Source organism: Marinobacter maritimus (assembly GCF_007671675.1).
GTDB lineage: Bacteria > Pseudomonadota > Gammaproteobacteria > Pseudomonadales > Oleiphilaceae > Marinobacter > Marinobacter maritimus.
In genome coordinates, this window is the sequence record NZ_VCGW01000003.1 from 113,223 (window position 1) to 170,893 (window position 57,671).

Here is a 57,671-nt window from a genome sequence, read left to right on the forward strand (position 1 = left end):
TAGCCGTTCACGAGAAGGGTCGTGGGCAGGGTCTGGCCAAGCGGATGTTGAAGGAAATCGTGTCACGGGCAGCGTGCAAAAACGTGACCCACATGGAAACCACAATTACTGCCGATAACGAAGCATCTTGGGCATTGTTCCGTTCGTTTGCGCGGGACATGGGTGCCGAACTTGAGCACCATGAGCATTTCGAGAAAGACACCCATTTTGGCGGCAAGCACGATTCCGAGTTTTTGCTGCGCATCGGGCCGTTTACCAAGAAGCCCTGAGCCCATATGAAGCCCAGAGAGCATAAAAAGCCCTGAGCATTTTTTAAGCGGCGCCATGCCTGCTCATGTGCACTAGCCTCAGAGCTATCTTTTAAAGAACCCTATTGAATAGGCCGAATAGGCCGAACAGGCCAAGAGGTAAAACTATGGAAATTTTCAAGACCACTGAATCCGAAGTACGTGTATACAGCCGTGCCTTCCCGGTGATTTTTAATCGCGCCAAGAACGCGCATCTTTACACTGAAGATGGCAAGCAGTATCTGGATTTTCTGGCCGGTGCCGGTTCACTGAACTACGGTCATAACAACGACATTTTGAAAAAAGCACTGCTTGAATACATCGAAGCAGACGGCGTGAGCCAGGGTCTGGATCTATTCACCACGGCCAAGCATGACTTCATTGAGTCCTACAAGAAGTACATCCTGGACCCGCGTGGCCTGGACTACAAGATGCAGTTTACTGGCCCGACCGGTACCAACTGCGTGGAAGCAGCCCTGAAGCTGGCCCGCAAAGTGAAGGGCCGTAGTGGTATTATCTCTTTCACCAACGGTTTTCATGGCGTGACTCTGGGCGCGGTTGCTGCAACCGGTAACAAGCATCATCGTGGTGGTGCGGGCGTTCCACTATCGGGCGTAGACTTCATGTTCTACGACGGCTATCTGGGTGAGAACGTTGATACTCTGGAGGTGATGGACAAGTTGCTTTCTGACAGCTCTTCCGGTGTTGAGCTGCCTGCTGCGGTTATCGTGGAAGCGATTCAGGGCGAAGGTGGTCTGAATGCTGCCCGCGCCGAGTGGCTGAAAGGCTTGGAAACCCTGTGCAAGAAACACGACATTCTGCTGATTCTGGACGATATCCAGGCAGGTAATGGTCGGACCGGTGACTTCTTCAGCTTTGAGTTTGCAGGCATCAAACCTGATATTGTGACGGTGTCCAAGTCCCTGAGTGGTTATGGTCTACCCATGGCGCTGGTGCTGTTCAGGCCAGAGCTGGATGTTTGGACCTCAGGTGAGCACAACGGTACCTTCCGTGGCAACAACATGGCGTTCATCACTGCCCGCGCCGCTGTTGATACCTATTGGAAAGATGACAAGTTTGCCAACGAAGTGAAGGAAAAGACTCAGGTTCTGGGCGATGCGCTGCAGGCGATTTGCGATAAGTACCCGGGTCAGTTCAAAATGAAAGGGCGCGGCCTGATGCGCGGCATTGAGGCGGCTAACGCGGACATCACAGGCGCGATTACCCAGCGCGCTTTCGAGCACGGCCTGATCATTGAGACCAGTGGTCCGAATGATGAAGTCATCAAATGCCTGATGCCGCTGACAACCAGCAAGGATGACCTGAAACTGGGTGCCGAACTGCTGGCAAAAAGTGTGGATGAAATCATGCAGGAAGGAATCAGCGAGGCGTCGTAAGACGCCCCGTCGCCAAGAAAATTCATTCTGCAGGGTAGCTAAGGTAGAACTATGACTAGTCAATTACATACCGTCGAAAAAATCGGCGGTACGTCAATGAGTAACTACGAAGCCGTGCGCGATAACATCATCGTTGCGGACCGTAGCAAGGAAGATCTCTATCAGCGTATTTTCGTGGTGTCGGCCTACAGTGGTGTGACCAACGAGTTGTTGGAGCACAAGAAGACAGGCGAGCCGGGCGTTTATGCACTGTTCGCCGATGCGGAATCTGACTGGGCCTGGAATGATGATCTCACCCAACTGATCAAGTTTGTTACGGACATCAACGGCGAGCTGTTTGAAGATCCTATGCTCAAACAGCAGGCGGATCAGTTCATTACTGATCGTGTTGAAGGTGTTCGCGGGTGTTTGATCGATCTGCAACGCCTGTGTTCTTACGGCCAGTTCCAGCTCGAAGAGCACCTGCTGACCGTTCGTGAAATGCTTGCAGGTATTGGTGAGGCCCACAGCGCGTTCAACACGACGCTTAAGCTGCAGCAAGAAGGGATCAATGCACGCTTTGTGGACCTAACCGGCTGGCGCGACACGGAGCTGCTGCCGCTGGACGAAAAGCTGAAGCAGACGTTTGCCTCCGTTGATCTGAGCCGTGAATTGCCGATCGTAACCGGCTATGCCCAGTGCAAGGAAGGCCTGATGCGTACCTTTGATCGGGGCTACAGTGAGATGACGTTCAGCCGTGTGGCGGTCATGACAGAAGCCCGCGAAGCCATCATCCACAAGGAATACCATCTGAGTTCTGCCGATCCCAATATTGTAGGCGCAGAGAAAGTGGTCCCCCTGGGTCGCACCAACTACGATGTGGCCGACCAGCTGGCAAACCTGGGTATGGAAGCGATTCACCCCCGTGCCGGTAAAGGCTTGCGTCAGTCAGAAATTCCGTTGCGAGTGATGAACACTTTTGAGCCGGAACATACCGGCACTCTGATCACTGGCGATTATGTGAGCGAAAAGCCACAGGTCGAGATTATTGCCGGTGCCAAAGGTGTGTTTGCCATTGAGGTATTTGATCAGGACATGCAGGGAGAGCCCGGATCGGACCGTCGCATCCTCGAGATCCTGAGCCGCTTCAAAGTACGCTTTATGGCCAAGGATACCAACGCCAACAGTATTACTCATTACGTAGACAGCACCCTGAAACACGTAAAACGCGTGGTGAAGGCGCTGAAAGATGAGTTCCCCAACGGTGAGATCAGTACCCGTAAAGTGGCTGTGGTTTCCGCAATTGGCAGCGATATAAAGATGCCCGGCATTCTTGCGCGGTCGGTCAAGGTGTTGGCTGACGAGGAAATTAACGTGCTGGCTCTGCACCAGTGCATGCGCCAGGTTGATATCCAGTTTGTGGTTGATGAAGACAACTATGAAAAAGCGATCATTGCTTTGCATGGTGTTCTTGTCGAGCCCCATAATCACGGCTACGCGATTGTTGCTGCCTGAGTGGTGTAGCCGTGGGTAGATTCGTGCGCCGGCAGGGCCGCCGGCGATGAATCCATCCAGGGTATGAGGACGTATCCTCTGTAAATTCCAACGGGTACCGAGCCATGTTAAATACCGACAGGCCGGGGCCGTCTCCTAAAATGCCCAATGATGGTGAAAGGGATTCTCTGGTTGGGCTGTATTTCAGGGATGCGTCCCGGTACGAAATGCTTACAGAGGTGTCTGAACGCCGCCTATCCCGCAAACTGACGCGATGTTATCGCGTGATCAGCGCAGAACTCGCGCTGCCTGACGACGCACCCCAAACATTCCGCGCTGTCATAGGCAGCCTTGGCGACGCTTGCGCCTTTTCACCCAAGTGTCGCCGTGCATTCCATCTTGCCAACACCTGTCGTCGCAAGTTTATTCAGAGCAACTTGCGTCTGGCTGTGCACATTGCTCGCCGTTACAACCAGCACGGCATTCCCATGTCTGATCTGATTCAGGACGCGAATGTTGGGCTGATCAAAGCGGTTGAGCGTTTTGACCCTACCCGCGGATTCCGCTTTTCTACTTACGCATACTGGTGGATCAGTGAAGAGGTCAAGCGGTGTTTGCAGCGGGGTGCCCGACTCGTTCACACGCCGGAAAACGTGGTGAATGAAATCCGCAACCTGCACAAAGTATCGTTGCAGATGCACCAGAATCTCGGACGTATGCCGTCCCAGACAGAGCTTGCACAAGCGATGGAAGCAACGCCCTCGCGGATTGGAGAGCTCCGGGCGCTGGCCTGGCGGGAAATATCAACGGACGTCCCCTTGATTGACGATGGTTCAATCACCCTGGGTGACAGCCTTGAAGCCGACAAGCACGCGAGCCCGGAGCACCGGATGTCGGGCCGCGATGATCGCCGGGCCTTGAAATCCTTGTTCAGCGAGCTCACTGATCGGGAGCAGGCTATTTTGTCACGCCGCTACGGTCTTGATCTGCCGGAACCGGAAACATTGCAGGTGATCTCTGACGACATGGGCATAAGCCGGGAGCGGGTGCGGCAGATCGAGAAATTGGCCTTGCGTAAATTGCAGGCGTTGGTCGAAGGGCCGGAGGAGTCTTTCCGGCTTTAATGCAGCAGGAAGAACCAGACACCAACGGTGAGCTGGCAAGCGACTGCGACGAGTGTCAGAAAAAGGCGCAAGCGAAGATACCAGACTGGCCAATACACCCGCATCCAGAGCGCATCGGTCATATACAGGGCAAGGAACGCCAGGGTGTAAAACACTATCTGCGCCGGCGTACTCAGAAGCAGGCCAACGCCCGCGGCGATAAAAAATACCTGGCTCAGCAACATGGTTACCAGCGGCGATAGCGGGTAGCAGCGATTATCCAACTGCATCGCTATGGGCCAGTAAACACCTGCCATGAAAGCCAGAATGCCCGCACTGTAGAGATAAAAATAGGCCAGCATAGCGACGCTATGCTGCGGCATCGCGAAAAGAGCAATAACACAGGCAATGAAGGGTATTAGCCCTGCCATCCCCACGAAAATCGCAAGTCTCGCTACCGAAATCACGGTTTTTGCCCCTGAACCTGCTGGCCTTCAATAGAGATGTTCTCAAGCAGGTCAATAACCTGCTTTGGCTGGGTTGCGAGTTGCTCCAGGGTAATTCTCACAGTAAAGCTCCGGGATACCTGATTCTCCAGAACTTACGAGCCGGCAGGCATTTAAGATCATTGGGCAAGCGAGCTGCACTGCGCGTGTTGCGGGCAAAAAACCATGTGGTCGTTAACCATACCGGTAGCCTGCATGAAGGCATAAACAATGGTGGGGCCAACAAAGGTAAAACCGGCGCGCTTGAGCGCTCGTGACATGGCCTCGGATTGTGGCGTTGTTACAGGCACTTCATCAAAACTGCGCCAGCTGTTCTGAATCGGGTTGTTTTCCACAAACGACCAGAGAAAGTGTGAAAATTCTGCGCCTTTCTCCTGCAGATCCAGAAACCCCCGGGCGTTTTTGATGATCGATTGTACTTTCAGTTTATTGCGCACAATGCCCGGATTTGCCAAAAGCTCGGCTACTTTGGCGTCGTTGTATTGAATGATTTTCTCCGGATTGAAGTGATCATAAGCGGCTCGATAGCTCTCCTGCTTGCGCAGAATGGTTATCCAGCTCAGGCCGGCCTGCTGGCCATCCAGACATAGCTTTTCAAACAGGGCCTGGCTGTCGTATTCGGGCCGGCCCCAAACGGTATCGTGGTAGTGCACATAGAGCGGATCGCTACCACACCATGAGCAGCGCTCGGTGGCGGCCGGGGCTGCGGGGGCTTTGTTGTCTTTGTGCGAAGCTGGCATAAATGGTTTCCCTGCTTACTTGTCAGCGCTTGGCTCGGATTCTGCGCTGGAACACCGGCTCCCAATGTGCGTCCAGTGGTTCTGCTGCGCTCAGGCTGTAATCGTCAGGGGGCGGTTCCAGCAACGTGATGGCTGGCCATGAGTCATTCTGGTTGCCCTCTGCCTGTCGGTAAACCAGTGTGCACAGAAACCCCTCGGTATAAAAGGCACAGGCCTGCCAGTGATTGTCTGGTTGGTCGCCGTAGAGCTCAAAATTCCTGCGCACTTCCAGAGTCTGAAGATTGCCGGCAATGCCCCGGCCAGTAGCCTTCAGCCAGGCTTCCTTTAATGTCCAGGCGCGGAGAAAGGTGTGAGAGTCGTTTTCTTTGAACAGCCATTCCTGCTCAACGGGAGAAAACCAGCGTTTAACCACCTTTTGCCATTGGGGATGGCGCTTGCTGGGCTCAATGTCTATTCCCAGCGCAGATCCATATTCAGTGGCACAGGCAGACAGACCATGGCTATGGCTCAGAGAGAGGTGCCAGCCCGCCGGGCAGGCAGAGGTTGTGGGGCGCCCCTCCACCGGGCAGCACAGGTCAGGCGTTATGGAGCCTGCTCTGCTCAAAGCCTGGCGTATCAGCCAGCGGCTGGTGAGGAACTCTGCCGCGCGGGTGCCGCTGAGCCCGGAAAATTTCTCGCGCTCATGAGCCGTTAACCAATCCGGTGCAATGTCCGGCAATTGCCCAGTCTGATGGCACAGCTTGATGGTCGGTTTCCGTCGAGCGCCGGTAAAATCAGGGCTGGAGTCGTTGGATGAGCCAGTCATCGCCTTTCCTCACGTATTCAAACCGATCATGGAGGCGGCTGGGACGGCCCTGCCAGAACTCGATGCGTTCAGGTACAACGCGGTAGCCGCCCCAGAAACCTGGCAATGGCACTTCACCTTTACTGAACTTGCGCTTCATTTCCGCCACTTTCTGCTCCAGCAGCCCCCGTGAGGTGATGGCCTTGCTCTGTTCCGATACCCAGGCGCCTATCTGGCTGCCTCTTGGGCGCGAGGCAAAGTACGTCAGGGATTCGGTTTTACTGACCTTTTCGACCTGGCCCTGAATGCACACCTGCCGATTCAGGCCAATCCAGGGGAACAACAGGGCGGCCCTTGGGTTTTCCGCAATCTCATGGGCTTTACGGCTTTCGTAATTGGTATAGAACACGAATCCGCGCTCATCAAAGTACTTTAGCAGCACCGTGCGCAAATCGGGCATGCTGTTCGCGCCGGCGGTGGCGAGTGACATGGCATTGGGCTCGAGAATACCGGCTTCCCGGGCATGGCTGAACCAGGTCTCGAATTGCTGAACCGGGTCGTCGCTCAGCGCCTCGCGATCGAGCCCCTCACTTTCAAAATCGCGACGCATATCGCCGATGTCCATAAACTTTCCCTTCACTCGCGTTTAAAAATAACAAGGAGTAACTACGACGGCTGAGCATATCGGGTTCATGTTCGCCTGTCAGCGATCCTCGTGTCGTAATCGTTTACATAAAGCCAATAAAATGTGAAAGCTGGTTCACGTTCAATTCGTACCTTTCGGCAACTCGCTTCAGGCCAGTAACACCGGCCTGAGCGAAGAGGCACTCAACCTGGTGGTAAACGAGATCAGCCAATCACTAAGCGATCAGATGTCCGAAGATGTATTTCTGGCCAGGTATTCAGCCAGAAGTTTCGTTGTTCTGGTACCGGAATATGAAATCGCCCACCACGCCTTTATGTACAAGCGGAGCAAGTATTGGAAGGCAAACGTCGGAGCAGCTGACAAACCGGCACCTGGCCGACTATCCTTGTAAGCATGTAGAAGGGCAAGATCGCCCCGGTATTCCGCCGCTTCTGAGGAGATGCCTGTGGCCCAGAGCCGTCAACACAGTCGTATACCCAGGAATCTGTTGATCGGATCCCTGGTTCTTTTGGTTTTGTACAGCCTTGCAGGTTTTCTGGTGCTGCCCTGGTGGCTGAAGCGTGCTTTGCCTGATCAGATGGAACAGCACATGGGGTGGCAGACGGATGTTGGTGACATTCGCAGCAATCCGTTTGCGCTTAGTGTGGAAGCTCTGGAGCTGTCTGCGCAGGATAACGACAATGAAAGGGTGCTGGGCTTTGATCGCCTGTATATCAATCTCGATTTCTTTGAGCTGATTCAGGGCGTTGTCGGGTTTGAGGCTATTGAGCTTGAAGAGCCGTTCATTCGATTGGATCTGCTGGAAGACTACAGCGTTAACTTCGCTCGGGACTTTCAGACTGCCAGTGCACGGGAAGAGGGTAAGCCCACAGAACCGGCTGAGGCGGAGGAAGATCAAGCGCCGCCCTCACTGTATTTTCAACAGATTACTGTAAACGGTGGCGTGCTGCTGTTCCGGGATTTCACGCAATCGGAAAAGGCAGAGTTCAGAATTACGCCGCTGGATCTGACCCTGAGCGACCTTGCTACCTGGCAACGGGACGACCGCAGCAGCGACTACCATCTGCAGGCCGCTGTGGGGAGTCAGACTCTCGAGTGGCAGGGCGATCTCAGCATTACGCCGCTTTATTCGAGCGGGAACCTCGCCATTTCTGACGTTGAATACAAGACTCTTGGGCATTTCCTTGCACCCTACCTCCCTTATGATTTGCGCGGTGGCAACGTAACCGCGCGTTCAGATTATGAGCTACAGGCAAGCGACGTTCTGTATCTGACGACCAGCAACGGCAAATTGTCGGTGGAGGATCTGGCTGTTGCTCCAGGTACACAGACTGAGCAGGCACGACTTACCACAGCATCCATTGCCATCGACGACATTGGATTCGATCTCAATAGCCGTGAAGCTCGCGTTGGGGAGATTACTCTGGAGCAGCCAGATATCGCTCTGGCACGTAACAAAGCGGGGGAAATCGACTGGATCGCTGCGTTTGACGCCGTTGCGAAGGAAAGCGGGAAGGCAGAATCAGACACTGAAGAGCCTGATCGTACCTCAGAGCAGCCTTTCCGTTGGTCTCTGGCGGGTATCAAGGTTTCCGGAGGGCGGGTGCTCTGGCAGGACCAGCAACCTGCTTCCCCTGCAGAGCTTTCATTGGAACAACTTTCATTTTCTACCGCTGGCATCAGCAGCGAGATAGAAGATCCGATTTCGTATCAGCTGCAGGCAGCGCTGGCCAGCGGCGGCACGCTCTCCCTGAACGGCCAGTTGGCACCTCAGCCCTTTACGCTTGAGGCGGCCATCGCCGGATCTGACATACGCCTGGCGGCGTTTGAGCCGTATTTGCAGGAGGCCGCCAACCTGGTGATTGCGGGGGGCACATTGGGGCTGGATGGAAATCTGGACCTGGACCGCCAGCAGGAACCCTTGACCGGTACCTTCAGTGGCACCGCAGAGGTTTCAGGGCTGAACCTTCAGCTTCCTGGCAGCAGTGATCGGCTGATCTCATGGCAAACGCTGCGTCTGGCACCCATTGAGTACAACGTACATCCGGCAAGGTTGGAAATTGGCACGGTTACCCTCGCCCAGCCGGCTATCAATCTGATACGCAACGCCAACAGCGTTCATAACATTGAAAAAATTGTCCGGCAGTCCGAAACTGCTGATACCTCCACATCGCCGCAACAGAACACGGGTGAAGACGCGCCGTTTATCTTCCGGATCGGCCAGCTGATGATTGAGAAAGGTGCGCTGGATTATACGGACCGTACCCTGGACCCGACCTTTACAACCTCGCTCGACCAGCTCAATGGCTCGATTACCGGCCTTAGTAATGTATCGCCGCAACAAGGCAAGGTATCCATGAAAGGTCGAGTGGGTGGCAGTGCCAGCGTGGAAGCGGAGGGTACGATTGGCACCTTGGGCACGGAAGAGACCAGCAATCTGAAGCTGACCATGAAAGACCTCTCCTTGCCCGCGCTTTCGCCCTACCTGGGGCGCTACCTGGGCTACGGCATCGACAGCGGGAAGTTGGAGCTGGATCTTGACTATGAAGTTACTGGCAGCCAGATAAATGGCTCGAACAGGGTGCTTATGGATCGTCTTGGCTTGGGGCAGCCCGTCGCCAGCGAAGAGGCTGTCAATGCACCGGTAAAACTCGGGTTAGCGCTGCTCAAGGACAGTGACGGAGTTATTGAGGTGAACCTGCCGATCAGCGGCGATTTGGACAGTCCGGACTTCAGAGTCGGCCAGGTTGTTATGCGAACGTTTGTGAATTTGCTGGCCAAGGCGGCCACATCACCGTTCAGTGTGCTTGGCTCAATTGCCGACCTTGCGGGCCTGAGTGGCGAAGAGCTGGGCCAGGTAAGCTTTGAACCGGGTACAGCCAGGCTGGCACCGGGAGAGGCGGAGAAGTTTACTGTTCTGGCGGACGCACTACTGGAACGCCCGGATCTGTTGTTGAACATCCGCGGCGGTGTTTCCCCTTCGGCCGACGGTCTGGTGCTTCTGCGGAAAGAGCTGGCCGCCGCCGAGGGTGGCGAGCTTTCAGAGCAGGATTGGGACGAGGCTCGTGAGGCCTATCTTGCCGGTGAACGGTCACTGGAGCCTGAGGTTCTGAATAACCTTGCCAGCGCGCGGGGTGCTTCGATGCAGGAAATACTGCGGGACACCCACGATGTGCCGGCGAGCCAGCTATTCATGCTCGACCCTTCACGTAACGCCGAGGTGTCGGACGATGGCAAGGTTATCGTCGGGTTTACGCTGGATCTGCGTTAAGGCTTCTATGGGTTAACAATGATGATTATAAGGAACCATTTACGTGTCACAGGCCGGTAGTCATTTTTTCGCTTACGTTTCCCGGCTGCGCTGGATCAAGCGTTGGGGACTGATGCGCAATGCGATCGAAGAGAATGTAGCAACCCACTCATGGGAAGTGGCCACTTTGGCCCACGCACTGGCGTTGATCCGCAACCGGCACTTCGATGGGCGTGTAAACGCCGATAAAATCGCGGCTGCCGCGCTTTACCATGATGCTACTGAAGTGATCACGGGCGATATGCCCACCCCTGTAAAGTATCACTCCAAGGTTATGCGTGAAGCTTTCGGTGATATTGAGCACAAAGCGGAGGCCGAGTTACTGGCACTGCTACCGGAAGATCTGCGTGAGGACTTTTCCCCTTATCTCCGGGAGTCTCAATTGCCAGCTGAGGATCGTGAACTGATCAAGGCAGCAGATCGCCTATCGGCCTGGTTGAAGTGTCAGGCGGAAGTGCGTGCGGGTAACCGCGAGTTTGAGCCGGCTGAGAAGCAGATTCGGCAGCGGCTTGAGCAAGAGGGGTTGCCCGAAGTGACCTACTTTATGGAAGTGTTTGCACCCAGCTATGAAGAGCCATTGGACAACTTGCTGGGCTGATGCCCTGCAAGTTGTCCGCACGCTTGTGAAAATCAGGCGTTGCTGGCACCACCTACAAGGCCGCCGCGCAAACCGTCCCGTTGCAGTGACTGGCGAACCACATCATCGGGGCTGCCGGCCAGTTCCCGGAACATACCCATGGAACCCAGCAGAGCAGAAGACTCGTAAGGTACAAACACCCGCTCGCCGTCTTTTGCCATGTTCGGCAATACCTTGATGTAGCTTTGCCCCAGCAGATAGCCGATAACCGTCTGCTTGTTTTGCTCGGTGTCGCCCATGGCACTGAGTACCAGACGAATGGACTCCTGTTCCCCCTGGGCGCGCAAAATAGCGGATTCCTTGTCGCCCTGGGCGTTCAGAATGGCAGATTCGCGCTGGCCCTGGGCCTTGGCAATCGCCGCAGTCTTTTCACCCTCGGCTTCGGTTACGGTGGCTCGGCGCTTGCGCTCTGCAGCCATCTGCAAACGCATGGCGTCTTCCACTTCTTCCGGCATGCTGATGTCCTGAACTTCCACCCGGGTCAGTTTCACCCCCCATTTTGAAGCAGGTTCTTCCATTTCGGCCTGAATGGCGTTGTTCACCTCGGCGCGGGATTCAAACAGTTTGTCCAGTTCCATCTTGCCCACTACCGAGCGAAGAGTGGTTTTGGCCAGTACTTCCACCGCCTGGCTCATGTTGGCTACTTCGTAAACGGCACGGCGCGGATCGATAATCTGGTAGTACAGGGCGCCGTTGATGGACACCGTAACGTTGTCGGTCGTAACCACCGGCTGTCCGGGAAAATCCATGACGGTTTCGCGACGGTCAATGCGGGTTTCATCGGTCATCATGGCCTGATAGTCCGAACCGGCGCGTAAATAGCGGATCATGGTGATGGGCCGGGGGCGTTCGATAAAAGGAATGATGATGTTAACGCCGCTTTCCAGAACGCGGTTAAACGAACCCAGGCGCTCAATAACCATAACTTCCGACTGCCGGATGATTACCAGCCCCTTGGCGATGATAGAAATGCCGATGATGACAACAATCAGGCTGATGATCAGCCCCGGTGTAATATAGGATTCCATGCTTACTGCTCCTTGTGTGTGACGGTTTGAACAACGGCCGTGGTGCCGTCGAATTGTCTGAAAATGACGTCGGTTCCTTCAGGGAAATCGGTAGCTCCGGTAGTTTCGTCCCTCAGGCGATAGAAGTCGCCGTTGACCTTGATGCCTGTAGCACCGTCGAAATCCCGCTTCAGTGTGTGGTAGCGCTGACCCTGCTCGACGCCGGTGCCGGTGGTTCCGTAAGCCACGCCTTTCGGCGAAAAGCGTGGGCGGATCCAACGAACAGCGATGGGCACCAGCAGGCCCGAGAACACGCCCATGCCAACAAGCTGCCATTCGAAAGTCATGCCGACATACGCCAGCACTGCCGTTAAAGCCGCGGCGATAGACAGTGCCAGCAGCAAAAGCACGCCGGATGTCAGCTCAGCCAAACCCAGCACGAGGGCCAGAATCAGCCAGAAATGCGTAATGCTCCATTCCATACAGAAAATCCGCAGGTTCAGGGTTTAAGAAATTCGCAAGGCCGGGGCCCAGCAGATCCGGGATTGTACCCAAAAGCCCGGGCCGAGTCAGAGTGGCCCAAGTGTCGTGTAAGACAGATATCCTTAGCCATATGCTGATCAAGGTCAGTTGTTAGAGTATCTTGTTTAATCAGCACAACACACAACAAGAGTCCAATGCCCATGAAAGATCTGAAAAACAAAGTAGCCGTCGTCACCGGAGCGGGTTCCGGAATCGGGCGAGCACTCGCCAATGCACTGGCGGTGCGCGGCTGCAGGCTGGCGCTGTCGGATGTTAACGAAGATGGATTGGCTGAAACGGCCGCGGCTCTCGCGGGCACGGAAGTCAGAACCTACAGGTTGGACGTGGGTGACAGAGACGCTATCTACGCCCATGCGGCGGAGGTGGTGAAAGATTTTGGCCAGGTTAACCTGATCATCAACAACGCCGGTGTTGCGCTCTCTGCAACGGTGAGGGAGATGACCGATGCGGATTTTGCGTGGATCATGGACATCGACTTCTGGGGCGTCGCCCATGGCACCCGTGCGTTCCTGCCGCACCTGATTGCCTCCGGTGATGGCCATGTGGTGAACATCTCCAGTGTGTTTGGCCTGATCGGCGTGCCTACGCAAAGCGCCTACAACGCAGCAAAATTTGCAGTTCGCGGCTTTACCGAGTCCCTGCGTCAGGAAATGAAGCTGGAGAAACAGCCCGTTGCTGTGAGCTGTGTGCACCCGGGCGGTATCCGCACCAATATTGCCAACTCGGCGCGCACTAGCCGGCCCAAAAGCGCGGAGGAACTGCGCAAAGGCTTTGATAAACTGGCCATGACCACGCCGGAAAAAGCTGCGGAAACGATTGTAAAAGGCATTCTCAAAAACGAGTCCCGCATTCTTGTGGGATCAGATGCCTGGGGTATTGATGCAATTAACCGCCTGCTGGGCTCGGCCTATCAGCCCTTGGTAGAGCGCTTTGCCGGCAAGAGTTTGTATCGCTGATCACAATAACCGCAAGGAATAACCTCGTTCTATGTGTGAGCTGCTGGCCATGAGTGCCAATACACCTACCGACCTTTGCTTCAGCTTCACCGGGCTGACCCGCAGAGGCGGCGACACTGGCCCCCACAAGGATGGCTGGGGTGTGGCTTTTTACGAGGGTAAGGGCGTGCGGGCCTTTCACGATGTGGACGCCAGCGCCAACTCACGGCTTGCTGAAGTGGTTCAGACTCACCCTATCAAAAGCGAAGTGGCGATCTGCCATATTCGCCAGGCCAATGTGGGTAAAATCTGTCTGGCCAATACCCATCCGTTTATGCGGGAGCTCTGGGGCCGCTACTGGGTGTTTGCCCACAACGGCCAGCTTTCCGCGTTTCAGTCTTCGCCAGGGTTTTACGAGCCTGTTGGCGGCACAGACAGTGAGGCGTTGTTCTGCGATATCCTCAATCACCTGCGTAGTCAATGTGATCGTAATGACTCGGTCGAGGCTATTACAGAGCGTTTGGTTCAGCTCTCAAAAGCCTATGCCGGCCAGGGTGTGTTCAACCTGTTGCTGAGCAACGGCGACTGGTTGTTTACCTACTGCACCACCAAAATGGCCAGCATCACCCGCCGCGCGCCTTTTCGCCCGGCGAGGCTGAAAGATGCCGACGTTATTGTGGATTTTGAGTCTGAAACAACGCCGAACGATATCGTGAGCGTTATCGTAACCGAGCCGCTGACCAGCGATGAGCAATGGAATATTTACCAGCCTGGCGAGTGGCGTTTGTGGCGCAAAGGTGTTGTGGTGGCGAAAGGCATTGCGGTGAACGAACAGAACGTTGCGCCGGGAAACTAGACTGGCCGGCGCTACTTTTTGGGCCGGCCAGTTTGGTTGCATCACGGAATTACTGCAGGGTTTTGCGATTTCCACTCTGGTACTGCGGTGCAATGTAAGTCTGGATTTCTGCTTTGAAACGCGCAACCAGCTCGCTATTATCGTGATCCCAGGGATGGTAGCCCGGCTTGAAGTAGCCAAGCCAGGCAGGAATCAGGCTGGAGAAGGTGCCGTTCTTGCCCCATAAGCGCCACAAACCGCTGGCGGTATCCTTGATGGAGAAGCGTTTGGCATCCTTCAGCATCATGCGACAGGTAAAGTAAGAGGTCATTACACCCAGAGCGGCCGTGCTGAAGGCCAGGTAAAACGTTCTTTCGGCGTAGGTGCCTCCAACCTGTTGGAACACATCGTAAGCCACCGCCTTGTGCTCGGTTTCCTCAATGGCGTGCCACGCCCACAGCGGGCGCATGGTCTCATGCATGCCTTCGCGGATATCGTCGCGCTCCAGAAGCATATCCGCCATCATGGCCGTCATGTGTTCCAGGGCGCTGGTAATGGCCAGCTGGTGGCGCTTGGGCAGTTTTTTGGTGGCGCCCAGAACCACGGCCAGGTGTTTTTCCATCTCGTCCACCGGCATGCCACGATCCCGCACATGCTGGTTCATAGCCATATGTTCCAGAGAGTGCATGGCTTCTTGCCCGATAAAACCCCGCACTTCGGCTTTCAGCTTGGGATCATCAATCTGATCTCGATAGGCACGTACAGAGTCTACAAAAAACTGCTCGCCTTGAGGGAAAAGCACCGAAAGTGCATTCATCATATGACTCAAAAAAGGGCTGTTCTCCAGCCAGTACCGGGGCACCTGTTCATCAAACTCAAACCCCATGCGTTGGGCCTTGATATCGACGTTATGCGGCGTTTTTGAAGCCTGACTGGCTGCCTTAGTCTGATTTTCAGCGGTTTTTGTACTCAGCATGGGTCTACTCCTCACATTGGCTGATGTCATGCCCTCAGTGTGTGGGAGTCCAGTGTCGGGATGAATACGAAAACGGGACGGTCACCATTCCATATGGGACAGAACCGCAGAACAGTTGGCCGGCGCGACGCCAACCCGGGTGCAACCCGCCCCACTGTAGTGACTGTGGGCTTTTGCTAGAGTCTGTATGAGACATTCTCTCGGGTAACAAAGGGCAGTCTATGGCGATTCCCGGATCAGAAAAAGAACGGCAGATGCCCGGGCTCTTCCTGGTGCCTGGCGTGTATATGCGGGTGTTGGCACAGACGGTCCGACAGCTTGGCCACAATGATCGTTTACTTTACGAAGGCCTGAATTTTGGCCCGGAAGAACTGAAAGCCAACGACAGCCGGGTGTTCGCCACTGACGCCATGGTTATGGCTGAGCGCGCAGTGAAGCTCGCTGGCAAAGACGGCTTGAGTTTTACGCTGGCCCGGGAACTGCGGGTAACCATCCACGGCACGCTTGGATTTGCTGCTCTAACCAGCCCGACGTTTGCCGGAGCGCTTGATTCCGTTCGCCGCTACCTGCAGTTACGAGCGCCTTTTTTGAGCATGAGTCAGTCTGAAACCGGTGACCACGTGCTGGTAAAACTTTGCACAGAATTCGACATGCCGGGGCTCTATCCATTTTTGGCGGAAACCGTCAGCGCTACGCTGGTATTGCTTACCGATCAGCTACTGGATCGCAACGATGCTGAAAAGCGCGGGTTCTCTCTTGATAACGGCAAATTGCCTGGCGTAAGTGTGCGCCTCGGCGGCGCGGAGCCCGCCTATTACCGTCAGTTTTCGGATCAGCTGCCGGTAAGATTCGAGTATGGTCAGCCTGATGAACTCCTGATGTTCCCAAAAGCGCTGCTGGATGTGCGCATGAGGCTGGCGGATGCAGAAGCCAGCCGCATGGCCCGCGAAGAGTGCGAGTTCGAGCTGCAGAAAGCTCTGAAAGAGCAGGGTGACCTCGCCATCGCCGTGCGCAACATGTTGCGTATGATGCCCGGGCCCTTGCCCTCATTGGAGGCTATGGCAGAGCGCTTCTGCGTTTCCTCCAGAACCTTGAAGCGCCGGCTGGCAGACAAAGAAACCAACTACCGTGAAATCGTGGAAGCTGTTCTCAAGGACCGCGCCATTCAGCTGTTGCGCTACACCAATCAGTCCGTGAGCGAAATTGCTTATGAACTTGGCTATGCCGACCTCTCCAACTTCAGCCGCGCGTTCAGAAAATGGACCGGTAAATCCGCCAGCGAATTCCGCGAAGGTGGGCCTGATCCGGCGCCGGAGGTGGGGCCTTGAGCTTCAAACTTGGGGGCATGGGTGCGGGGTGGGTGTTTCCTTCCTTGGGAAAAACAACTCGCTTCGCTCAGACATTTTTTCCTGGCGGAAGGAAACACCCACCCCACACCCTTGCGGAATTGAGGTGTTAGCCCCATATAAAGGGCACTAATAATTTTCATCGGAGTAGTTATGATTAGCCGACCGGATACGCACAGCAAGTTGTTTGGATATCTGCTCTGGATCTTTGGGTTCCTTGGCGCCCATCGCTTTTATTACGGCAAACCGATTACCGGAACCATCTGGTTTTTTACATTCGGTCTGTTTTTTATCGGCTGGATTATCGACCTGTTTCTTATCCCTTCCATGGACGAGCAAGCAGACAGCCGGTTCCAAGAGGGCGAGGTCAACTACAACATTGGCTGGCTGCTGCTGACCTTCACCGGCGTTTTCGGGTTACACCGGCTGTATATGGGCAAGTGGATAACCGGGATTATCTACCTGCTGACCGGCGGGCTGTTTTTGCTCGGCGTGCTCTACGATTTCTGGACATTGAATGACCAGATTTCAGAGCGTAACCGGCTGGTGAAGTTTAACTGACAGCGCCCTGCTCCAGTTCCACAAGGCCATCTTCCAGATAGTCCAGCATCCGCTGCAGGCTCGGTAGCGTGCGGCGGCAGCCAATCAGCCCGAATTCTATCTGATCCTTGTAGCTGGTCAGCGTCATATTCAGGGCCAGGCGGTCCATGGCGATGGACACTGGGTACATACCCTCCAGTTTGGCGCCGTTCCAGTAAGAAGTCTCTTTCGGCCCTGGGACGTTGGATATCACCACGTTGAATGTCTGCCATTTCGGGGCCACACCGGTCAGCAGATGGAATGCCGCTGGCGCCAGAGTCAGCGCGGTGTAGTTGACGATTTCTTCCGGCGACATTTGAGCGTAGCGGTCTTTGCCTTCCTGCATGCTTTGATGAATTTTCTGCAGCCGCGTGCCGGCATCGCTTTCATCGGTGTACAGGTTGGCCAGGATAACGCCCACCTGATTGCCCTCGGCCTGGCTGCCTTCTGCTTTATCGCCGGCAGACTTCTCGTATTTACGTAGCGATACCGGAACCATCGCGATCAATGGCTTCTCCGGCAGCGCATCCTGATTCATGAGGTAGGTGCGCAAAGCACTGGCGCACATGGCCGTGACCACATCGTTTACGGTGGTGCCATACGTATGACAAACCGCTTTTATCCGCTTCAGACAATACGACTGGGCCGCAAAGCGCCGGGAACCGGTGATTTTCTGGTTCAGGATGCTGCGCGGTGCGTGAAAAATGGAGTTGTAGACCGGGTCTTTGCGAGCGGTGTTTATAGTGCGCAACAACTCCCGCGCGACGGTCGGCATGGTACCCAGTTGCTTTCCCGATTCCCCCAACAAATGACCGATACTGCGCCAGAGCGAAGAGCCGTTACTATCCTCATCTCTCCGTGGTCGTGCCAATAGGTCCCAGATGGGGGGCATATTGCGCTTAGATGGATCCGTGGACAGCATTCTCTGAAACATTCGCATGGCAGAAACGCCATCCATCAGAGAGTGGTGCACCTTGGTGTAAACCGCAAACTGCCTGTCGCCCAAACCTTCGATAAGATGAAACTCCCACAACGGCCGTTCACGATCCATAAGATGTGAGTGTTCCGCAGAGACAAAACCAAGCAGTTCGCGGATACGCCCCGGCGTAGGCAGAGCTTCAAAACGGAAGTGATGTTCCAGATCCAGGTGTTTGTCGTGTACCCAAACCGGCTGTGCTAAACGGCTGTCGAGACGGCGATTGAAGGGCGCCTTCACCTCCGTATCCTTGCGTAGCTGCTCGGCAAGCCGGGCAACGTAATCGTCGGGTGCATTGTCGGGAAACGAAAAAATCTGCAGCCCGCCCACATGCATGGGTTGCTGGCGCTTTTCCAGCCACAGGAAAAGCTGATCGGTGGGGCTCAGAGGCTTCACGGGCGGCGTCCTTTTTATGCTTGTTTGACTGATCTTAGCTCAGGTTGCCCGCGAGTGGTTGACCTCTGGTAGATTCCGCCCGGTCAAAGTTGCGTGATTGAGCCTCTTGCCTGGTTAGGCCGCCACAGCCTCCCGCTGATTTTCGGTAGTTTCCAGGAGGATCCGGTTTCCATCGAGGAGAACCGGGTAGGTTTTGACGGTAACCGAATCGTCTTCCAGACAGGCACCGGTTTTCAGATTGAAGTGCTGTTTGTATAACGGAGAGGCGACGATGGGCTCCCCTCCAAGATCCCCCGTGATACCGCGAGCCAGAACATTGGCGCCACTGAACGGATCGGTATGGCTGATGGCAAAGAGCGCCGGCAGCCGGTGCGGCAGATAAAACAACGCCACCGGCCCGTCTTCGGTCCAGACAGCAATGCCGGACTCTGGTACCAAGTCTTCAACACTACAAACCGCGTTCCAAAAAGTACGAGCTTTCATCTGTGTTCTCCATGAGTTTTCGATATTCGAAAGTTCTGAGAGTGTGGTGGTATGGGGTGTTTTTCCGCCGGGAAAAAGATGTCTGAGCGCAGCGAGTTATTTTTCCCAGAGGAAAGGCACCCTGTGCCGCCGCGCGCTTCCACCCAAACAAACAGGCTACGCAGACTCCAAAACAGGCCGCCTCTGCCCCCGCTCAGTAGTCCACTGCTGCACCGGATCCTTCTGCTCCGGCAAATTCACAAACTCCCGGAACCGCTTACGCTTCTCGGGATCTTCCACCGCCGTTTTCCACTCACATTGGTAAGTATCTGCAATACCGTTCATGTGCTCCTCCAGCTCCGCACAAATGCCCAGACTGTCCTCAAGAATCACCTTCTTCAGGTAATCCAGACCGCCCTCCAGGTTCTCCATCCAGACACTTGTGCGTTGCAGCCGGTCGGCCGTGCGCACATAGAACATCACCACCCGGTCAATGGTGCGAATCAGCTCCTCATCAGACAGATCGGTCGCAAACAGATCAGCGTGGCGCGGGCGCATGCCACCATTACCGCAGACATAGAGGTTCCAGCCATTTTCGGTAGCGATCACCCCGAAATCCTTGCTCTGAGCTTCGGCACACTCCCGTGTGCAACCAGACACCGCCATCTTTACCTTGTGCGGCGCCCGCAGGCCCTTGTAACGATTCTCCAGAATGATCGCCATGCCCACGCTGTCCTGTACGCCGTAGCGGCACCAAGTGTTGCCAACGCAGGACTTCACCGTGCGCAGGGACTTACCGTAGGCGTGACCGGTCTCGAAACCCGCGGCAATGAGCTTCTCCCAGATCTCCGGCAGCTCGCTCAGAGTGGCGCCGAACAGATCAACCCGCTGGCCGCCGGTGATCTTGGTATACAGGTCGTACTCTTTGGCCACCTCGCCCAGCACTATCAGTTTGTCGGGCGTGATCTCGCCACCAGGAATGCGTGGCACAATGGAATAGGTGCCGTTTTTCTGCATGTTGGCCATGAAGGTGTCGTTGGTGTCCTGCAGCGGCACGTGGTCGGTGGCCAATATGTGTTCGTTCCAGCAGGTCGCCAGAATCGAGCCGACCACTGGCTTGCAGATGTCACAGCCCTGGCCCTTGCCGTGCTGGCTGATCAGGGTGCGGAAGGTGCGGATGCCGTTAACCTTCACCAGATGGAACAGGTCTTGCCGGCTGTAGGGGAAGTGCTCACACAGGTCTTTGCTGACCGCCACACCACGCTTTTCCAGTTCATTGTCGACCACGTTCTTGAGCAGGGCAGTGCAGCCGCCGCAACCGGTGCTGGCCTTGGTCTCGGCCTTGACGCCGGCAAGATCACTGCAGCCGGCGTCAATTACGCCGCAAATATCGCCCTTGGTGACGTTGTGACATGAACAGATGGATGCGGTTTCCGGCAGGGCGTCCGGGCCCAGGGCCGGAGCGCCACCCTGGCCCTCCGGCAGGATCAGGGTTTCCGGGTTGTCTGGAAGGGCTATACCGTTCAGTGCGTATTGCAGCAGGGTGTCGTAATGGCTGTTATCGCCCACAAGAATGGCACCCAGCAGCGTCTTGCCATCTGCGCTGATCACCATGCGGCGATAATGGCCAGCCTGTTCATCGTTAAAGCGTATGTTGCGGGCGCCGGGCGTTTGGCCGTGGGCATCGCCAATGGAGCCGACATCCACGCCCAGCAGTTTCAGCTTGGTGCTCATATCGGCGCCAGTAAAGGCGGCATCGCGATCGCTGTTCAGAACCGAAGCCAAGGTGCGAGCCATGGTGTAGCCTGGGGCGACCAGCCCGAAAATCCTCTGGTCCCAGAGTGCGCACTCGCCAATGGCATGGATATGCGGGTCTGAGGTGGTGCACTGGTCATTGACGACAATGCCGCCACGTTCACCCACCTCCAGACCACTGGCTCGCGCGAGTGCGTCTTGCGGGCGAATACCGGCAGAAAATACGATCAGATCGGTTTCCAGGTGGCTGTCATCACTGAAGTTCATGCGCAGCCGGGCATTTTCGCCTTCAACGATGTCGGTGGTGGCTTTCTCGGTGTGCACCTGAACACCCAGCTCTTCGATCTTGTGACGCAACAGCGCACCGCCGTCGGTATCCAGCTGCACCGGCATCAGGCGGGGCGCGAATTCCACCACATGCGCCTGCAGGCCGAGACTCCTCAATGCGTTGGCAGCTTCCAGACCTAGCAGCCCGCCACCAACCACCACTCCGGATTTGCCTTCCTGGGCGCTGGCGCGAATGGCATCGAGATCGTCCAGAGTTCGGTACACGAAGCAGTGCGCGTGCTCGCGACCCTCAATTGGCGGTACGAACGGAAAGGAACCGGTTGCCAGTACCAGCTCGTCGTAGCCGTATTCGCCTTTTGGAGTGGTAACGATGCGCTGGTCACGGTCCAGCGCGGTGACCGGCTCATTCAGCTGCAGTTTAATACCTTGCCCGGTGTACCAGTCTGCGGTGCCCATAGCGAGGTCTGCGTGGGTGGAGCCAGTGAAGTATTCCGACAAATGTACCCGGTCATAGGCCAGCTGTTTTTCCTCCCCGAAGACGAGTATCTCGTACTCAGTGGCCCCGGGACTGGCGACGAATTGCTCCAGGAAGTGGTGACCTACCATGCCATTGCCAATTACGATCAGGGTTTTCTTGCTCATTGCAGTGTCCTCTCTCATGAGCAGCGGTTCAGGCCGCCGCCTTACAAAACGGTTTGCCAAAGGGCAATTGGGCCCGGAACAGGTCGATGGTGGTGTTGCCGGTAATCAGCTCCTGGTACCAAAGGCCCTGGCTGGTATTGCCCACCAGGATGGCGCCGACCAGGCGGTTGTTGCGAATCAGCAAGTGGCTGTAACTGCCGGTTGCAAAGTCCCGCCAGACCAGGGATTCGGTGTGTTCATCGGGTGCTTGCTGACCACAGGAAAAAACCGGTACGCCGCTGATTTTCAGGCGGGTGGCGGTGACGGATGGTTTGTATGCGGCGCTCGCGGTTGTTCCTGAAAGCACGGATGCCAGGACTTTCGCCTGCTGATAGCCCGGCTCCACAAGTCCGAAGGTTTCGTTGTTGAACTCACAGCACTCGCCAAGAGCAAATATGTCCGGGGCGCTGGTTTGCAGTTGCGCATTTACTTGAATGCCCCGGCCGCAGGCCAACCCGGCGTTTTGTGCCAATTCGCGGTTGGGCGTTATGCCGGTGGCGATAATAACCAGATCGGTGCTGATCAGGGTCTGGTCATTCAGCTGCACGGCGCGAACAGTGTCCCGCCCCAGTAACTGGATTGGCGATGTCGATGTCAGAATGTTGATGCCGCGGGCGGTCAGTGCATCAGACAGGAGCTTACCGCCGTCCGGATCCAGCTGTCGGTTCAGAAGGTGGCTACTCCGGTGCAGAACAGTGACATCAATGCCTCGGCGCTTCAGCCCCTCGGCCGCTTCAAGCCCCAGAAAGCCTCCACCGACCACAACCGCCCGTTTCCGGCTTTGGCTTAGTTCAATCAGGGTGCGGGTGTCGTTGAGATCCCGGAAGTTCATAACGCCGCTCAGACCTTCTCCCGGGATTCCGAGGCGAGTCGGGCTGGCCCCGGTTGCAATTACGAGCGAGTCATACCTGTAAACCCTGCCCGTGCTTGTTGTCACTGTGTGACTGTCTGGAGCAACGGTCCGGACCGCTTCTCCGTGATGAAGCTGAATGCCGTGACGGGCAAACCAGGAGTCGGGTTTCAAGGCCAGGCTCTCTTCGTCGGCGTCGCCGCTGAGAAGGGCTGAAAGCTGGATCCGGTTGTATGCCGCAGAGGTCTCGCCATTGAACACAATGATAGTCCGATAGCGTATTGAGGCGTTGCTCATCAACTCCTCAAGGAATCGTTGAGCCACCATTCCGTGACCACAAACGATCAATGTGGGCTCCATTTTCCGGTTCATCTCTGCAGCTCTGCCCCGTATAAAATCCAAAAAAAAGCCGGAGCATGTCATCCCCATAGGGAATCGATGATCCGGCGCCAATGCCAACAATAGTGTTCTGGAAGCTCGGCCGAGTCCTTGGCCGGAATCTTCAATCCCTGGAATACCTGAAGCGATCTTCGTGCCAGTTTTAAAAACTGTTTAAAATCAAGGGATTGGTCAAAAAACATTCGATATATTGCTCAGAGGCTCGGCTTTTCCGCACTTTGTCGGGGCGGACCGCACGACTTTGATGCTTTTTGCTGGCGCGGTAATTGCTCCAGTCTTTTGTAACGCAAAAGTGTGGTCACCTCCGGAGCTTTGAAATGGACATCAGTAAACGTCAACGCAACCCTGCCCAGCCCTCGGCTGAGGCGTACCTGATCGCATCGCGACGCTGCGAGCTTATGAACCTCCAGTACTTTTTGCAGATGGGAAAGCTGATACAGAGCATCAGCAACCTTGTGCACGGGCTGCAACGGGAACGTGGCGCGTCCACCATTTTTCTGGGGTCGGATGGTGAAAAGTTTGGCCCCGAGCGCAACGCAATGGTTGCGGAATCGACGTGTTTGTATACCGTTTTTGAGCGAGCTTTGGCTGAGATCCATGAAGAGCTGACGACTCACCCTGTCGGAAGCCATTTGCTGGCCCATTTGGCGAGCGCTTTTCATGGGCTGGGATCCCTGTCGGCCCTGCGTACGCAGGTGAACGCACGATCACTGTCGGTTTCAGATGCAACCGAATCCTACAGCATGCTGATTCACCGCCTGATTGCCGTGGTTTTCGAGGCGGCGGAAACCGCAGTAGATCCTTCTCTTGCCCGCTTGCTGGTGGCCATGGTGCATCTGATGAATGGAAAAGAATTTTGCGGTCAGGAGCGTGCAACAGGCTCTGCCGGGTTTTCCGGGGGGCGCTTTGATATCGCACTGAGTCAGCGCATGACGCACCTTGTTGAGGCACAGGAACGGTGTTTTGAGGTGTTTCTCGGGTTTGCGGACGAACATAGCTGTGGGCTTTTGCGGAGTCTCCGTGCTCATCAGCGGGAAAAGGAAATTGAGCGCCTGCGGCAGCTCGGATGTTCCGTTGGTCGTTACAAGGCTCTGGATCCGGCGCTTTCAGATCACTGGTTTGCGCTGATAAGCGAGCGTATGGATGAGCTCAAGAAGGTGGAGGAGTCGGTGGAAGGCAGTTTTCATGGTCGTTGCGCAGAACGATTTGCCGAAGCACGGAATTCACTGGCACATCATGAGGCACTGATTGCCTCACTTGATCAGCCGGCAAATTCCGCGCTGCCCCTGTTGGTTTTGTGTGAGCCGGGCCGTAATGGGGAGACCCAATCAGGTGAAGCCTGGAGCAGTGACGGGATTGGCCAGAGGTTTGGACGGTCGATTTTTGATCTGGTGCAGGAGCAATCACGTCGGCTTCAGCAGATGAGCGAGGATTTGCAAAGTGCCAAGGAAGCGCTGGAAGATCGCAAAACCCAGGAAAAAGCGGTCTTGTTGCTGATGAGTCACCGGAAAATTGATAATGACGAAGCCCACCGGGTTTTGCGAAAACTGGCCATGGATCAGGGTAAAAAGCTGCCCGAGGTTGCCCGGGCACTGGTATCCATGGCCGATGTGCTGAAGTAACCTACCTCTCAGAATCTTGCTGTGATCCCTGTGTTCCTTTCCGTGCTTGCTTCAGCGGCCTTGTTGGCTCGGCGCGGAGCGATGCTTTCCAGCTTGCGTTGCTTCTCGTAAAGAAACTTGAGAACCTCCTGCCGGTAGCGCACGTATGTTGGATCGTTTGCCAGGGCAACCCGGTTGCGGGGTCTTTGCAGATCGATATACAGATCCTCCCCGACGGCGGCAGCCGGCCCGTTGGTCATCATGATGATGCGGTCAGACAGCAGCACCGCCTCATCCACATCGTGGGTTATCATGATCACGGTGTTGTTCAGGTCCTGCTGAATATCCATCAGTGAATCCTGCAGTTGGGCCCGGGTTAGTGCATCCAGGGCGCCGAATGGCTCGTCCATCAGCAACACGCTGGGCTTCATCGCCAGAGCCCTTGCAATACCCACCCTCTGCGCCATGCCTCCCGAGATCTCTCCCGGCCGTTTGTTGGCTGCGTGGGCCATATTTACCAGTTCCAGATTGTGTTGAATCCAGTCCTGCCGCTCCTGTTTTTCCATGGTTTTGCGGAATACCTGCTGCACCGCCAGCTCGACGTTCTCGTAAACCGTCAGCCAGGGCATCAGGGCGTGGTTCTGGAACACTACTGCCCGCTCCGGGCCTGGAGAGTTGATCTCGTGGCCATCCAGAATGCAGCCGCCCTTGGTGGCCTGAAGCAGCCCGGCGACGATGTTCAGAACTGTGGACTTGCCGCAACCGGAATGCCCGATCAGGGAGACAAACTCGCCCTTTTTGATCTTCAGGTTGATATTGTCCAGTGCGATAAATGAGCCTTTGGGAGTATCAAAGGCCATTTCCACGCCGGTCAGTTCCAAATGAAGTTTAGTCATGGGTGTCTCCATTATTCGTTCCAGGCAATCTGTTTCTGGATCACCTGCATGATGCGATCCAGCAGAAAGCCGATAAAGCCGATAGCCAGCACGGCTGCCATGATTCGGCTCAGGGACTGACTGCTGCCGTTCTGGAATTCATCCCAGACAAACTTGCCAAGCCCCGGGCTCTGCGCCAGCATTTCGGCGGCAATCAGCACCATCCAGGCAATGCCCAGCGAGACCCGAAGCCCGGTAAATATCATGGGTACCGATGACGGCAGCACGACCTTTCTCACATGTGTCCAGAACGACAATCGCAGAACCCGGGATACGTTCAGCAGATCGGGATTCACCGCAGCCACGCCCACGCTGGTGTTGATCAGCGTGGGCCACAGGCTGCACAGGGTCACGGTGATCATGGAGGTGAGGAATGATTTCTCGAACATCGGGTCGTCACTGACGTAAGTGGCGGAGACCACCATGGTGACCAGTGGCAGCCAGGCCAGTGGTGACACCGGTTTGAAGATCTGGATCAGCGGATTGACCGCTGCCTGAAAGTAGTGGTTAAGGCCAAATACGATGCCCAGCGGCACAGCAATGACCGTCGCAAGGAAGAAGCCCGCCAGCACGGTAATCAGGCTGGTGACAACCTGATCCAAAAACGTAGGGGCGCCGGGATAGCCCCGGATTTTGACCTCAGCGCCCGGATTGTCGGCCAGAATGCGGGCGTTCCGCTCCTCCTGCATGGTCACGAACTTGTCCGCCCGCTCCCGCTGGTTAACGTGTTCCTGCCAGAGCTGCCCACTTTGCTCCCAGACCTGTGCCGGGCCCGGAAAGGTGCCCAGCGAGGTGTTCACCTGGGGGGCGGCGAGATGCCAAAAGCCGAGGAAAATCAGAATGCCGACCATTGGCAGCAAAAGCTGCTTGCCGGTCTGGGCCAGTTCGGCGCCAGTGAGTCGGTCTGTCAGTACTTTGAGCCAGCTGACGACTCCGGTTCCGGAACTTGGATTGGTTAGCGTACTCATGTCGTTCTCCTGCGTGCTGCCGATTACGGTGCGTCGGCGCCTTTCAGGCCAATATCAAAACTGTCGATATAAGCGTTGGGCTGGTGTGGCGTGAAGGCGACGCCGTCAATCAGCTCACCCTGATGCGGGCGGGTAAAATTTTCCTGGCTGAAGTCGGGGAAATCCTCGGCCTTCATCAAACCATCGTCGACCAGGGACTTGGCAGCCTTGGCGTAGATGTCTCCGCGGTATACCTGTGCGGCTGTTTTCATATACCAGTCGTCCGGTTTGGCCTCGGGGATCTGACCCCAGCGACGCATCTGCGAGAGATACCAGATGGCATCAGACGGGTACGGGTAGGTGGCGTGATGGCGAAAAAAGACGTTGAAATCTGGCACCTCCCGGACATCGCCTTTTTCGTACTCGAAAGTGCCTGTCATGGAGTTGGCAATGACTTCGGCATCTGCGCCCACATAGCTCGGGCGAGCGAGGATCTCGACAGCCTCTTCCCGGTTGGCGTTGTTGTTTTCATCCAGCCAGTAGGCAGCGCGAATCAGGGCACGCAGGAGATGCAAATGGGTATTGGGGTTCTCTTCGGCCCAGGCTTGACTGACGCCGAATACCTTCTCCGGGTTGTTGGGCCAGATCTCGTAGTCGGTGATCACCGGAACGCCTATGCCTTTGAACACGGCCTGTTGGTTCCAGGGCTCGCCCACGCAGTAGCCCTGGATGGTGCCCGCTTCCAGGGTGGCGGGCATTTGTGGCGGCGGTGTGACAGACAGGTGCACGTCTGCCTTCAAGGTGCCGCTGGTGTCACCTCGCTGGGGCGCGTAATAGCCGGGGTTCAGCCCACCTGCCGCCAGCCAGTAGCGTAACTCGTAATTGTGGGTCGAGACCGGAAATACCATGCCCATGCGAAAGCGTTCGCCCCTCGCAAGGGACTGTTCAACAGCCGGTTTCAGGGCGCTGGCGCTGATTGGATGCACCGGCTTGCCGTCCTGCTCCGGGATGTGCTGGCTCATGGTCTTCCAGACATCATTGGAGACGGTGATGCCGTTGCCGTTCAAGTCCATGCTGAACGCGGTAATGATATCGGCCTGTGTTCCATAACCAATGGAGGCACCCAGGGGCTGGCCCGCCAGCATGTGGGCGCCGTCCAGCTCGCCGGTGATGACCCGGTTCAGCAGGACCTTCCAGTTGGCTTGGGCCTCCAGCTCCACAAACAAGCCTTCATCCATAAAGAAACCGCGCTCCCAGGCTACGGCCAGCGGAGCCATGTCGGTCAATTTGATGAATCCAAGTTTCAGATCCGGCTTTTCCGGAGCGCCAATCTCGGCCTGGGCGATGCCGGAGCTGGCTATCAGGGAGACCGCCGTGGCCAATCCCACCAGCTGATGGAGTGTTCCGGTGATGATTTTCAGGGGTGTCTTCATGAACTCTTACCTCGTGACATTCCTTCAGGCAAAAAAAAGCCCGCCCTCCGCTGTCGGAAGGCAGGCGCCTTTGCCCGTTTAACTTGTGTGTTCCTGAATGTTCAAGTCAGCAGTTGCACAGCTTGTGCCAGCGATGAAAAGACACTTTAAAACAACAAGTAACGGAGAAATTATAATTCCACAGCGTGTTTTTACAGGTTTTGTCGGTTTGCTTTGGTGCAGGCTGGCGGTCTTTTGCACCATTGTGAAACGAACGCCTCACATCAGGTTGGCTCTTGTCAAAGCCAGGATACTGGGTAGCGGGCGCTATACACCGCGTTTGAATGCCATCTTCATGTCTTTGGGCCTGGGGTGGCCCTGTTATTGCACTCAGCCCCGGGTATGAACGAAACAGCCGTCAAACACAGACTAAAGAGGGCAAAGCGTGGATATCGAGGTTAAACCGACTGTCGGCACTCAAACCACTTGCCCTTATTGTGGTGTGGGTTGTGGTGTTGCGGCGACGCTATCTGGCGTAACCGGCGATGAGAGCCACCCGGCCAATCAGGGGCGGCTGTGCGTGAAAGGCTCGGCGTTGCATGAAACCCTGGTGCCCAATGGAAGGCTGTTAAAGCCCCGGATTGCCGGTGAGGACCGAAGCTGGCCAGAGGCCCTTGCCAAGGTGTCCAGCGTCATTCGTGATGCGGTTACTCAATTCGGCCCAGGTTCTGTGGCCTTTTATCTGTCGGGCCAGTTATTGACGGAGGATTATTTTGTCGCCAACAAGCTTGCCAAAGGGTTTATTGGCACGCCCCATGTGGACACCAACTCCCGTCTTTGTATGTCCTCGGCGGTGGCAGCCCACAAACGTGCTTTTGGCGAGGATTGTGTCCCCGGGTGCTATGAAGACCTGGAACTTGCGGATCTTCTGGTGCTGGCGGGTAGCAATGCCGCCTGGGCTCACCCTGTTCTTTACCAGCGGATGCAGGCTTCGCAACGGGCCGGTCGTCGGGTGGTGGTCGTAGATCCCCGTCGAACCGCAACCGCAGAGCTTGCGGACCTGCACCTTAAACTGAAACCGGGTACGGACACGGTTCTGTTCAACGGTTTGATGGTGTGGCTGGCGCAACACAATGCAACAGATAAGACCTATATCGCGGAACACTGCACCGGCTTTGCGGAAACCCTGGCGTGCGCTCAAGAGGTTGCGCCGTCGACAACGTCGGTTGCCGCCCAATGTGATCTTGACGAAGCTGACGTCGAGCGGTTCTACCGCTGGTTTGCCGACACACCCCGGACCGTGACAGCCTTCTCCCAGGGGGTTAACCAGGCGGTAAATGGTACCGACAAATGCAACGCCATTATCAATTGCCACCTGGCTACAGGGCGTGTTGGCCAGCCAGGGGCCAGCCCTTTCTCGCTGACCGGTCAGCCCAACGCCATGGGCGGGCGGGAAGTTGGGGGGCTGGCTAATACCCTGGCCGCTCACATGGAATACGATACTCCGGGTGCCCGCGAACGGTTGGCCCGATTCTGGGGCACAGATCGCCTTCCGGAAGCGCCTGGACTTAAGGCCGTTGATCTGTTCGAAGCCGTGCACCGTGGTGATATCAGGGTGCTCTGGATTATGGGTACCAATCCCGCGGTTAGCCTGCCAGATTCGGCACGGGTTCGTGAGGCACTGGCGGGTTGCCCGACGGTGATCGTGTCTGATTGTATGGCGAGTACGGATACCACCAGGTTTGCCGATATTTTGCTGCCGGCGGCCGGCTGGGGAGAAAAAGACGGCACAGTAACCAATTCGGAACGTTGCATTTCCCGTCAGCGATCCTTCCTGCCTTTACCCGCCGAGGTTTGGCCGGACTGGCGGATACTGACTTCGGTGGCGTGCGAGCTTGGGTATGCCGAGGCGTTCCAGTATCAGAGCCCTGCGGATATTTTCCGGGAACACGCGGCGCTCTCTGGCCTCGCTTGCAGGGCCAGTGATGGCCATCAAGTGTTTGATATCAGTGCCCTGAGCCAATTAACAGAGGCGCAGTATAACCAACTGAAGCCGATCCAATGGCCCGTCGCTGTTGATGAGACCGGCGTTTTAACTGGCACACCCCGACTGTTCTCTGAGGGACGCTTTGCTACGGATGGCGGACGGGCACGGTTGGTGCCCATCTCTGCCGGGTTGCCCCGCCAGATCGCAACTAGCCGCTACCCGTTTGTGGTCAACACCGGTCGGATTCGTGATCAATGGCACACCATGACACGGACAGCGCTGGCCTCGCGGCTTCTGACACACCGCCAGGAACCCTTCGTTGAGATCCACCCGAGCGATGCGCTTGGCCTTGATGTTTGCGAAGGAGCGCTGTGCCAGCTTGCCGGCCCCGGACCTGAGCCATTTACTGGTCGTGCCCGACTGACAACAGATCAGCGGCCTGGTGAGGTGTTTATACCGATTCATTGGAGTGGATGCTTCGCTTCACAAGGCGTGGCAACGAATCTGATTTCCGCCGTAACGGATCCGGTTTCCGGGCAGCCGGAAAGCAAGCACGGTGTTGCCAGCCTTCGCCGACTTGCCCGCGGGTGGCAAGCCCGGTTGATGCTGCGCCCGGGAAACGACAAGCAGCCGGGACTTACGGAACGGTGTGACTACTGGTGCCGACAGCCTTTGGCTCATAGTGACAGTTGGTGGCTGGCAGGCAGCCAGACGATGAACTGGGGAACTGAGGTGGCTGGCTTGTTGGCGGGGGAGCCGCAGTTGGTTATGGCCGATTCCGCGCAAGGCCGATTCCGGGCGGCTCGAGTGGTTGATGGCCGGTTGGTGGCCGTTCTTCTTGTCGATAGTGACGTTGGTCTGTTGCCGGATCTGGCCTGGCTGGATGAGTGCTTTGCGGCGGACCGGTTGAGCCCGGATCAGCGACAGTGTTTGCTTGCGGGGCGATCTGTTGACACAGAAGAGATCGGAGCGCTGGTGTGTAGCTGCTTTCAGGTGGGGGACCGCCAAATCGTCAACGCCATTCGTGGTGGCCAGAAGACAGTGGAGGCTTTGGGGAAGATTCTGAAATGTGGCACAAATTGTGGCTCCTGCGTTCCTGAAATTCGTGAGCTGTTGCAGGATGAGATTTTAGAAACCGGGTAAGCAGTGTCTTCAATTATGTGTCAGCGCACCCTGCGCAGCATCGATATAGGGACGCGGTAGCGCTGGCCCCGGAATTTACCCGTCCCGTCGACGGTGCACGTTTTCCGGTTGACCCGGACAATCTCTCCGTGAAATTCCCGAGCGCCTGAGCCGAAAGCGACGACATCCTCTACTTGCCAGGGCGACGGCTGGCGTGCCGGATCAGGGAGCTGGAAAGGTTCACTGGATAAAGGAATCTGTCGTTCATTTGCCTCCCTCGCCAGTGTCTCCCGTGTCGCATCTGCACCACCACTTTCATACAATTCATCAAGAATGGTGTAGAAATGCCGGTTGTGAACCGAGCCACGATATCTCTTGCCTGCGCTGTGTTGTAACAGGTGTGCGAACTCGTGGCAGCAGGTGTGCGCCAGCAGGTTTAGCGTGCTCAACTCACCGTCGAAATAACCCCGTTTTTGGATTTCCCGGGCTGAGAGCCAGCCACTGGCCGTATCAGGCTGATGTTTGGCCTGAATCATCCGAAGACCGTAGGTGATCTGGTGCTGCTTGTACTGCGGTTCAAAACGATGATAAGTCGCCTGCCCGGAGCCCACCCGGCACACCAGAGTGCTGCCTGATACCCGTTGCCGGACCCAGCCTGCGGCGGGTTGCCAGAGAATCTGTTCGGTAACCGTGCACATCAGTTCGCCGAGCTTGCGGACTTGGGATTTCGGATCGCTCATATCAATTGAAGGGCTACACGCCTCATGGTATGGGTAATAGATTTCAACAAGAATAACGTTCGAATAGCGTGTTTGCTATGGCTCACCCGTTCAATGTTGTTTAGAGTCTCCTCCACATTTTGTGTAGTGGTTGTTTCAGGAGATGCCTTTCCGCCATGAATGCCGAACAGCTCAAACAGCTTGAAGACGACCTGTGGTCTGCCGCCGACAACCTGCGGGCCAACTCCGATCTCAAATCCAGCGAATACGCCACCCCGGTGCTCGGGCTGATCTTTCTGAAATTTGCCGACAACAAGTACAAGCGGGCCGAGCCGGACATCGCCAAAGAATTCGCGGAACTCAAAGGCACCCGCCGTGAAAAGCCAATTTCCGAAATTGCCATCCGGAAATGCGGCTTTTACCTCCCAGATCACGCTCGTTACCACTACCTGCTGGAGCTGCCGGAAAAGGAAGACCTGGCCAAAAAAATCAAACAGGCCATGGAAGCCATCGAGGAATACAAGCCCGAGCTGGATGGAATTCTTCCAAAGGATGAATATGTCGCGCTTACCCGCACCAGCAATACTCTGCTGGCGGAGTTGCTAAAAAACCTCTCCGACATTCCGCACGATGCCAGCGGCGACATCTTCGGTAAAATCTATGAATTTTTTCTCGGTAAGTTCGCCCTGAGTGAAGGCCAGAAAGGTGGTGAGTTTTTCACGCCTCCCTCGGTCGTTAAAGTGATGGTGGAAATCATCGAGCCTCACCATGGCACCGTGTACGACCCTGCATGTGGGTCAGCAGGGATGTTTGTGCAGTCCCAGCACTTTGTGGAGCGCCATCGCAGGAAGCTGGACGAGCTGGGCGAAACTCACGACGAAGACCAGCTCTACGTTTACGGCCAGGAAAAGACCCTGGACACCGTCAAGCTGGCCAAGATGAACCTGGCTGTCAACGGCCTGCGGGGCGAGATACGCCAAGCCAACAGTTACACCGAAAACCCCTTTGATGGCTTCGGCAAGTTCGACTTTGTGCTGGCCAATCCGCCGTTTAATGTGGATGACGTCCCTTTGGCCGCCGTGGAGGACGACCCACGCTTCCATACTTACGGCTTGCCTCGTAAGAAAACCAAGGCCAAGGCCAGCGAACAGGGGAAGGAAACGGTTCCCAACGGCAACTACCTGTGGATCAACCTGTTTGCTACCTCCCTGAAGAACAATACGCCGGACAGCGGCCGGGCGGCGCTGGTCATGGCCAATTCCGCCTCCGATGCCCGCCACAGCGAAGCAGACATTCGCCGCACCCTGATCGAGAACAACCTGATCTACGGCATGCTCACTCTGCCGTCCAACATGTTCTACACGGTTACCCTGCCGGCAACCCTATGGTTCTTCGACAAGAACAAGCAGGACGACCGCATCCTGTTTATCGATGCCCGCAACATCTTTACTCAGATCGACCGTGCCCACCGGGAGTTCAGCGAGCAACAGATCCAGAACATCGCCATCATCAGTAAGCTGCACAAAGGCAAGCGGGCCGACTTCATCCGATTGGTAGACAGCTACTTCCGCAAGGGCATAGACCAACTGCTGATCAATCGGGAAAAAGTGGAGCCGGTCAGCGAGCAGTTACTGGAGGTGCTGGATGACGCCCAAGGCAAACAGGCAGTGGGCGAACTGGTCAGCCAGTGGCAGGGCCTCAAAGCGCTGAAGCAGGCCAATGATGACTACACAGAGGCTGCCGACCTGCACCTGACTGCACCGGGTGCTGTGGAGATTGCCAACCGCAATCAGCGGGAACTGAGGGCGAAATTTGATCCCTTCTTCCAGCAATTGCACACAGGGCTGAAGCAACTGGATAAGATAGTGCGCCAGCATGAAAAGGCCAAAGCTGAAGGAGCCCAAAAAGCCGGTAAGCGCACCACCACTGACCGTAATGCTCGCCGCCTGAAGGACGCTCTGGAAGAACTGCACAAGGAAGTTCGCAGCGCGGAGAGTTACTACCAGCATATCCACTGGCTGCAGGAACGCTTCCCGAACGCCGAGTACGAGGATGTGACTGGCCTGTGCAAGCTGGCTACGCCGGAGGAAGTTAAGGAGCAGGATTACTCTCTGAATCCTGGGCGGTATGTGGGGGTTGTGATTGAAGAGGATGGAAGAAGTGAGGAAGAGTTCATTTCCGAAATCACTATTCTAAACGAGCAATACGTCGAGTCATCCGCGCTTAGCCAACAACTTCATGCTGTTATCCAGCAGAATCTGGCGAAAATGGTGGGGATTGATGAATAAGTATAAGTTAAATGAATTGGGTGCCGTTGCTAGAGGGAAATCTAAACACCGTCCCAGGAACGACCCACAGTTGTTTGACGGGCAGTATCCCTTCATTCAAACGGGAGATGTCAAGCACGCTCCGTTGTATATAACCAGTCACTCCCAAACCTATAACGAAAAAGGTTTGGGGCAGAGCAAGTTATGGCCTGAGGGTACTCTGTGCATAACGATTGCCGCAAATATCGCAGATACTGCGATTCTCAGTTATCCAGCTTGTTTCCCGGACAGCGTTATTGGCTTTAATGCCTTTGAGAGCGTCGCAGATACGAGGTATGTAAAGTATTGCCTTGATACTTTCCAGCTTCAGATGCGCTCGATTTCCCAAGGGACAACTCAGGACAACATGAGTCTGGAGAAGCTGCTGTCTATCAATTTTCCTGCTCCAGAGTTAAGCCAGCAGCGAAAAGTTGCGGCCATTCTCACCAGCTACGACGACCTGATCGAAAACAACAAACGCCGCATCACCCTTCTGGAAAAAATGACCGAGGAAATCTACCGCGAGTGGTTTGTGCGGTTCCGGTTTCCAGGGTGGCAGGAGGCGGAGTTTGAGAAGGGGCTTCCAGTTGGCTGGCCGGTAAAGAAGCTTAGTGACATCTTGTCCCTACAGTATGGGAAAGCTCTCAAAAACGAGGACCGCCTTGAAGGCGCGGTTCCTGTTTATGGCTCTAGTGGTGTCGTTGGTTTCCACAATGAAGCCTTTGTTCAGCGACCGGGGATAATTGTAGGTCGAAAGGGGAATGTGGGCGCTATTCACTGGTCAGACGTTGCCTTTTATCCAATCGATACGGTGTACTTCGTTGAATCTGACTTGAGCGAACATTTCCTGTACTACCTCCTGCATTCAGTCAACTTTATAAACAACGATGCAGCCGTGCCGGGGTTGAATCGAAAACAGGCATACTCAAATCACGTGCTTGTCCCAGATGGCGAGTTGATTGACCAATTCGACAGACTGGTGAAGCCGCTCTACGAACAGAAAAAAACTCTGACTAAGATGAGCGACAATCTAGAGAAAACCAAAACCCAACTCCTCTCCCGCCTGATCTCCGGAAAACTCTCCGTTGAAAACCTGGATATCCAGTTTCCACCCTCCATGCAGAATGGCAAAGCAGAGAGCCCTGTCGAAGCCGTCGCTTGAACCCTTGGCAGTAATCAGACAAACTGTCACCAGATATAAATAAGTGGTGACAGTTTGTCTGAGTCTGATTCCACCCGGTCTTCCCGGGTGCAACTCCAATCCCTGTTCCGCCAGCACGGCGGCCAGCTTCGCCTGAGCGAGGCGATGGCCCAGGGCATCAACCGGTACCAGTTCTATCAGCTCCGGGATGAGGGGCTGATTGAGCCGGTCAGCCGGGGCCTATACCGGCTGGCGGATCTGCCGCCTATTGAAAATCCGGATCTGGTCGCCGCCGTTACCCGTTTCCCCCATGCGGTGCTGTGCCTGATTTCTGCGCTGGACTGGCACGGCATCACCACGCAGATTCCCCATCAGGTGCATCTCGCGGTTGAGCGGGATGCTCGCCTGCCGGTTCTGGATTATCCCCCGACGGCTGGTTACCGGTTCTCCGGGCGGGCATTCAGTGAAGGCATAGAGCAGGTGACGGTGGATGGCATCACACTGCAGGTCTACAGCCCGGAGAAAACCCTGGCAGACTGCTTCAAGTTCCGCAACCGCATCGGTATGGATGTGGTGCTGGAAGCGCTGGAGCTCTACCGCACCCGCAAAACCTTCCGGCCAGGCAAACTGATGGAATACGCCAGAATCTGCCGGGTTGCTAATGTGATGGCACCCTATGTGGAGGCCAAGCTGTGAATATGGTCAGGTTCTTAATGGAATAAACAAACGTGAAAGGAGATCACTATGGCCAAAAATGTCGCCGCGTCTGTTCGTCAGAAGCTGCTGAATAAATCCAGGGAAGAGAAGCGCCCCTTTCAAGAACTGTTGCAGTATTACGCAATGGAGCGGTTTTTATACCGGCTGAGCCAGTCGCCCCATAACCACTGTTTCACCCTCAAGGGCGCGCTGATGCTTTGGGCCATGCAGGGGCCGAACAGCCGTCCGACCCGGGATATTGATATGCTGGGCCAGACCAGCAATGAGCCCGAAGCGATTTTAGAGCAAGTTCGTGATGTCATTGCTGCGGACGTTGTCGATGATGGCCTGCGCTTTGGTCCGGACACTCTGAAAGTGGATAGCATTACCGAAGATGCCGATTATCAGGGGCTGAGAGTGACCTTCACCGGTTTTCTCGATAAGGCCAGAATCCCGATGCAACTGGATATCGGGTTTGGCGACCCGGTTTTTCCCTTTCCCTCCTGGTTGGAGTTCCCGGCCTTGCTGGATTTTCCCGCCGCCAGAATTCAGTGCTACACACCGGAGTCTTCCATCGCTGAGAAGTTTCAGGCAATGGTGAACCTTGGCGAACTGAACAGTCGGATGAAAGACTTTTATGATATCTGGCTGCTCTCGCGCCAGCATGAGTTCAGATTGGAAAATCTGATGGGTGCGGTTGAACGCACGTTCCAGACACGCGGAACGGAAATCCCTGAAGCCAGTCCCTTTTCTGCCGCTTTTGTAGACAGCAAGCAGACACAATGGCAGGCTTTCCGTAAACGCCTCGGCCAGCCCCATGCGCCGGCAGCGTTCGCGGAGGTTGTAACGGTGGTGGTTGAGTTCCTTGAGCCTGTGATGGCAGATAAGGCTGCGGATGCCCCCGGGCAAATCTGGCACCCACCCGGTCCATGGAGTCGGCAGGCCGATGGCTAGTTTTATTTCGGAAGACAACATCGAGCAGGCGCTGTTGCAGCGCCTCCAGCATATTCACGGTTTTAACGTGCTGGATTGCTATACCGCAAAACCGGAAGACCTGAACGATGGCTCTCACCGGGCCGACAAGCGGGATGTGATCTTCCCGCTCGAGTTGAAAAAAGCCTGCCTCGAACTGAACCTCGGTATCCCTGAAAACAAGATCGATGAAGCCATTGAGCGGGTGATGAACCGGCGCACCGCCATGTCGCCGATTGCCGCTAACCGGGAACTGTATGATTTCATCCGGGATGGGGTGCCAGTTCAGTTTGATGATGAGAAAGGCTTTAAACAGCATGAAAAGGTGCAGCTGATTGATTTTGATGATCCGAAGCAGAACCGCTGGCTGGCGGTCTCCCAGCTTTGGATAAAATCCGTGGGACAGGCTCCCAAGGGTGCTTACCGTCGTCCCGACGTGATTCTCTACATCAATGGCCTGCCATTGGTGTTCGTTGAACTGAAAAACTCCAATGTGAAGCTGCGGAATGCTTACGAAGATAACCTGCGCAGTTACCGGCACGACATACCGCAACTATTCCACACCAACGCCTTCTGCATTCTCTCGAACGCTCTCGAAACCCGTGTGGGCAGCTTTACGGCGGGCTGGGAACATTTCTTCAACTGGTTCCGTGTGGAGAACGAAAAAGAACCAGTAGATCGCAAGAAAATTTCTGAGCAGGCAACCAGTCTGGAGCATGCAGCAGACGGTGTCTGCGAGCCTTCCCGATTGTTGGACTACATCGAGAATTTTGTGCTGTTTCACAAAGGCGAAACCAAGATCATCGCCCAGAACCACCAGTTCCTCGGGGTTAATAACGCCTACGGTCGTTTCCTGAACCGCCGCGAACACGACGGCAAGCTGGGGGTGTTCTGGCACACCCAGGGCTCGGGCAAGAGCTTTTCGATGATTTTCTACGCCCGTAAGATTTTCCGGAAAGCCACGGGCAATTTCAGCTTTGTGGTGGTCACCGACAGACAGGATCTGGATGGGCAGATCTACCGGAACTTCCTCAACACCGAGACCGTTCGCAAGGAAGATGTCGCGCAACCAGCGAACGCCGAGGAAATGCGCAAATTTCTGGGGCAGAACAAGAAGGTGGTTTTCACCCTGATCCAGAAATTCCGCTACGACAAAGGCCGAAAGTATCCACAGCTGTTCGATCCGGATAAGGAAAACCGGGAAGTCATTGTGATGGTGGATGAAGCTCACCGTACCCAGTACAAGAATCTGGCGGAGAACATGCGGGCGGGCCTGGCGGGCGCTCACTTCCTCGCCTTCACCGGTACGCCTCTGCTGGGCCGGGATCGCAAGACCAATAGCTGGTTTGGTGATTATGTATCCGAGTACAACTTCCAGCAGGCCATGGAAGACAATGCAACGGTGCCGCTTTTTTATGAGAAGCGCGTGCCAAAGGTTCTGATACAGAACGATGATCTTGGGGATGAGTTTTACGAGCTTCTGGAAGACGAAGATCTGGAGGATGCCCAGCAGGAAAAACTGGAGAAGAAGTACGCCCGGGAACTGGAAGTTATCAAGAGGGACGACCGGCTGGATACCATTGCCAGAGACATCGTTTATCACTTCCCCCGCCGTGGTTATCTCGGCAAAGGCATGGTAATTACCCTCGACAAGTTCACCGCCGTGCGAATGTACGACAAGGTGCAGCAGCACTGGAAGGACGAACAAAAGCGGTTGCTGAAGCTGATCAAGGAATCCACAAACGAGATCGAGAAAGCACGTTTCAAGAAGATCCGGGATTACATGAAAACGGTCGAGATGGCCGTGGTGATCAGCGATCCCAAAGCCGATGAAGAGAGGTTTGAACGCCAGGGGCTGGATATCAAACCCCACATCAAACGCCTGGATCAGCTTGATGAGCACATGCACGACGTGGAATACAACTTCAAAGACCCGGAACACCCTCTGCAACTGGTGTTTGTGTGCGCCATGTGGCTCACCGGGTTTGATGCCCCCACGGTATCAACCCTGTACCTCGACAAACCCATGAAAGGCCACTCCCTGATGCAGACTATCGCCCGGGCCAATCGTGTCGCTTCATATCGGATCAAGGGCCATAGCGGCGATCTGGTGGAAAAAAAGAACGGCGAGATTGTTGATTACTACAACGTGTTTCGCAACATGCGTAAGGCGCTGAAAGATTATGCGCAAGGAGCGGATGGCGAAGCACCGCCGGTTCAGGAGAAGTCGGAACTTTTTAAATTGTTGGATGATGCCGTTGTCCAAACGCTGGAATTCTGTCGGGAGCGCGATATTGAAATGGAGGTCGTCTTCGAGAAGCGGGATACGTTCAAGAGCATCGGCTTCTTTAACCAGGCGGCGGATACCCTGTTAAGCAATGAAGAATGGCGAAAGCAGTTCAACGTCTATGAAAACACGGTGACGGCCCTTTACGAGGCATGCAAACCGGAGGTTTTTCAGCTGCATGGCAACCTGCGAATTGCTGCAATCCAGTATCTGCGGGGCGTTGTGGATGCGCTGGTGGAACAGACGGATATTGATGCGGTTAGCCAGAAGATTTCCGAGTTGTTGGATGAGAGCGTGGTGGTGGACAACGCAGAAGCGTTTAGCATCAAAGATCACCAAGCGGAATACGAAATCGTCCAGAAAGGACAGGGCTGGGATCTGAGCAAGATCAACTACGACAAGCTTCGGGAAGATTTCGGAAAAGCAGAGTACAAGCATATTGAGATCGCGGAGCTCCGGGCGTTTATTGAACACAAACTGCGACAGTTACTGGAGCAGAACCACACTCGCATGGACTTCGCTCAGCGGCTTCAGGAGATCATCGACAAATACAATTCCGGTAGCTCATCTGCTGATGCATATTTTGAGGATCTTGTTGAGTACGTTGGTAACTTGCGGGAGGAATCCGAGCGCCACATTCGGGAAGGGCTGACGGAAGAAGAGTTGGAGATCTACGACCTGCTCAAGAAAGACAAGCTCACCAAGTCGGAAGAGCAGAAGGTCAAGTTGGCGGCCAAGGATCTGATTATCCGGTTACTGGAAGGGCACCCCAAAGTACTGGTTCAGGACTGGTGGAAAGATGGCCAGACTCAACGGGCTGTAAAGGCTGCCATTGAAGAGGTTCTGGATAAGGATCTTCCGGAAAGCTATGACCGCGTGGCGTTCAAGGAAAAGTGCGACAACGTGTTTGAGCTGGTGGTGGAGTTTGCGGCTAGTGGTCGGAAGTGGGTGGCGTAGAACTGGGCCGCAGAAAACCCTGTGAACCCGGATGAAAAACTCAGTGGTTTTGTTTTAACGGCCTCTGACTCAGAGTCGGATCTGAGCTTGCTTAAAAAACTTGAAGTCGAAGAAACGCTCTTGGGTATTGGCTCAACCCGGATAAACCCGATAGCTTTCCCATTGCGAAAGAAGGAAGTGTCGTTCTCGTCGATACGCACAGCATCAAATAAAGATGATTGAACTGACACCGCGTAATCATGGCTGGGTGAAAATGATATTGACTGAGTTGATGCGCAGCCGGAGAGAATCAAAGCGAGTATGACGGTTACGATGATTTTCATTGGAGGACCATTGACGAAATGACTTCTTCGAAAACATCATTTCTTACGCCAATTGTTATCCATGACTCGGTATTATCAGCTCTTGCAATAAAAGCCGTTGTATAACCACGAAAAGATGATGCAAATCCATAAGCGCCCTCTGGTAACGCTAGTTCGCTTGGTGTTCCGGGTCCTTTATGTGCCTCCACAAATCCCTGTTTCACCTCTTTGATAGCCGACTCGAACAGCGGGTTGGTTTCAATGGTGGTTATTGAACCAACCAGATCGGAGTTCTTCCAGAGTTGAAGTTCTGATGGTTGAAGCTCCACAGTATCGAATTGGCTGCTACTGATTTTGAAGCTGACATTTGCTGTGGTGTGAAACTCAATAGGTTGACTCGTTAGCGAGGCGCAACCCGAAATGAAGCCAACCATCAAAACGATCAGCGTGACAAACCTTGTCATTAAAAGCTCTCCTTATCGGTACAATGAGTCAATAATAACAGGTTTGAACTGTGCGGCGCGGAAGCGCTTGCACATCATGTTAATTCTCACATTGCCCATCAGAAAAGGTTCACCAGATTTGCGAATGACCCGTAAAGCCCATTTTCTGAGTTTATTCGCTGGCAATAGCAAATCTTGTGGCGCAGGCACCGAATCGATCCAAGTACTGCAATCTTCGGCCTCTGACAGCAATTTGGATATCGCAATTACCGTCTCGTCGGTTATTGAGGGTGCGGTAAATTTCCGGGCATTGCCTTGCCCATAAAATGTACCAATTATCGCTTGAATTATATCCACGTCGCTTTGTGTAAGTGTATCGCTCATGTCTTCGTCCTTGAAGCCATAAACCTCGCGCCGGACTCCGGCGCGAGGTTAGTGTCGAGGTTCTGGATTTATCAGGCCTCGATTGGGGAGCGCCAGTCGTCTGCTCCGGAAGTCCCGGCAACAGTGTGCTCCCAGGTTACTTTGCGGTAGGACAGGGAAACAGTGACCAGCTGTGTGAAGTCAGCACTGGCGGCGTCCTGGCAGTGTGGCATGTTGCAGTTGACGTCGATGATGGTGGCATCTTCCAGGATGGTTGAGAAGAAGTGCTCCTGTTTGCCCTCTACAGAGGTGCGGTACCACTTCAGCTCAACCTTCGGCAGCATTTCGCCGGAAGCCAGGGCGTTGTACATCAGCGGCGTTGATTTGTTCAGCGCGGATGTGAACTTGAACGGCTTGTGCACGCGTTGGCCGGAAGGCTGGCCAGACTGGGGATCGGTAGGAACGGTAACAACGTGGCTGAATTCCTGTACCAGTACTTCGTCTTCATGGCCTTCAACGTATATGTTGCCGACGGAATCGGACGTGAATGCTCCGGCGGTGATGTTGCCCTGGGTTTTACCTTCAATAGCGATATAACAAGGGGTTGGCATAGTCTGCTCCATGACGTTTAAGTGAATGTTCGTCCCCGGGGTGTTCCCTGGACGAGATCACTTACAGCAAAGCGCATACCAACGTAATAAAATGCAATTAAAACAGCGGCATAAGATATTTATAGGCGATGCGCCTGAGTTATGAGCAAACCCTTGCCTGGCAACCGGGCGAGCCCTTGCTGGCTGGGTAATAAATTGCCCAGATCACGGTCGATACGCGAACGACATCATGAGAGCGAGCAACAACAGAGCTGATAGCCCTTGCCAGAAACCTACTGGATGGCGTTCGATCAGGGGTTTTCGGTGCTGTTGGTTCCAGTGATGGCTGGGCTGTCGCAAATCAAACAGGAATTCAGACAGTGCCGGATAGCGTTTGTGGGGTTCGGGGTGCAGAGCCCGGGCCAGGGCCTCATCAACCCAATCGGGCAGGTCGTCCCGGTATAGGCGGGCGGGATTATAGCTGAGCTTACGTAACTGGCTCTGGTTGCGGATGCCTGGCACGCGGGTGCCATACGGTAATTGGCCGGTCAGCAACTGATAGGTGATCACGCCGAGAGAAAACTGGTCGGCCTGCCAGCCCGCGGGTTCCCCCAGAAAGGTTTCAGGAGCGCTATAAAGCGCCGCGCCCCTGGGCCAGCCGGGCTCATCATGCTCTTGGAGTTCCTGCAATCCGGCGATGCGGGTAGCGCCAAAGTCGATGAGCACCGCGGTGCCCTGGCTATCGATCAAAATATTTTCCGGCTTCAGGTCCTGATGCACCATTTCCAGCCGGTGAAAAGCCCGAAGCCCACGAGCTATCTGTTCTACAAACTGGCGCACCGTCTCCAGATCCGGACCCGGATTGTCCTGCAACCACTGCTTGAGGCTGATTCCCTGCACGTATTCGGTGGCCAGGTACAAGCAGCTGCGCTGTCGTTCCGGAGCAAAGGGCCGCACCACGTGGGGACTGTTGATGCGTTGGGCCACCCATTGTTCAGTAGCAAAGTGGTCCAGCGCTCCGGGATCCTGCTGCATTTCCATGGCCGGTACTTTCAATGCAACTTGTTGGTTGCTGGCGTGATCCACTGCCAGATAGACATGGCTGCGGCTGCTGGAATGAATCTGCCGCAGAGTTCGATAGCCGTCTAATAGCTGCCCCGGAACCAGCTCCGGTGCGAGCGGAAGTTGTTGGGCATCCCGGGTGATTTCTTCATTGCTCTTGTTGGCGGGTATCGAGTCTACCCGCACAATTTGTACGCTCAGGTTGTCTTCGCTGCCATTAGCGAGGGCCGTTGCAATCAGCTGTCTGGCTGCAGAATCCAGATCATCGCCGGACTCGCGGATGATTCCGGCCATGCTGTTTTCCTGCAGGTGCTCATATACGCCATCGGTTGCCAGCACAAAAGTATCGCCGGGCCACACCGGAACGGTCAGGTAATCAATGTCCAGGTGCGAGTTCAGGCCCATGGCGCGATTCAGGCAGCTGTCATCCCGGGACAGCCAGACCCGGTGATCGGTCGTTAGCTGCTCCAAAGCCATACCCTGTAACCGATAGATACGGGCGTCCCCCACATGAAAGATATGGGCTGTGGCGGACTTCAGGATCAGCAAGCTGAGGGTGCAGACATACCCGCGATCCTGATCATACCGGTACCGGCTTTGCCGGGTCTGGGCATGCAGCCAGGCGTTGTTTGCCCGCAGCACCCGCTGGGCGGACTGTTTGACCGACCAGCTGTCTGGCGTTGAGTAATAGTCACTCAAAAAACCAGCGACCGCAGACTCACTGGCAATCTGGCTAACGTTGCTGGAGCTGATGCCGTCGGCGATGGCCACAACAACACCCTTGGACCGGAGCTGTGGATCTTCTGGAATTATCAGGCCATGAAAGTCCTGATTAACCGGTTTCTGGCCTTTGTCCGAGTGCTGGCCAGTGGTAACAGAAAGCTGGATGGTCATCCGTTTCGCGCCTCAGGCAACGACACAAAGCCCGGGGGGTGCGGCCCACGGGCTTTGTGTCCACGTCAGTCATTTAGTTGGAACGCGCCAGTTCACCATTAAAGCTGCCAGGCACCGTGCGTTTGGGTGCTGTACGAATGTGCGTGGTGTAAAGGGTGAGGCCGGTAAAAGACAGGCCGCCTACCAGGTTGCCCAGGACCGTCGGGACCTCGTTCCAGATGAAGTAGTCCATAATCGAGAACTCGCCGCCCATCATCAGGGCGAACGGGAACAGGAACATGTTGACGATTGAATGCTCAAAGCCCATATAGAAGAACAGCATGATCGGCATCCACATCGCCAGCACCTTGCCTGGCACCGTGGTTGAAATCATGGCGCCAACCACGCCCATGGAAACCATCCAGTTGCACAGCATGCCGCGCAAAAAAATTGTCATCCAGCCCGCAACGCCGAATTCGGCATAACCCAGGGTTCGAGCCTTGCCTACGCTGGCAATCTTGTCGCCTACTGCACCGGGGTCGGTGTTGAAGCCGTAGGTAAAGACAAAGGCCATAATTACGGCCACTGTCAGCGCACCACCGAAGTTACCCAGGAACACCCAGCCCCAGTTGCGCAGAATGCCTTTGGTATCGACTCCAGGGCGTCTGTCCAGAAGAGCCAGTGGAGTTAGCATGAATACCCCGGTGAGCAGATCAAAGCCCATCAGGTAAAGCATACAGAACCCCACCGGGAACAGTATGGCGCCCGCCAGCGGGCTACCGGTCTGAACAGCCACGGTAATGGCAAAGACTGCAGCCAGAGCCAGAATGGCACCGGCCATGAAGGCCCGGATCAGAACGTCTCGCGTGGCCATGTAGATTTTTGATTCACCGGCGTCCACCATTTTGGTGACGAACTCCGAAGGCATGATGTAAGACATAGGGTAATCCTCTGTGCTTTTCTGGCCGTCTTTCGACAGGCGAAAAAAAACGGCGCCGCTCACTGGCTACCGTTGGATTGGCAGGTGTGAGCAGACGCCGTCGTCTGAAATAAACTTGTGTGTGGGCAGACAACCAAGGCCTGCTGAACACGTCTCAGCAGGTGTCGTGCCAGTCTTGTCGGTTTTCTGAAAAAGCTTTTTTGTTCAATGGGTAATGCGAGATAGAGCGCTCAGGGAAAGTCCGCGCAGCGTGGACTTTCCTGCACCGGCTCAGTGCGATTTGGGCAGCAATGGTGCGGAAATTCAGCGCAGGCTGAATCTGACGGGGAGTGCGTAGCGAAAGGTTTGGCCAGACATGCCATCGGGGACTGAAGGTAATGGAGCTGCTTTCTCCAGCATGGAAAGGGCGGCTTCGTCCAATAAGGGGTGGCCGGATTCTGTTCGCAGGCTGTGGCCGAGGAGTGAGCCGTCCCGGCGGAACTCGAAGGTTATAACCGGAGCGCCTTCCTGCCCCAGCCTGCGTGCCCGGCGGGGATATTCGTAGAACCGGGACAGGTGCCGGCTGAGCCGTGTCAGGTAATTCTCGACTGCCGAAGGATCGCCGGCATTCTGCAGTGGAACCGATGACTGCGATTGAGACTCTCCTTCTTCAGGCGACAGCTCTGAAGCGTTTCTGGCCATAGCCTCTGGCGGAGAATGATCGGTGGTTGACGAGGGTTCGGCTTCCGCGACCATTTCTGGCTCTGGCTCTGGCTCTGGCTCTGGCTCTGGCTCTGGCTCTGGCTCTGGCTCCGGTGTTGGTTCAGGTTTCGGCTTCGGTGCGGGTCTGGTTTCCTGCACAGGTTCGGGGCTGGCGTCTTCTGCGGGAGCCGGAGCGGGTTTGCCTGCAAGCGAGATTTTGATAGCCGGTGCTGTATTGACGGCCGCATTGCCAAGTTGATTTATCTCAAGGGGCTTCTCTGGCGCTGCGGCCATGATGATGCCAGCGCTCAGTATGACGGCGATAACCAGCAACCCCAGGCGGGCGGCCCTTCCTGTGTTCGTCACGTTTCTGGCTCCGTCAGCAGCAGGATTTCCTCATAGCCACCCTGCTCCAGCATTTGGAAAAGCGTTTCAAGGTGAGCCATGGAAAGGGTACTGGCAGCAGCAATTTTCAGTGGGTTCTTTGCGTCGGGCTCCGGCAGCCTCTGAAGCAGGGCCTGCGCGTTTAGTGTTTCTCCATCTATGCGCCAGTTCCCCTGGCCATCAACCAGCAGATCGGCATGGGGTGACTGTTGTTCAGCGCTCGCTGGTGTAGTCGGCAGGTCGGGCAAGGGGGTGTCTGCCAGCTGGCCTGCCACAATGAAAAACATCAGTAGCAGAAAAACCAGGTTAATGAGCGGCAAAAGCGCGTCTTCAACCCGTTCCATTAAAGACTTGCCGGAGGTCGAAGGCGGTGGAACCAGTTCGGTCATGGCGTTTCTTCAGTCGCGCGTTTCCAGTGGGTCTGGATGCCATTTTGAGACAGTTCACCAAGGGCAGCTGTGAACTGGCTTAGCTGAGTTTCCGGAGTGGTCGTGAGATTTACCTCGGAAATACCGGCCCGGCGAAGCTCGGCCAGCAATTGGCCGATTGGAAGTGTGAGCTCCTGCCACTTCACGTTGCCTTGTTGCGAGACGGTCAGCAGCGGCAGTGGTTCACCCGACACGGTGTTGCGCCCGTCGGTGTTGTTGGCTAGCTCAAGATGATCCACCGGCAGAAGCCGGCTGGTCAGCATAAAGAACACGAGCAGGATGAACACCACATCAATCAACGGTGTTATGCGGATCGGTATTGGCCGGCTGGGCCTGGGTTCAACCAGTTGCATGAGCGAAACGCTGCCTGTCGCGAGTCCCCGATTCCTGTTCGGCTTCTGGCTCCGCACGGGATTGGTGCGCCGCCGCCTGGGTTGGGGCTTCACTCGCGGGCACACTGACATGCTCCTGTTGGCCAGTGAAGGCTTCAGGCGTCACGCTGAGTACAGAAACCAGGGTGCTGTTGATAATTTTATGAATACGCCGCAACCGGAATTCGATCCAGGCAGCCAGAGCAGCGAATGGAATAGCGACCACAAGGCCAGCTGCTGTTGTGGTCAGGGCTTCGTAAATGCCGCCGCTTAATTGGGACGCATTGGCGCGGCCCGCAGTTGCGGCCATGGCGCTGAAGGCCTCCATCATTCCCAGAACGGTTCCCAGCAAGCCAAGCAAAGGCGCAAGGGCAGCGATAACTTCAATGATTTTCAGGGGTGCTTCAAAAGGTTCCAGCGCTTGCTGAGCATCCCTCGCTGACGTCTCGCGAACCTGCCGAGCGTCCTGATTGTTCTGCTGTGCCTCAATGGTATTGATCACCAGGTTCAGCAGGGGGTTCAGTGTCGCCCATCGGTTGGCCTGCAGACGAATCGCTTGCGGGTGCACGCCAGAAGGGTTCTGTTGCCAAAGCGTAATAAGACTTTTAAGTTTTCTGGATAATCTGGGCGCGTAGAGTGTACCCACGAGTAACAGGTAGATAAACGTGACAAGTCCAAGAACCGCCATGGCAAGCAGCACCATCATGACTGGGCCGCCCATTGCCAGCAGCTGATTGACGGGGCCATCTGTCAGTGCGGAGCCGAAGGTTGTCAGGGAATTGTTCATGCCGGTTAACGCTCTTGCTGAAACATCATGATAATAATAGCGATTATCATTGCGTTTGCAAGTCTGTAATCCTTCAGTCAGTACGCCTCTGTTAGAATTCATGTCGCGATTGAACGCACTCTTTGCAAATAATCTCACTCAAAACCGGAGGCCGCACCATTAACACTCAATCCCTGCAGAACGGAGTAACTCTGCTTTGCTGATGGGTCGTTGGCTGGACAGTCTGGTTAACCGGGCCGTACTTCTTGTTGTGGGCCTGGTTGTTTTGACGGCGCTTCTGGTGGCGCTCGCGGGCTCGCTTCTCAGTCGGTCCGAGCTCGAACAGCAGGCCGCAAACCAGGTGGAGACCATTGCGCAACTCGTCGCCGGTGAACTGGACGACAAGTTGTCACAGCGCCTGGAAGCACTGAGCCATGTTGCGCAGGGGTTTGCCATGAGCGAGGCGGCTTTCGACGCGCGTGCAAAAATCCTGATGCGCCGCCAGACGGCATTGCAGCACCTGTTTGATGGTATTTATCTGATTGACGCGCAAGGCAAAGTGATTGCTGAGCACCCCGAGTCCCGGAATCTGATTGGCTCGGATGTCAGCAATCGTTCTTACTTTCGCCTGGCGTCCGAGCAGTTCACTCCCCTTATCAGCGAGCCCTACCGCTCGCACTACCAAGGCAAACCCGCGGTAATGATCGCCGCCCCTTTGTTCAATAATAAGCAGCGTTTTATTGGCGTGCTAGGAGGCGCAATTTCGCTTGCTGGCGAGCACCTTATAGAAGAGTTTTCCGGTATCCCGATTGGTAAAACCGGTTATCTGACCATTGTCACCCGCAGTGGTATCGTTCTTGCCAATGGTCGTACCGGCGAGGTGATGAAGCCGTTAAAAACCGTCACCCCGACGCTTAAGGATGCTCTGGACGGTTTCGAGGGTACTGCCAAAACACGCAGCAGTCGGGGCGAAAGCATCATTCTTTCGGTTCAGCAGATGTCTCAGGTGCCTTGGTTCGTGGCGGCTGTGTGGCCGGCAAGCGAAGCATACGCGCCAGTTACTCGACTCAAGGATGCGTTTCTCTGGGTTTTGCTGCTTGTGATCCTGCTGATTGTTCCGGTTGCCATGTGGCGCTTTCGCCGTCTGATGGCGCCTTTGGGGGAGCTTGGATTACAGGTGCATGAACGCCACTTGGGCGTCCGGAATAAACCTGTGCGGATCTCTGGTGGCTCGGAAATCAGTCAGGTCGCTGAAATATTCAATATGGTGATGGATGAGCGTGACGACGTTTTAAGCTCCCTGGCCGAGCGCGAGGCGTTTTTCCGATCACTCACGCGGGGCGCGCCTATCGGTATTGTGCAGGCCGATGTTCTTGGTCGTATCGATTTTGTGAACCCGGTGTTTGAAAACATCATTGGCATGAAGTTGGCACAGCTAAGCGGCACGCATTTGTTCGATTATGTCTCGGGTGATGATCGCGATTCTGCGGTGAAAGGCTGGCAGCAAGCCCTGAAAAAACAGGAGGTATTCCGTGATCGTTTCCGGCTGCAAGGGCCGAACGCCGGGTCTCCTGTTTGGTGTCAGGTAATGACAGCGACTCTCGAAACTCCTGAAAAGGTCATGGGCACCATCACGGTTGTGCGGGATATTTCCCATGAACTGGAGGTAGAGAAAGCGCTGCGGGACGAGCAGCTAAGAGCGAAAAATATACTCAGCGTGATGCAGGACGGCGTGCTGATGGCGGATACGGGCGGTGTTATTCGTTACGCCAATCATGCGGCTGGCCGTTTCCTGGGTGCCGATGGAGAATATCTTGGCAAAAATGTTTTTGAGCTGGTCGGCATTGATCATGAGAATCATCCGCTCACCCATGAGTGGTTTCTTGACCGTGACGATCTCGACAGCCTTTACGTGACGCTCCGCAATGGCAGCGGTGATGTTTTCGATGTGGATCTCAGCATGATTCATATTCGCCAGGGGCGGAAGAACGAGCGATTGGTTTTCGTGCTCCGGGACGATGCCGAGCGCAGGCGTGAAGAAGAAAGATTGTCCTGGGAAGCAACCCACGACAGCCTGACGCAACTGCTGAACCGTCGTGCCTTTACAACATCGCTGAACAAATGCCTCAGCGAGATGCCGCGCCAGGATGCGACCTCTGTGTTGATGCTCATTGATCTTGACCACTTCAAGCCGGTGAACGATGAAGGTGGGCATTTGCTCGGTGATGAGTTGCTCCGGCGCCTTGCCGATTTGTTCAAAGAGACGGTACGTCAGTCTGACACCGTCGCCCGACTGGGCGGTGACGAGTTCGGTATTATTCTTCCTGCTTGCGGCCTGGCCCGAGCAAAGACTCTTGCGGAACGCATCCGCGCCGGTGTTGAAGCGTTGAGAATCGAACACGAAGGCCGCATGTTTGGCGTTACCGCGAGTATTGGTATGACCGAACTGCTGCTTGCAGATCGCGATCCCAAAGACGTGGTCGCCCGCGCAGATCAAGGTGCCTATCTTGCCAAGTCGAAAGGTCGGAACCGCGTTGCCGTTATGCCTGTGGCGGAGCCATAGCGGAAGCAATAGCAAGGGACGCTCAGATCCACCAGTCAGCCGCCAGGCTGGCCTGCCAAATCAAGCGCAACGCCAGGATGGTCAGAACCAGGTTGAGCGCTTTGCTGAACCAGTGATTGTTGAGGGAGTTCAGAACGCGCAGGCCTAGCCAGGTGCCTGCAAAGCCGCAGGCAACCATGGCCAGGATAAATGGCAACCAGTGGGCAAACACGAACCCAGTCACGCCAAAAACCAAGGCTTTGGGAGCATGTTGCAAGATCATTGCAGTAGCAAAGGTCGCGACGGTGCGGAACCTGTCCACATGGATCTGTTTTATGAAGGCCGCCACCAGTGGCCCTGTAGCGCCTACAAAAAGACTGACAAAGCTGGTCACTGCAGCGGCGATAAAGACTCCAATCTGGCCGAGCGCGCTTTTGGGCAGCGCCGGACCCCAGCACAGATAGAGCACGAACACCGCTATTGTCAGTTGCCACAGATAGGCTGGAAGGCTCACCAATAACCAGGCGCCCGCCGCCGCACCTACGATAACGCCGGGTGCAAAAGCGGCAATAGTTCGCCAGTCGATATGCTTCCATGTCAGCACCGCCCGGCCACCGTTGGAGCCCAACTGAATCATGCCGTGTACGGGAATAATTGCGGCAGCAGGCATCCATGTGGCCATCAGGATCAGCAAAAGAACACCCCCGCCGGCGCCCAGACTGGCGGTAATCATCGATGTGATCACGGAACTCACCAGCAGAAAAAGCGCTACTGACAAGCTCAGGCTCTCCGGGAGCAGGGCTATTTCCACGCGCAGAATTCCGCGGGTTTGAGCTGAGGTGTTCGGCACAAGGCTTCGGTCGCCAGTTGTACGTCGGCCACATAGTACAGTGAGGCCAGCCCCAGTCTGTCGCGGCCCAGGTTGTGAAACACCATACCAAACGCGATGTCGCCGGCGGTAAAGCGCTCGTGATTGGCGGCAAAATATTCTGCTGGTTTCGCCAGAACCTCGTCATCGAGAAGCGCCTGAACCCGACCTGCGCCACCGTGGTAGGCCTGAACCAGCATCAGCACAAACAGCTCATTGCGCTTGCTTTCGGGCAGTTGACCAAAGCGTTCGTCAAAGGCTGGCTGCAGGTTGCGGGCATTCTGATGCATCAGGCGCAGCGCACAATCAATCTGCGCCAGCCGGTGCCAGTAATTCTGGGGTTTGATTTGGCAGTCTTTCAGTGCGGAAGGCGAAAGCTGGAGTATACCCTTCGCGTTCGCTCGGGAGTGAGCTCTTGCCTGCCCACCGCTTTCAATCAGAATCTGCCCAGCCAGATATCTGGGTAATACCTCTGGCAAAGCAAAGCGATTTTGTTCACTCCGGCGCTGAAGGATGTACATAAGGGCGTCGTGAAGAGATCCAGGTTTTTCGGAGGTTGCGAACGAGAGATCGTCCCAGGCGCCCCATACTCGATCTCTGGCGCGCGCGCCCAGATAGCGGCCAACGGCAAGGTCGAGATTTACATGGGGCTGGTCGCACGCCAGCGCGAACGGGTAGCCTTTGGTGTCGGTATCGCCGGCAACCCAATCTACGGTAAGCCCTTTTTCGTGCAACGACCGGCGAGTATCGTTCAGGCGCTTCTGGGTTGTTGCACGGTCGGCGCCGTTGCTGATCCAGCCCAGAAACTGCCCCCGCATGTCGAACAGAATGTGGCGCTCAGGGCTTGAGCAATAGCCTGTCTCTTTGAGCACCCAGCGCCGGATGGTGAGGATGTTCCGGTAAACGCCCTGGCTGACCCAGTAGGGTGAATCCCGCACAATCGCGGTCCAGCCTGGGGTGTCAGCACTCTCATCGCCGGCCATACTTTCTTCGGCCAGTGCAGATGTTTGCACCAGCGTGGCCAGGATGAAAATCAGAGCAAGCTGACGTAAGCTTGCGAATCTTGAGTTCATAAACGATGTGTCCGTGGTATTCCGGGCACCACAATAACAAATGGACGCCGCTATGAAGCAATCTGAATATCTTCGGTATGACGCCACCGCGTTGGCGGATCTGATACGCCGTGGCGAAGTGACCTCCCGGGAAGTATGCGAGGCTGCGGTGGAACGGGCAACCTCTGTGAACGGTTCTCTCAATGCAATCTGCTTTCCCCAGTTTTCCGAAGCCTTGACTCAGAAATTTCCTGAACAGGGCGTATTCGCAGGTGTGCCCTTGCTGCTCAAGGATCTGTCTCAGGAGCAGGCTGGCCAGCCCTGCACTTACGGCAGCCGTGGTTTCAAAAATAACATTGCACCGCAGGATTCCGAGTTTGTGCGCCGTGCCCGTGAGGGTGGGCTGGTCTTTCTGGGGCGGACCGCTACGCCGGAATTCGGTCTCAAGGCGATTACGGAATCTGAGCTCTGGGGGCCATCGCGCAACCCCTGGAACACCAGCCTCACGCCTGGAGGCTCAAGCGGTGGCTCCGGTGCTGCAACCGCAGCCGGTATTGTACCCATGGCCGGCGCCAACGATGGTGGCGGTTCAATCCGCATCCCCGCCGCCTACAACGGTCTGTTTGGCCTCAAGCCATCGCGCGGCCGCATCTCCTGCGGGCCTGCGATGGGCGAATCCTGGACCGGCGCCTCATCAGACCATGTGGTTACCCGCACCGTGCGCGACAGCGCTGCCATGCTGGATGTGCTCAGTGGCGCTGCCTCCGGAGATCCTTTTGTCATTCCGCCCCCCGACTGCGCCTACGCTGAGTTGATACAGAAATCATCTGGTAGCCTGAAAATCGGTGTGTTCACGTCGTCTCCTTACGGCACTGAGGTGGCTCCTGAATGTGTTGCCGCGGTTGAGGAAACGGCGCGTATTCTGGAAAACCTGGGGCACACGGTTGAATATGCCCGGCCGGAATTCGATGGCATGGCGCTGGCTCGCTGCTATCTCGGCCTTTATTTTGGCGAAGTGTCCGCCATGATGGCAAAAGCCAAGGAACAGTTTGGCGCCACTGACAGTGATTTTGAGCTGGATACCCGCCTGATCGGCATGCTGGGCAATACCATGCCACTTTCAGACTACGTGCTTCGGCGTCAGCAATGGAATGAATTTGCCCGGGCGCTGGGTGTTTTCTTCGGCAGGTACGATCTTTACCTCTGCCCCACTACTGGCCAGTTGCCCGCCCGTATCGGTGAGCTGGAAACGCCGGCACACCTCAAGCTGGCGGCAAAACTGATGCTGATGCTCAAAGCCGGCAGAATGGTGCATCGCAGTGGCCAGGTGGATCAGATGGCGATGGAGAGCCTCGCCCGAACGCCGTTCACCCAGCTTGCCAATCTGACGGGAACGCCGGCCATGTCGGTGCCTATGCACTGGACGGCCGAGGGGCTTCCGGTCGGCGTGCAACTGGGCGCACCAAACGGTGGTGAGGGCGCATTGCTGCAGCTGGCGGCGCAGCTTGAAGAAGCCGCGCCCTGGTTTGGCTATTACGAGCGGCTCGACAATGCCTTCGCTACCGACGGCTGATTGGAGTTCTGACAGAGGGGTTCGACAAGGCGTTGTGATCCGTTGACCCAAAGCCCACGTTTATCTTTATATGCCTAACAGGCTATGCTGTGTATCAGGGAGACCATCTTCCTGATTTACCCTGATGGCATCGAGGAGGCGAGCGCATTATGAACCAACCGATGGCAATCGATGAACTGGTATCCGTAGCACAGGCAGAAGCCATGGGAGAGCTCGATGCTCCGATGATGGCAATTGTTCTGGCCAGCGAACAAAGCTATGACTTGCCCATCAACTCACTTGAAACCGATGCCGACAAGGCACGCTGGGGATTGATTCTCCGTGCGGCCCGCGAGCATGTTGAAGCGGATGCCGTGGCGGTTCTGTACCCCGCCTGGACAACCATCCGGCATAAAAAAAAGGAAGTTACAGAAGATGACGGCGATGAAATCTCTGGTGAGGCTTCGGCAGACAGCCTTGGAGCTTCAGCAAAAGACGACGCCGAGGAAGAGCCAAACGAGCCGATAGATACCTTGTTTGTGCAGCTGCATACCCGGGATCACGTTTACTGGCGTGGCTTTGAGCAAATCCGGGATCCAAAACACCAGCGCATCATCGGCTTTCGCCGCATCAAGGCGCTGTCCACGGATTACCGGCGTGATGAAGAGCCTTCAATTGCATCCTGGCTAAGTACGCTGTTTGATCCTTTGCCGGAACACGGTGAAGAGACAGACGTTGATCTTGAACTGGCGGATCTTCTGGAGGAACCCGAAGTCAGTGCTGCACTGTATCCGCGACAATTGCGGGCGTTGCACTAGCAGATAATCCTGAAACCCTGAGTTGAAGAGCCGGGCTTGTTGCCCGGCTCTTTGCTGTACGACGCCTCTCTAAATAGCCCCGGCCCTTTCTGCGACCCACATCAAGCTGACGGTGCCTACCCCCATGAGAATCAATGGCACGATAAACCGCTGATAGGCTCTGACGTGTGCCATGGCATAGAGCAACGGGAAGCCGATGATCAAAAGGCCGAGTTGCCCGAATTCCACTCCCAGATTGAAACCCGCAAGCGCAAGGGCCAGGTTGGAAACACCCCCGGTCAGATCGCCCAATACGCTGGCAAAGCCGAAGCCGTGGATCAGCCCAAAGGCGAACGCCAGCTTCCAGGTTTTCCGCCCCATAAAAGGCCAGGCCACATTCAGTGCAGCCGCAGCGATGGAAAACGCAATCCCAGTCTCAACCCAGGCGATGGGGAGCCGAACAATATTCAACGCCGACAGTGCCAGAGTGATGGAGTGTGCCACGGTAAAGGCGGTCACAATGCCCGCTAACTGCAGCAGCCGCGATTTGAATGAGCGGGCTGTGCCCTGATTGCTCTGTCGGCGGATGATCAGCGTGGCCGGCAATACCAGCACGAGCAGAAACAGCATGTGATCGAGCCCGATCAGCAAATGGATAACGCCTTCACGAAGAAACGTTGTGAACGTGCTCCACGGCCCTGCCGCACCACCTGCAAGATCGACAGTCTGCCGGTCCGGGGCAAGTACCGCGAGAGATTGAGCCTCTCCCGATGTAATCTGTACCAGCCCCCGGTGCAGGCTGTCCTGATCGAACAGCAAGCTGTATTCAATCTGTTCCGGAAGCTCGCCCTTGGGGCAGTCGACCTGATATTGGGTGGCAAGATAGGGGCCATCGCTGTGGGAGCTCAGCCCCCAAGCCAGTCCTCTGAGTTTGCAGACACCTTGCTCGCCGGTCAGAGTAATGGCGTTTTCAACAGCTTGCGTGGCGAGCGTTCGCTGGGCGCGTAGCTCCTGCCCCGTTATCCTCTGGTCGCCATTGGCATCCAGGGGAACCAGCAGCGCGAGATCCCGCAAGGCTATGTCGAATCGTATCTCGGAAGCGTCCATATCCACGTAGAGAAAGCTGTCGCTGGCCTTATGGGCAAAGGCTATGCTCGCGAAAGTCGCCATAATCAGCACTGCCAAAAGCTTTTTTGCAGACATCACGACGCCTCCGGATAGCGGGCATCAGATTGATTTTGCTGCTTGAGCCATTCATGTAGCCGGGCCAGCACTGCCTCGTCTTGCGCAGCAAGCGCGGCTCTGAGTGCCAGGCGGGTATCCAGGGGTTCACGTTGTGACGTCCAGTTGGCCATGGCGTACTGCAGGGCAGCATCTGGGCGCTGTTCGATATCCAGCTCGAAGCGGGACAAGTCGCGCTGGTGCAGCATGGAGCCGCGCCACAGGGCTTCGTCGAAGCGCTCACGTAACCGGGACGCCAGCGCAGCTGCGTCGGGATGGTTCACGCGATGTAAGGCAATTGCACGGATGACCGCCAGACTGTCCACGGCTTCATAACCTTCGGTTACGACCAGAGCCTGCCTGGGGTTTTCATTCTGCAGGTACCAATCGGCCAGCTGCGCCCGGGTGTACAAGTCGTCCGGATCCTGGCTCAGCACTTGTTGCCAGTGCCCGGCCGCCGAACCCTGGCCAAGCTGTGCCGCGATATCCCCCAACGTACCCTGAGCCCAGAGAAATCCCTGAATGGATACGTTACTCAAGGAGCGGGTTGCGGTAGCCAGTTCGTCATAAGCGACTTTGGCGGAGCCGGTACGAGCCGCCACCTGGGCGTGACAACTCGAGGCAATCAGGCCGGGGTACTCAGTTGTCAGTTGCTCACACAGAGGCCGCGCCCGGTCATACTGCCCCTGAACCATCTCGATGTTGGCCAGGGTTAACAGGGCCTGAGCTCTCTGTGCCGGTGCATCAGAGCGGTCGAGAACGGTGTTCAAATCCTGCCTTGCTGCGTCGAACCGGTGCAGGCTCTGCGCCAGGGTCGCTCTCAGCACCAGTAATGGGTCGTTCAGTTCCTGGCTGGCCTGCTGATTGAACAGGCGCTCGGCATAGCCCAGAAAACGGGGGTCGCCGCTGCGCCTTGCTTCGGAGATCAATCGTTGAATCTCCCGGGCCATGGTTTCCGGCGAAGAAGGGGCGCTATCACTGGCTGGCGCAGAGGCCGGCAGCGTTACCAGCACCGCATCGTCATCAAAATCGCTTTGAATTGGGCTCGGAGCTGCCATAACGGCTGAAGAGCACAGCAGGCCAAACCCAATCCAAAAAGCCCCCCCGCGCCGAAGCGCAGGGAGGGAAAAGACCGGATGCAAAGACGTTTGGGTCCGGTGTGAAAGCGTTCTATCTGAGTAGATCATCGAAAGCCTGTGGATCATCCTGGTCATTGAAGCTGAATGTGACGGCATTGATTTTCCTGGGCTCCCGATTGGGGTCCGGGTTATCAAATTCGCCTTTCACGAAGGCTCCGAAATCCACCGACATCGCGGGCGGCTGGCTCTGGCTGCTGTTGCTGCTGGAACCGTCGAAACACCCCGTCAATGCCAGGGCCATGAAGCCCAATCCGGCAAACTGAATGGTCAGTTTCATCATTCGCTCCTCATGAATTGGGTGAGCCGGCCAATGGAGTCGCCAGGTACGGGAACACCACCTGTAATTCGGTAGGATCGAGCTGAACGCCATCGGTAAACGGCGTGGTCCTGTTTGGCGCGTCACTGGTCAAGGCACCCATGACGACTCGCAAGGCGGAATCGACTACGTCATCGACGGGGCGACGACCGTTCGGGAATCCGGCGTTGTCGCCACCCAGAACACCCAGGTCGTTTTGCATGGCCGCAGGAGTAGCCGCAATAGCAGGATTAAGCCGCAGCATTTCCGAGACTTGCACGCCCACCGGCATATTCACATCGGGTACGCCGGTCAGGAAGGCGGTTACCAGATCCGTGCGCGGGAAGTTATCCGGTGCCACAGCGCCTGCGCCGCCGAACAGTATTTCGAGCAGTTCCGGCAGGGTCGGGTGGGTGACGTAGGTAGCAAACTGACCGTCGTTCATGGGCTCGCTGGTGTTGAACAGGTCTTTGTCTTTGAGACCTATAACCACTTCATTCACCAGCGGCATACCAAGGCGCGATACCTGGGTCCAGGCCCCACCCTCCACAGTGGCACCTTTACCGCCTGCGGTTGGCTCGGGGTTGATGACTCTCGCCTGGCGCACACTGGCTGTGGTCCAGGCTCCGATGACTGGTTGGTCCAAGCCGGTAGCGGCCGTGCCAGTCAGACATTCGGTGGGTACTTCCAGGGCAAACGAGGTCACGTTCTTGTCGGCGAGATCACCTGCGCCCTCGCCGTCCCGTGCACCGAGCGGGTTGGTGTTGACCAGATCAAAAATCTCACCGAGGTTCACCGCAAAGGCTTCCTTGCGTTGGCCTACAAACACCTGGCCGTTGGTTGCGCAGCCCGGAATGCCGATCTGGAAGATGTGCTGATTGGCGTAGGTCTGGTAATCGGCAAACGATTTACCGCCGATGTTGTCCAGAGGTTTGTCGAATGTGCTGGTGCCGTCAGTGACATTGGTTGCCGTCTGAACGGTGCCGGTGCGGCGGTCGCCACGAATCAC

Annotated in this window: 50 protein-coding genes (2 of these 50 cut by a window edge); 20 read left to right on the plus strand and 30 right to left on the minus strand. The window is 55.8% G+C overall.

Translation table 11 applies throughout. The features are described 5' to 3' along the window. From ectA to FFI90_RS12735, 4 genes are all read left to right on the plus strand, one after another. A protein-coding gene (ectA, locus tag FFI90_RS12720) for a diaminobutyrate acetyltransferase (protein WP_144778450.1) crosses the window boundary here: on the plus strand, positions 1 to 269 show its 3' portion. 247 nt of this gene lie to the left of the window's left edge; the window shows 269 of its 516 coding nt (coding positions 248–516); the start codon falls outside the window, past its left edge; it ends in the stop codon at positions 267 to 269. A gap of 146 nt (positions 270 to 415) precedes the next feature. Beyond that, entirely contained in the window at positions 416 to 1,684 is a 1,269-nt protein-coding gene (ectB, locus tag FFI90_RS12725) for a diaminobutyrate--2-oxoglutarate transaminase (RefSeq protein WP_144778451.1), read from the plus strand. 51 nt (positions 1,685 to 1,735) lie between these two features. Further along, a complete protein-coding gene (locus FFI90_RS12730) occupies positions 1,736 to 3,178 on the plus strand; it encodes an aspartate kinase (protein WP_144778452.1) in 1,443 nt (480 codons plus the stop codon). 104 nt (positions 3,179 to 3,282) lie between these two features. Beyond that, entirely contained in the window at positions 3,283 to 4,281 is a 999-nt protein-coding gene (locus FFI90_RS12735) for a sigma-70 family RNA polymerase sigma factor (protein ID WP_144778453.1), read from the plus strand. Here FFI90_RS12735 and FFI90_RS12740 read toward each other — a convergent pair. The 4 genes from FFI90_RS12740 to pdxH form a co-directional block, all read right to left on the minus strand. Continuing rightward, complete coding sequence (locus FFI90_RS12740; RefSeq protein ID WP_144778454.1) at positions 4,278 to 4,727, minus strand: DUF3429 domain-containing protein; 450 nt, start codon at positions 4,725 to 4,727, stop codon at positions 4,278 to 4,280. The two genes, FFI90_RS12735 and FFI90_RS12740, sit on opposite strands and share 4 nt — an antisense overlap. Positions 4,728 to 4,885: 158 nt before the next feature. Beyond that, positions 4,886 to 5,506: a DNA-3-methyladenine glycosylase I gene (locus FFI90_RS12745; RefSeq protein WP_144778455.1), complete on the minus strand. Its 621-nt coding sequence runs from the start codon at positions 5,504 to 5,506 to the stop codon at positions 4,886 to 4,888. A gap of 22 nt (positions 5,507 to 5,528) precedes the next feature. Next, positions 5,529 to 6,311: a 4'-phosphopantetheinyl transferase family protein gene (locus FFI90_RS12750; RefSeq protein ID WP_144778456.1), complete on the minus strand. Its 783-nt coding sequence runs from the start codon at positions 6,309 to 6,311 to the stop codon at positions 5,529 to 5,531. Next, complete coding sequence (gene pdxH, locus FFI90_RS12755) at positions 6,280 to 6,915, minus strand: pyridoxamine 5'-phosphate oxidase (RefSeq protein WP_144778457.1); 636 nt, start codon at positions 6,913 to 6,915, stop codon at positions 6,280 to 6,282. Before pdxH ends, FFI90_RS12750 begins: the two co-directional genes overlap by 32 nt. Before the next feature lie 460 nt (positions 6,916 to 7,375). Here pdxH and FFI90_RS12760 point away from each other — a divergent pair, with 460 nt between their 5' ends. Further along, complete coding sequence (locus FFI90_RS12760; RefSeq protein ID WP_144778458.1) at positions 7,376 to 10,207, plus strand: DUF748 domain-containing protein; 2,832 nt, start codon at positions 7,376 to 7,378, stop codon at positions 10,205 to 10,207. 43 nt (positions 10,208 to 10,250) lie between these two features. Next, entirely contained in the window at positions 10,251 to 10,844 is a 594-nt protein-coding gene (yfbR, locus tag FFI90_RS12765) for a 5'-deoxynucleotidase (protein WP_144778459.1), read from the plus strand. A gap of 32 nt (positions 10,845 to 10,876) precedes the next feature. On the opposite strand, the gene FFI90_RS12770 is transcribed toward yfbR, so the two are convergent. After that, positions 10,877 to 11,911, minus strand: coding sequence for an SPFH domain-containing protein (locus FFI90_RS12770; RefSeq protein ID WP_144778460.1), 1,035 nt, complete (start codon positions 11,909 to 11,911; stop codon positions 10,877 to 10,879). A gap of 2 nt (positions 11,912 to 11,913) precedes the next feature. Beyond that, positions 11,914 to 12,372 carry an NfeD family protein gene (locus tag FFI90_RS12775; RefSeq protein ID WP_144778461.1) on the minus strand — a complete coding sequence of 153 codons (459 nt, stop codon included), beginning with the start codon at positions 12,370 to 12,372 and terminating at the stop codon, positions 11,914 to 11,916. Positions 12,373 to 12,573: 201 nt separating this feature from the next. On the opposite strand from FFI90_RS12775, the gene FFI90_RS12780 reads away from it, so the two are divergent. Both FFI90_RS12780 and FFI90_RS12785 read left to right on the plus strand, forming a co-directional pair. Then, on the plus strand, positions 12,574 to 13,389 hold the full coding sequence (locus FFI90_RS12780; protein ID WP_144778462.1) for an SDR family NAD(P)-dependent oxidoreductase: 816 nt from the start codon (positions 12,574 to 12,576) through the stop codon (positions 13,387 to 13,389). A 31-nt stretch (positions 13,390 to 13,420) separates the two neighbouring features. Next, the gene (locus FFI90_RS12785; RefSeq protein WP_144778463.1) at positions 13,421 to 14,224 is read left to right on the plus strand and encodes a class II glutamine amidotransferase; all 804 of its coding nucleotides are present in this window, start codon (positions 13,421 to 13,423) and stop codon (positions 14,222 to 14,224) included. 49 nt (positions 14,225 to 14,273) lie between these two features. Here FFI90_RS12785 and FFI90_RS12790 read toward each other — a convergent pair whose 3' ends face one another. Further along, the gene (locus tag FFI90_RS12790) at positions 14,274 to 15,179 is read right to left on the minus strand and encodes a metal-dependent hydrolase (protein WP_144778464.1); all 906 of its coding nucleotides are present in this window, start codon (positions 15,177 to 15,179) and stop codon (positions 14,274 to 14,276) included. A gap of 221 nt (positions 15,180 to 15,400) precedes the next feature. Here FFI90_RS12790 and FFI90_RS12795 point away from each other — a divergent pair, with 221 nt between their 5' ends. Together FFI90_RS12795 and FFI90_RS12800 are read left to right on the plus strand one after the other, a co-directional pair. After that, positions 15,401 to 16,507, plus strand: a complete 1,107-nt coding sequence (locus FFI90_RS12795) for a helix-turn-helix domain-containing protein (protein WP_144778465.1) — start codon at positions 15,401 to 15,403, stop codon at positions 16,505 to 16,507. A gap of 171 nt (positions 16,508 to 16,678) precedes the next feature. Further along, positions 16,679 to 17,086 (plus strand): NINE protein, encoded by a 408-nt coding sequence (locus FFI90_RS12800; RefSeq protein ID WP_144778466.1) that lies wholly within the window; start codon positions 16,679 to 16,681, stop codon positions 17,084 to 17,086. Here the strand turns inward: FFI90_RS12800 and FFI90_RS12805 are convergent. The 4 genes from FFI90_RS12805 to FFI90_RS12820 all read right to left on the minus strand — a co-directional run bounded on the left by FFI90_RS12805 (position 17,079) and on the right by FFI90_RS12820 (position 22,884). Beyond that, positions 17,079 to 18,476, minus strand: a complete 1,398-nt coding sequence (locus FFI90_RS12805; protein WP_144778467.1) for a WS/DGAT/MGAT family O-acyltransferase — start codon at positions 18,474 to 18,476, stop codon at positions 17,079 to 17,081. The two genes, FFI90_RS12800 and FFI90_RS12805, sit on opposite strands and share 8 nt — an antisense overlap. A gap of 114 nt (positions 18,477 to 18,590) precedes the next feature. After that, on the minus strand, positions 18,591 to 18,959 hold the full coding sequence (nirD, locus tag FFI90_RS12810; protein ID WP_144778468.1) for a nitrite reductase small subunit NirD: 369 nt from the start codon (positions 18,957 to 18,959) through the stop codon (positions 18,591 to 18,593). A gap of 156 nt (positions 18,960 to 19,115) precedes the next feature. Continuing rightward, positions 19,116 to 21,623, minus strand: a complete 2,508-nt coding sequence (gene nirB, locus FFI90_RS12815; protein WP_144778469.1) for a nitrite reductase large subunit NirB — start codon at positions 21,621 to 21,623, stop codon at positions 19,116 to 19,118. A gap of 28 nt (positions 21,624 to 21,651) precedes the next feature. Then, positions 21,652 to 22,884 carry an NAD(P)/FAD-dependent oxidoreductase gene (locus FFI90_RS12820; RefSeq protein WP_144778470.1) on the minus strand — a complete coding sequence of 411 codons (1,233 nt, stop codon included), beginning with the start codon at positions 22,882 to 22,884 and terminating at the stop codon, positions 21,652 to 21,654. Positions 22,885 to 23,228: 344 nt separating this feature from the next. Between FFI90_RS12820 and FFI90_RS12825 the strand changes: the two genes are divergently transcribed. Then, entirely contained in the window at positions 23,229 to 24,533 is a 1,305-nt protein-coding gene (locus FFI90_RS12825) for a nitrate regulatory protein (protein WP_144778471.1), read from the plus strand. 8 nt (positions 24,534 to 24,541) lie between these two features. Here FFI90_RS12825 and FFI90_RS12830 read toward each other — a convergent pair whose 3' ends face one another. From FFI90_RS12830 to FFI90_RS12840, 3 genes are read right to left on the minus strand one after another with little or no spacing between them, the layout of a single operon-like run. Then, a complete protein-coding gene (locus FFI90_RS12830) occupies positions 24,542 to 25,408 on the minus strand; it encodes an ABC transporter ATP-binding protein (protein WP_144778472.1) in 867 nt (288 codons plus the stop codon). A gap of 11 nt (positions 25,409 to 25,419) precedes the next feature. After that, entirely contained in the window at positions 25,420 to 26,415 is a 996-nt protein-coding gene (locus FFI90_RS12835; RefSeq protein ID WP_144778473.1) for an ABC transporter permease, read from the minus strand. 23 nt (positions 26,416 to 26,438) lie between these two features. Beyond that, the gene (locus FFI90_RS12840) at positions 26,439 to 27,827 is read right to left on the minus strand and encodes a CmpA/NrtA family ABC transporter substrate-binding protein (protein ID WP_144778474.1); all 1,389 of its coding nucleotides are present in this window, start codon (positions 27,825 to 27,827) and stop codon (positions 26,439 to 26,441) included. A 424-nt stretch (positions 27,828 to 28,251) separates the two neighbouring features. On the opposite strand from FFI90_RS12840, the gene FFI90_RS12845 reads away from it, so the two are divergent. Further along, positions 28,252 to 30,936 carry a nitrate reductase gene (locus FFI90_RS12845; RefSeq protein WP_246123568.1) on the plus strand — a complete coding sequence of 895 codons (2,685 nt, stop codon included), beginning with the start codon at positions 28,252 to 28,254 and terminating at the stop codon, positions 30,934 to 30,936. A 20-nt stretch (positions 30,937 to 30,956) separates the two neighbouring features. Here FFI90_RS12845 and FFI90_RS12850 read toward each other — a convergent pair whose 3' ends face one another. Beyond that, positions 30,957 to 31,655 (minus strand): hypothetical protein, encoded by a 699-nt coding sequence (locus tag FFI90_RS12850; RefSeq protein ID WP_144778475.1) that lies wholly within the window; start codon positions 31,653 to 31,655, stop codon positions 30,957 to 30,959. Positions 31,656 to 31,810: 155 nt separating this feature from the next. On the opposite strand from FFI90_RS12850, the gene FFI90_RS12855 reads away from it, so the two are divergent. Genes FFI90_RS12855 through FFI90_RS12875 form a run of 5 tightly spaced genes read left to right on the plus strand, consistent with a single transcriptional unit; the run spans position 31,811 to position 39,993 of the window. Further along, positions 31,811 to 33,922, plus strand: a complete 2,112-nt coding sequence (locus FFI90_RS12855; protein WP_144778476.1) for a type I restriction-modification system subunit M — start codon at positions 31,811 to 31,813, stop codon at positions 33,920 to 33,922. Continuing rightward, positions 33,915 to 35,102 (plus strand): restriction endonuclease subunit S, encoded by a 1,188-nt coding sequence (locus tag FFI90_RS12860; protein WP_144778477.1) that lies wholly within the window; start codon positions 33,915 to 33,917, stop codon positions 35,100 to 35,102. The genes FFI90_RS12855 and FFI90_RS12860 overlap by 8 nt, the downstream gene beginning before the upstream one ends. Positions 35,103 to 35,156: 54 nt before the next feature. Next, positions 35,157 to 35,777: a type IV toxin-antitoxin system AbiEi family antitoxin domain-containing protein gene (locus FFI90_RS12865; RefSeq protein WP_246123569.1), complete on the plus strand. Its 621-nt coding sequence runs from the start codon at positions 35,157 to 35,159 to the stop codon at positions 35,775 to 35,777. A 48-nt stretch (positions 35,778 to 35,825) separates the two neighbouring features. Continuing rightward, positions 35,826 to 36,731, plus strand: a complete 906-nt coding sequence (locus FFI90_RS12870; RefSeq protein WP_144778478.1) for a nucleotidyl transferase AbiEii/AbiGii toxin family protein — start codon at positions 35,826 to 35,828, stop codon at positions 36,729 to 36,731. After that, positions 36,724 to 39,993, plus strand: coding sequence for a type I restriction endonuclease subunit R (locus tag FFI90_RS12875; RefSeq protein WP_144778479.1), 3,270 nt, complete (start codon positions 36,724 to 36,726; stop codon positions 39,991 to 39,993). Before FFI90_RS12870 ends, FFI90_RS12875 begins: the two co-directional genes overlap by 8 nt. Positions 39,994 to 40,312: 319 nt before the next feature. Here the strand turns inward: FFI90_RS12875 and FFI90_RS12880 are convergent, their stop codons facing one another. The 9 genes from FFI90_RS12880 to FFI90_RS12920 form a co-directional block, all read right to left on the minus strand. Then, a complete protein-coding gene (locus FFI90_RS12880) occupies positions 40,313 to 40,759 on the minus strand; it encodes a hypothetical protein (protein WP_144778480.1) in 447 nt (148 codons plus the stop codon). A gap of 12 nt (positions 40,760 to 40,771) precedes the next feature. Next, on the minus strand, positions 40,772 to 41,122 hold the full coding sequence (locus FFI90_RS12885; RefSeq protein ID WP_144778481.1) for a hypothetical protein: 351 nt from the start codon (positions 41,120 to 41,122) through the stop codon (positions 40,772 to 40,774). Between the two features lie 71 nt (positions 41,123 to 41,193). Beyond that, the gene (locus tag FFI90_RS12890; RefSeq protein ID WP_144778482.1) at positions 41,194 to 41,712 is read right to left on the minus strand and encodes an Hcp family type VI secretion system effector; all 519 of its coding nucleotides are present in this window, start codon (positions 41,710 to 41,712) and stop codon (positions 41,194 to 41,196) included. Positions 41,713 to 41,916: 204 nt separating this feature from the next. Next, positions 41,917 to 43,647, minus strand: coding sequence for a bifunctional protein-serine/threonine kinase/phosphatase (locus FFI90_RS12895; protein WP_144778483.1), 1,731 nt, complete (start codon positions 43,645 to 43,647; stop codon positions 41,917 to 41,919). 73 nt (positions 43,648 to 43,720) lie between these two features. Continuing rightward, on the minus strand, positions 43,721 to 44,566 hold the full coding sequence (locus FFI90_RS12900) for a formate/nitrite transporter family protein (protein ID WP_144778484.1): 846 nt from the start codon (positions 44,564 to 44,566) through the stop codon (positions 43,721 to 43,723). A 303-nt stretch (positions 44,567 to 44,869) separates the two neighbouring features. Continuing rightward, on the minus strand, positions 44,870 to 45,613 hold the full coding sequence (locus FFI90_RS12905) for an energy transducer TonB (RefSeq protein ID WP_246123571.1): 744 nt from the start codon (positions 45,611 to 45,613) through the stop codon (positions 44,870 to 44,872). Continuing rightward, complete coding sequence (locus FFI90_RS12910) at positions 45,610 to 46,020, minus strand: ExbD/TolR family protein (protein ID WP_144778485.1); 411 nt, start codon at positions 46,018 to 46,020, stop codon at positions 45,610 to 45,612. Before FFI90_RS12910 ends, FFI90_RS12905 begins: the two co-directional genes overlap by 4 nt. Next, positions 46,017 to 46,412: an ExbD/TolR family protein gene (locus FFI90_RS12915; RefSeq protein WP_144778486.1), complete on the minus strand. Its 396-nt coding sequence runs from the start codon at positions 46,410 to 46,412 to the stop codon at positions 46,017 to 46,019. The genes FFI90_RS12910 and FFI90_RS12915 overlap by 4 nt, the downstream gene beginning before the upstream one ends. Next, entirely contained in the window at positions 46,399 to 47,217 is an 819-nt protein-coding gene (locus tag FFI90_RS12920; protein ID WP_144778487.1) for a MotA/TolQ/ExbB proton channel family protein, read from the minus strand. The genes FFI90_RS12915 and FFI90_RS12920 overlap by 14 nt, the downstream gene beginning before the upstream one ends. 202 nt (positions 47,218 to 47,419) lie before the next feature. On the opposite strand from FFI90_RS12920, the gene FFI90_RS12925 reads away from it, so the two are divergent. After that, entirely contained in the window at positions 47,420 to 49,759 is a 2,340-nt protein-coding gene (locus FFI90_RS12925; protein ID WP_144778985.1) for a sensor domain-containing diguanylate cyclase, read from the plus strand. Between the two features lie 22 nt (positions 49,760 to 49,781). Here FFI90_RS12925 and FFI90_RS12930 read toward each other — a convergent pair whose 3' ends face one another. Next, on the minus strand, positions 49,782 to 50,549 hold the full coding sequence (locus FFI90_RS12930) for a sulfite exporter TauE/SafE family protein (RefSeq protein ID WP_144778488.1): 768 nt from the start codon (positions 50,547 to 50,549) through the stop codon (positions 49,782 to 49,784). Beyond that, positions 50,540 to 51,679 (minus strand): transglycosylase SLT domain-containing protein, encoded by a 1,140-nt coding sequence (locus FFI90_RS12935; protein WP_144778489.1) that lies wholly within the window; start codon positions 51,677 to 51,679, stop codon positions 50,540 to 50,542. The genes FFI90_RS12930 and FFI90_RS12935 overlap by 10 nt, the downstream gene beginning before the upstream one ends. A 52-nt stretch (positions 51,680 to 51,731) precedes the next feature. Here FFI90_RS12935 and FFI90_RS12940 point away from each other — a divergent pair, with 52 nt between their 5' ends. After that, positions 51,732 to 53,231 (plus strand): amidase, encoded by a 1,500-nt coding sequence (locus FFI90_RS12940; protein ID WP_246123573.1) that lies wholly within the window; start codon positions 51,732 to 51,734, stop codon positions 53,229 to 53,231. 149 nt (positions 53,232 to 53,380) lie between these two features. Then, a complete protein-coding gene (locus FFI90_RS12945; protein WP_144778491.1) occupies positions 53,381 to 54,028 on the plus strand; it encodes a hypothetical protein in 648 nt (215 codons plus the stop codon). Positions 54,029 to 54,097: 69 nt separating this feature from the next. Here FFI90_RS12945 and FFI90_RS12950 read toward each other — a convergent pair whose 3' ends face one another. The 4 genes from FFI90_RS12950 to FFI90_RS12965 form a co-directional block, all read right to left on the minus strand. Next, positions 54,098 to 55,210: a HupE/UreJ family protein gene (locus FFI90_RS12950; protein WP_144778492.1), complete on the minus strand. Its 1,113-nt coding sequence runs from the start codon at positions 55,208 to 55,210 to the stop codon at positions 54,098 to 54,100. Next, positions 55,210 to 56,286 (minus strand): tetratricopeptide repeat protein, encoded by a 1,077-nt coding sequence (locus FFI90_RS12955; protein WP_144778493.1) that lies wholly within the window; start codon positions 56,284 to 56,286, stop codon positions 55,210 to 55,212. The genes FFI90_RS12950 and FFI90_RS12955 overlap by 1 nt, the downstream gene beginning before the upstream one ends. A 112-nt stretch (positions 56,287 to 56,398) precedes the next feature. After that, a complete protein-coding gene (locus FFI90_RS12960) occupies positions 56,399 to 56,647 on the minus strand; it encodes a hypothetical protein (protein WP_246123575.1) in 249 nt (82 codons plus the stop codon). 7 nt (positions 56,648 to 56,654) lie between these two features. Then, positions 56,655 to 57,671: the 3' portion of a DUF4331 domain-containing protein gene (locus FFI90_RS12965; protein ID WP_144778494.1), read on the minus strand. 456 nt of this gene lie beyond the right edge of the window; only the last 1,017 of its 1,473 coding nucleotides appear in the window; its start codon lies beyond the right edge, outside the window; it ends in the stop codon at positions 56,655 to 56,657.

Excerpts from the sequence above, each read along its gene's own strand:
- ectB (WP_144778451.1), top strand. The coding sequence starts at position 416 with ATGGAAATTTTCAAGACCACTGAATCCGAAGTACGTGTATACAGCCGT.
- FFI90_RS12730 (WP_144778452.1), top strand. The coding sequence starts at position 1,736 with ATGACTAGTCAATTACATACCGTCGAAAAAATCGGCGGTACGTCAATG.
- FFI90_RS12735 (WP_144778453.1), top strand. The coding sequence starts at position 3,283 with ATGTTAAATACCGACAGGCCGGGGCCGTCTCCTAAAATGCCCAATGAT.
- FFI90_RS12745 (WP_144778455.1), bottom strand. The coding sequence starts at position 5,506 with ATGCCAGCTTCGCACAAAGACAACAAAGCCCCCGCAGCCCCGGCCGCC.
- FFI90_RS12750 (WP_144778456.1), bottom strand. The coding sequence starts at position 6,311 with ATGACTGGCTCATCCAACGACTCCAGCCCTGATTTTACCGGCGCTCGA.
- pdxH (WP_144778457.1), bottom strand. The coding sequence starts at position 6,915 with ATGGACATCGGCGATATGCGTCGCGATTTTGAAAGTGAGGGGCTCGAT.
- FFI90_RS12760 (WP_144778458.1), top strand. The coding sequence starts at position 7,376 with ATGCCTGTGGCCCAGAGCCGTCAACACAGTCGTATACCCAGGAATCTG.
- FFI90_RS12770 (WP_144778460.1), bottom strand. The coding sequence starts at position 11,911 with ATGGAATCCTATATTACACCGGGGCTGATCATCAGCCTGATTGTTGTC.
- FFI90_RS12775 (WP_144778461.1), bottom strand. The coding sequence starts at position 12,372 with ATGGAATGGAGCATTACGCATTTCTGGCTGATTCTGGCCCTCGTGCTG.
- FFI90_RS12780 (WP_144778462.1), top strand. The coding sequence starts at position 12,574 with ATGAAAGATCTGAAAAACAAAGTAGCCGTCGTCACCGGAGCGGGTTCC.
- FFI90_RS12785 (WP_144778463.1), top strand. The coding sequence starts at position 13,421 with ATGTGTGAGCTGCTGGCCATGAGTGCCAATACACCTACCGACCTTTGC.
- FFI90_RS12790 (WP_144778464.1), bottom strand. The coding sequence starts at position 15,179 with ATGCTGAGTACAAAAACCGCTGAAAATCAGACTAAGGCAGCCAGTCAG.
- FFI90_RS12795 (WP_144778465.1), top strand. The coding sequence starts at position 15,401 with ATGGCGATTCCCGGATCAGAAAAAGAACGGCAGATGCCCGGGCTCTTC.
- FFI90_RS12800 (WP_144778466.1), top strand. The coding sequence starts at position 16,679 with ATGATTAGCCGACCGGATACGCACAGCAAGTTGTTTGGATATCTGCTC.
- nirD (WP_144778468.1), bottom strand. The coding sequence starts at position 18,959 with ATGAAAGCTCGTACTTTTTGGAACGCGGTTTGTAGTGTTGAAGACTTG.
- nirB (WP_144778469.1), bottom strand. The coding sequence starts at position 21,623 with ATGAGCAAGAAAACCCTGATCGTAATTGGCAATGGCATGGTAGGTCAC.
- FFI90_RS12820 (WP_144778470.1), bottom strand. The coding sequence starts at position 22,884 with ATGAACCGGAAAATGGAGCCCACATTGATCGTTTGTGGTCACGGAATG.
- FFI90_RS12825 (WP_144778471.1), top strand. The coding sequence starts at position 23,229 with ATGGACATCAGTAAACGTCAACGCAACCCTGCCCAGCCCTCGGCTGAG.
- FFI90_RS12830 (WP_144778472.1), bottom strand. The coding sequence starts at position 25,408 with ATGACTAAACTTCATTTGGAACTGACCGGCGTGGAAATGGCCTTTGAT.
- FFI90_RS12835 (WP_144778473.1), bottom strand. The coding sequence starts at position 26,415 with ATGAGTACGCTAACCAATCCAAGTTCCGGAACCGGAGTCGTCAGCTGG.
- FFI90_RS12840 (WP_144778474.1), bottom strand. The coding sequence starts at position 27,827 with ATGAAGACACCCCTGAAAATCATCACCGGAACACTCCATCAGCTGGTG.
- FFI90_RS12850 (WP_144778475.1), bottom strand. The coding sequence starts at position 31,655 with ATGAGCGATCCGAAATCCCAAGTCCGCAAGCTCGGCGAACTGATGTGC.
- FFI90_RS12855 (WP_144778476.1), top strand. The coding sequence starts at position 31,811 with ATGAATGCCGAACAGCTCAAACAGCTTGAAGACGACCTGTGGTCTGCC.
- FFI90_RS12860 (WP_144778477.1), top strand. The coding sequence starts at position 33,915 with ATGAATAAGTATAAGTTAAATGAATTGGGTGCCGTTGCTAGAGGGAAA.
- FFI90_RS12870 (WP_144778478.1), top strand. The coding sequence starts at position 35,826 with ATGGCCAAAAATGTCGCCGCGTCTGTTCGTCAGAAGCTGCTGAATAAA.
- FFI90_RS12875 (WP_144778479.1), top strand. The coding sequence starts at position 36,724 with ATGGCTAGTTTTATTTCGGAAGACAACATCGAGCAGGCGCTGTTGCAG.
- FFI90_RS12880 (WP_144778480.1), bottom strand. The coding sequence starts at position 40,759 with ATGACAAGGTTTGTCACGCTGATCGTTTTGATGGTTGGCTTCATTTCG.
- FFI90_RS12885 (WP_144778481.1), bottom strand. The coding sequence starts at position 41,122 with ATGAGCGATACACTTACACAAAGCGACGTGGATATAATTCAAGCGATA.
- FFI90_RS12890 (WP_144778482.1), bottom strand. The coding sequence starts at position 41,712 with ATGCCAACCCCTTGTTATATCGCTATTGAAGGTAAAACCCAGGGCAAC.
- FFI90_RS12895 (WP_144778483.1), bottom strand. The coding sequence starts at position 43,647 with ATGACCATCCAGCTTTCTGTTACCACTGGCCAGCACTCGGACAAAGGC.
- FFI90_RS12900 (WP_144778484.1), bottom strand. The coding sequence starts at position 44,566 with ATGTCTTACATCATGCCTTCGGAGTTCGTCACCAAAATGGTGGACGCC.
- FFI90_RS12910 (WP_144778485.1), bottom strand. The coding sequence starts at position 46,020 with ATGACCGAACTGGTTCCACCGCCTTCGACCTCCGGCAAGTCTTTAATG.
- FFI90_RS12915 (WP_144778486.1), bottom strand. The coding sequence starts at position 46,412 with ATGCAACTGGTTGAACCCAGGCCCAGCCGGCCAATACCGATCCGCATA.
- FFI90_RS12920 (WP_144778487.1), bottom strand. The coding sequence starts at position 47,217 with ATGAACAATTCCCTGACAACCTTCGGCTCCGCACTGACAGATGGCCCC.
- FFI90_RS12925 (WP_144778985.1), top strand. The coding sequence starts at position 47,420 with ATGGGTCGTTGGCTGGACAGTCTGGTTAACCGGGCCGTACTTCTTGTT.
- FFI90_RS12935 (WP_144778489.1), bottom strand. The coding sequence starts at position 51,679 with ATGAACTCAAGATTCGCAAGCTTACGTCAGCTTGCTCTGATTTTCATC.
- FFI90_RS12940 (WP_246123573.1), top strand. The coding sequence starts at position 51,732 with ATGAAGCAATCTGAATATCTTCGGTATGACGCCACCGCGTTGGCGGAT.
- FFI90_RS12945 (WP_144778491.1), top strand. The coding sequence starts at position 53,381 with ATGAACCAACCGATGGCAATCGATGAACTGGTATCCGTAGCACAGGCA.
- FFI90_RS12950 (WP_144778492.1), bottom strand. The coding sequence starts at position 55,210 with ATGTCTGCAAAAAAGCTTTTGGCAGTGCTGATTATGGCGACTTTCGCG.
- FFI90_RS12955 (WP_144778493.1), bottom strand. The coding sequence starts at position 56,286 with ATGGCAGCTCCGAGCCCAATTCAAAGCGATTTTGATGACGATGCGGTG.
- FFI90_RS12960 (WP_246123575.1), bottom strand. The coding sequence starts at position 56,647 with ATGATGAAACTGACCATTCAGTTTGCCGGATTGGGCTTCATGGCCCTG.